Source organism: Variovorax paradoxus, from assembly GCF_024734665.1.
Taxonomy (GTDB): domain Bacteria; phylum Pseudomonadota; class Gammaproteobacteria; order Burkholderiales; family Burkholderiaceae_C; genus Variovorax.
The window spans coordinates 6,707,501-6,762,948 of the sequence record NZ_CP102931.1; the positions used below are offsets into that span (position 1 = coordinate 6,707,501).

Below are 55,448 nucleotides of genomic sequence, written 5' to 3' on the forward strand. Positions count from 1 at the left end.
CGAGACCCAGCGGCTCTACCTGGGTCAGTATGTATGCGTGATGCGGCGCGGCCATCCGCTTGCGAGCGCACCCCTCACGCTCGATGACTACTGCGCAGCGCGACACCTGCTGGTGAGTTTTTCGGGGAGGCCCTACGGTTTCATCGACCAGACGCTGGGCGCCTTGGGGCGCGAGCGGCGCATCGTGGTGACGGTGAACCAGTTCTTCACGGCCGGCCGGGTGGTCGCCAATTCAGACCTGCTGACCGTGCTGCCTCGTCACTTCGTGACGGTGACCGGCATCGACGATCAATTGGTGCTGCGCGACCTGCCGTTCGACCAGCCGCCGGTGCACGTGGATGCCATCTGGCACCGGCGCGCCCAGCATGGGCATTCACATGAGTGGCTGCGCAATGCGCTGTTGCGCTCGGCAGCCGCGGCTTTCGCCGGATCGGTCCTCGGGCAAAAGGTGCCTGGCTGACCGGGTTTGCTTAGCGAACGACGCTGAGCCAGGCGCTGGCTGCGGCGCGCAGTTCCTGCGCGTGGTGGGCTCCGCGGCCGGCGCGCATGTCAGCGCTTTCCATCAGCGCAGCGGCGTGGCTGGCCGGAACGTTGGCGCTGGAAGAACGGAAGAAACGGGCCACTTGGGCAATGAGGCTGAACATGACGGTACGCGGCTCGTGGCTGCGCTGGAGTGGTTGATGTTTCAAGAATAGGGGTTATCCCTAGTTAATCAAGCCAAACCTTATGCGCTTCACGCATGGGGCAATTCACCTAGACTGGCCCGACGATGAAGCTGCAACTGCTCTCCGACCTGCATCTGGAGTCCCATCCCCGCTTCCATGCCGAGCCCGTGCCGGGCGCCGACATGCTGATCCTCGCGGGCGACATCGGCTCCTACCAGCAAGGCTCTCGCCTGACCGACACCGACTTCGGCCTGGGCCGCTTTTCGCCCCGCAACGGCTGGCCGGTGCCGGTTGTCTATGTGCCGGGCAACCACGAATACGACAACGTCGACTTCGACGAGACCCACGACCGCCTGCGCACGCTCTGCGAGGAACTCGACATCCTCTGGCTGGAACGCGAAACCCGTGTGATCGACGGCATCCGCTTCGTGGGCACCACGCTGTGGGCCGACTTCGACGCACTGGCCGAACCCACCGACAGCCTGGCCGAGGCGCTCAAGAAACGCGGCAAGGCCATGCGCGCGGCCGATTTCTATCTTGAAAAAGCGGCCACCATGCGTAACGGCGAACTCTTCCTCTCCGCGCAGTTGCGCGACCAGGCGCTGGCCTGCCAGACCTGGCTCACGCAGGCGCTGGCCGAACCTTTCGACGGCACCACGGTGGCCATCACCCACTTTGCGCCCAGCCTCGAAAGTGCCGATCCGCGCTACGGCCTGACACCCGGCACGGCCGGTTTCTGCAATGCGCTCGACGAGTTGCTGCCCTATGCGAAGCTGTGGCTGCACGGCCACCTGCACTGTCCGTCGGACTATGTGAAGAACGGCTGCCGCGTAGTGGCCAACCCGCTGGGCTACGCACGCAACGGCGAACAGGAAGGCTACAAGCCCCAACTGCTGATAGACCTGCGCTGACCGGCCGCACCGTCGCGCAGACGGTAACGGCCAGCAACGCGTTCGCCACCACGGCTGTGTAGACTGGCCGAGCCCATCTCACCGATGGAGGAGAGCGCCATGACCCAACAGCAACAACAACGACGCAACTTCCTGCAGCAGACCGCCGGCGCCGCCGCGGCCACTGGACTGCTCTCCTTGTGGCCACGGGCCTTCGCCCAGGGACCGAACGAAACCGCCGGCAGGGCCATGGGCCAGCTGTCGATAGCCGAAATGTCGCGCCGCCTCGCCGCCGGCACCCTCAGCAGCAGCCAACTAGTAGAAGAAGCATTGGCCGCCATCCAGAACCCCGCGGGCGAAGGCGCGCGCACCTTCATCCGCGTGCACGCCGATACGGCCCGCGCCACCGCGGCGCGGCTCGACGCCGAGCGCAAGAGCGGCCGCCCGGCCGCCTCGCCGATCGCCGGCATCCCGATTTCGCTGAAAGACCTGTTCGACGAAGCCGGCATCACCACGCTCGGCGGCTCGATGGTGCTGGCCGGCCAGCCGCCAGCGACGCGCGACGCCCTCGTGGTCGAGCGACTGCGGCGCGCCGGCGCGATCATCATCGGGCGCACCAATACGGTCGAGTTCGCCTACACCGGCCTGGGCGTCAACCCGCACTACGGCACGCCGAAAAACGTCTACGACCGCGCGACAGGCCGCATCCCGGGTGGTTCGACCTCGGGCGGCGCGATCTCGGTGACCGACGGCATGGCTGCCGGCGCCATCGGCACCGACACCGGCGGATCGCTGCGCATCCCGTCAGCGCTCAACGGGCTGGTGGGCTTCAAGCCGACGCAGCGGCGCATTCCGCTCGACGGCGTGATGCCGCTGTCGACCTCCTTCGATTCGGCCGGCCCCATGGCCTGGACGGTGGAAGACTGCGCCCTGCTCGACGCCGTGCTGGCCGCCGAACTGCAGCGCCCGCTGCGCGTGTTGCCGCTGCGCGGCCTGCGCTTCGCGGTGCCCAAGACTTTCTTCCAGGACGATCTGTCGCCGCCAGTGGCCGCTGCCTTCGCTTCGGCGCTGGCCAAGCTCTCGGCCGCAGGCGCCACGGTCACCGAACTGCCGATGACCGAGTTCGCGAAGGCGCCAACCATCAACCCGCGCGGCATGATCACCGCCGCCGAGGCCTTCACCTGGCACCGCGACTTCATCAAGACAGGTGCCGCCAAATACGACCCGCGCGTGCTGGCCCGCATCAAGACCGGCGAAACCATCACCGCGCCCGACTATCTGCAGTTGCAGGCGCTGCGCCGCCAGTTCATCCGCTCGATCAACACCGCCGCCGTGGGCTACGACGCGATGCTGATGCCCACCACGCCCGACATCGCGCCGCCGATCGCCGAGGTGCTGAAGGACGATGACACCTACTACCGCATCAATGGCCGCATGCTGCGCAACCCCTCGGTGGTGAACCTGTTCGACGGCTGCGCGCTCTCGGTGCCCTGCCACGACGCGGGCACGGCGCCGGTCGGGCTGATGGTGGCCAGCATCGGCAACACCGATCACCGGCTGCTCGCGGTGGGCGCGGCGGTCGAAGCCGTGGTGACGCCGCGGCGCGCGCTCAGCAGTTAGCGCGCGGCCAAGCCGTCGAAGCAGGTTGCGAGCACAAGCTCGACGATCTGCTCGTCTGTCTGCAGACGGCCGGCCTTCAGGAAACCGAGCACCGGATCACAGGCGCGCGCGAACAACGTGTAGAGCACGGCGATCGCCGGCAACTTCGGGTTGAGCGAGCCGTCGGCCTGCGCGGCCTGTATCCAGCCGCCGAGTTGGTCGCTGATGGTGACCAGGCGGTCGAGGTAACCGCGGTTGTTCATCAGCGCAGCGCGCAGGCTCGAGTTCTGGTGCGGCAACGAAGGCATCTCGCCAGCCAGTTGCATCTGCATGGCCCAGCGCACCACGGCGCGCAGCTTGTCGACGGGCTTGTCCTCGGCCGGCACCGCGGCCAGGAAATCCAGCGTGCGCTGCATGATTCGCACCATCGCGGCGGCCGCCAGGTCTTCCTTGCTGGGAAAGTGCTTGTAGAGGCTGGCCTTGGCGATGCCAACCGTTGCGGCCACCTCGTCGACCGTCATCGATTCGAAGCCCTTCTCGGCGAGCAGGCGGTTCGCGGTCTGCACGATGGCCTCCTCGCGGGCCTGCAGCATCTGTTCCTTGAACGAGGTCTTGGCGGGGGCGGTGGCACTCATGCCGGAAATTCTAGTCTCGCCCGTCGCTGGGCAGACGGCGTGAATGCCGAAATACCAGCCAGTCTTATACAGACGCGCCGGTTTGCCCGATCTCAGGCGCCCCGACCCTTGGACACCAGGCGGATGCCCGGCATCAGCTCGGCAGCCAGCTCCGGCCGCTCGAGCGCGTAATCGAGGTTCATGCGCGCGATCTCGACGTGCTCCTCGCCCAGCGCCTGCGCCCGCGAGCCCTGCCCGCGCTCGATGGCCTGCACGATTGCGTGGTGCGTGCGGTGCGCCTGCCGCATCCATTGCTGGCCCTCTTCCATTGACGACTGCATCGGCAGCATCGCGCTCGGAGCGGCAAAGGGCTGGCCACCCAGCATGTCCATCACCCGCTTGAGCGCGAGATTGCCGCAGCCTTCGACGATCAGCTTGTGAAAGCGGTCGTTCATTTCGACGTAGGCCGCGTAGTCGTCGATCTCCATGCTGGGCTTGTTCACGGCCCGGTCGCCGTCTTCCAGGCACTCTTTCAGGTCGCGCAGCAGCTGGCGCGATGCACCGTCTTCGGCCAGCAGGCGCGCGGCGAAGCCTTCGATCACGCCTCGCACGCGGATCGCGTCGGCCACTTCCTGCGAGGTGAAGCGGCGCATCTGGTAGCCGCCGCTGGGCGATTGCTCGATCAGCCCTTCGTGCTCCAGGCTGGCCAGCGCGAGCCGCACCGGGGTGCGCGAGGCTTCGAGCTTCTCGGCGAGCGGGATCTCGGCCAGCCGCTCTCCGGGCACGAATTCGCCCTTGAGGATCAAGTCGCGCAGTTGCACGAGCACGCGGGATTGTTGGGAGTCCATCGGCGGATTCTAGGAGACGAGCCCGACACTGCACGCAGCATATTTATCCTGGCTCGCTTGTTGCATGCACATCTTCCCAACAAGTGTCAAAAACTGACGGCAACCTCAGCGTTTACCCTGATTTTTGCCTCTCACGGCCCCGAATCGGGGCGAAATCGCAGATGAAAGTTTGACCAGGATCGAGGATCACCAAGACAATGCATACAGTTGCATGCAATAGCTGCAAGCCTCTTTCCACAGTCCCCACGATGGAGCCCGCACGATGATCAGCGCAGAGCAGAACGATTTCATCACCCGCGTCGGACCCGGCGCGCCCGCCGGCAAGCTGCTGCGCCGCTACTGGCAGCCGGTGGCCCTGGCCGACGAGCTGGCGGGCCCGCGCCCGGTCAAGCCGGTGAAGCTCATGGGCCAGGACTTCGTCCTGTTCCGCGATGAAAGCGGCCAGCTCGGCATGCTCGATCGCGACTGCCCGCACCGCGGCGCCGACCTCGCATTCGGCCGCCTCGAAAACGGTGGCATCCGCTGCGCCTTCCACGGCTGGCTGTTCGACGCCAAGGGCAACTGCCTCGAAACGCCCGCCGAGCCGCCCACCAGCAAGCTGTGCAGCCGCATCAAGCAGTCGGCCTATCCGGTGGTCGAGAAAGCCGGCGTGGTCTTCGCCTACATCGGCGAGGGCGAGCCCCCAGCCTTCCCCGAGTTCGACTGCTTCGTCGCGCCCGACAGCCACACCTTCGCGTTCAAGGGCCTGTTCGAATGCAACTGGCTGCAGGCGCTCGAAGTGGGCATCGACCCCGCGCACGCCTCGTACCTGCATCGCTTCTTCGAGGACGAAGACACCTCCGGGAGCTACGGCAAGCAGTTCCGCGGCGCATCGGCCGACTCCGACATGCCCATCACCAAGGTGCTGCGCGAATACGACCGGCCCGACATCAGCGTGGAGCCCACCGACTACGGCTTCCGCCTGAAGGCGCTGCGCAAGCTGTCCGAAGACACCACCCACGTGCGCGTGACCAACGTGGTGTTCCCGCAGGCTTTCGTGATCCCGATGAGCGCCGAGATGACCATCTCGCAATGGCACGTGCCGGTCGACGACACGCACTGCTACTGGTACGCCATCTTCACCAGCTTCACCGGCCCGGTCGACAAGCAGCAGATGCGCGACCAGCGCCTGAAGCTCTACGAGCTGCCCGACTACACCTCGCGCAAAAACAAGCGCAACAACTACGGCTACAGCATCGAAGAGCAGCTGACCGAAACCTACACCGGCATGGGCGACGACATCAACGTGCACGACCAGTGGGCGGTGGAGTCGCAAGGCGCAATCCAGGACCGCACGCGCGAGCATCTGGGCAGCACCGACAAGGGGATCATTGCCTACCGCCGCGTGCTGGTGAAGGCCATCGAGGCCACGCTGGCCGGCGAGAGCGCACCGATGCTGATCGACGCCGCACAGGCCAGCGCGATGACCGGCCCGCCCTCCATCGACGGCATCGGCCGCAACGTCAGCGACGAGGCTGCCACCGAGGCCTACTGGCAAGAAGCCGACCGCGCGCGCCGCTTGAAGTCCGACTGGGCCTCCGCACGGCTCGCCGCCTGAGCACGCACGCCATGAGCAGCAGCCACACATTCGTCGACCGCTTCGGTCTCTGGTCCGACGACCAGCATGCGCAGGCCAGGGAGCTGGTGCGCCGCATCGATAGCGGCGAGGTCGACCTCGTGCGCTTCGCCTGGCCCGACCAGCACGGCATCCTGCGCGGCAAGACGCTCGTCGCCACCGAGGCGCGCTCGGCCCTGTGGGAAGGCGTGAACCTCACCTCCACGCTGCTCGCCAAGGACACCTCGCACAAGACCGTGTTCCCGGTGTTCACGCAAGGCGGCGGCTTCGCCATCGAGGGCCTGCAGGGCGGGGCCGACTTCACCATCGTGGCCGACCCCGCCACCTTCAAGATCCTGCCGTGGTCGCCACGCACCGGCTGGGTGATGTGCGACGCCTACATGGCCGACGGCAAGCCCTGCCCCTTCGCCACGCGGCAGATCCTGCAGCGCGCGGTGCGCCAGCTCGACGAGCTGGGTCTGGACTTCATCGCCGGCCTCGAAGTCGAGTTCCACGTCTTCAAGCTCGACGACGCCCGCATGGGCCTGGCCGATTCGGGCCAGCCCGGCGAACCGCCGCGCGTGTCGCTGCTGTCGCACGGCCACCAGTACCTCACCGAGCTGCGCTACGACCGCGTCGACGGGCTGATGGAACTGCTGCGCTCCAACCTCATCGCGCTGGGCCTGCCGCTGCGATCGCTCGAAATCGAATTCGGCCCGAGCCAGTTCGAGCTGACCTTCGGCCCCACCGCCGGCGTGATGCCGGCCGACACCATGGTGCTGCTGCGCAGCGCCATCAAGCAGATCTGCCAGCGCAACGGGCTGCACGCCACCTTCATGTGCCGCCCGAAGATTCCGAACGTGATGTCCAGCGGCTGGCACCTGCACCAGTCGCTGCGCCGCAAGAGCGACGGCGTCAACGCGTTCATGCCCGAAGCCGAGGGCCAGACCCTCAGCGAGATCGGCATGCACTACCTCGGCGGCCTCAAGGCGCATGCCTGCGGTGCCGCTGCGCTGGCGAGCCCCACCATCAACGGCTATCGCCGCTACCGCCCCTTCTCGCTCGCGCCCGACCGCGCAATCTGGGCCAAGGACAACCGCGGCGCGATGCTGCGCGTGCTCGGCGGAGTGGGGCAAAGCGCCTCGCGCATCGAGAACCGCGTGGGCGAGCCGACGGCCAACCCGTACCTGTACCTGGCGTCGCAACTGTTCTCGGGGCTCGACGGCATCCGGAACAAGACCGACCCCGGTCCTTCGGCCGATGCGCCTTACGAAACGCCGGCAGAGCAGCTGCCTCGCTCCTTGAGCGACGCCCTCGCCTGCCTGCGCAAGGACGAGATGCTCAACACGCAGATGAGCAAAGTCTTCATCGACTACCTCTGCCACATCAAGGAAGCGGAAATCGCCCGCTTCAACCTCGAAGTCTCGGAGTGGGAACACCGCGAGTACTTCGACATGTTCTGAAAACCATGCCCACGATCCACTACATCCTCAAGGACGGCACCACGCGCGAGGTCGACGCCAAGGTCGGCGCCAGCGTGATGGAGACCGCCATCCGCGGCAACGTGCGCGGCATCGACGCCGAATGCGGCGGCTGCTGTTCCTGCGCCACCTGCCACGTCTACGTGGACGACGCCTTCATCGACCTGCTGCCGCCGCCCGACGACATGGAGAGCGCGCTGCTCGAAGCCGTCGCGTCCGAGCGCAGGTCCGGCTCGCGCCTGAGCTGCCAGCTCAGCGTGACAGCGGCCTTCGATGGCCTCAGGGTTCGCGTGCCCGATACCCAGATTTGAAGGACGGCTCGGGCATCATCGCCCGCTTTGTTTGCATATTCGGTTACATGACAGCGGCGCCGACGTGGCGCATCCACTCCACCTGAAAGGCGTTTTCCCGTGAACCCAACGATGACCAAGAGAACCATCCTCTCGACCCTGCTGCTCGCCGGCTTCGGCCTGCTGGGCGCCACGGCGCACGCCGCCGACGAGCCGCTGCGCATCGGCCTCATCGCCACCTACTCCGGCCCGTACGCCGACTACGGCCGCCAGTTCGACGCCGGCATCGCGCTCTACCTGAAGGAACACGGCGGCAAGGTGGGCGGCCGCACTGTCGAGATCATCAAGAAGGACACCGCAGGCCCCGCGCCCGACGCTGCCAAGCGCATCGCGCAGGAACTCATCGTGCGCGACAAGGTGAGCGTGCTCACCGGCCTGGACTTCAGCCCCAACGCGTACGCCGTTGGTGCCATCGCCACGCAGGCGAAGATTCCGACCATCGTGATGAACGCTGCATCGTCGGCCATCACCACCAGCTCGCCCTACGTGGCGCGGCTGTCGTTCACCGTGCAGCAGGTGACGGACCCGATGGCGCGCTACATGCTCAAGGAAGGCATCAAGGACGCCTACACCGTGGTCGCCGACTACGCCTCGGGCGTCGACGCAGAAACCGCCTTCAAGAAGACCTTCACCGCCGGCGGCGGCAAGGTCTCGGGCGAAGTGCGCACGCCGATGAACAACCCCGACTTCTCGGCCTACGTGCAGCGCATCAAGGACGCCAAGCCCCAGGCCGTGTTCTTCTTCTTCCCCTCGGGCGTGATGCCGCCGGCCTTTTTGAAGGTGTGGAAGGAACGCGGCATGGAGCAGGCCGGCATCAAGCTCTACGCCACGGGCGAAGCCACCGACGACAGCTACCTCGACGCCACCGGCGACGTGGCGCTGGGCCTGGTCACCAGCCACCACTACTCGTTCGCGCATCCCTCGCCCAAGAACCAGAAGTTCGTGAAAGACTTCGCCGCCGACAACGGCGCCAAGCTGCGCCCGAGCTACTTCGCCGTGACGGCCTACGACGCCATGGCCGCCATCGACCTCGCACTGGCCAAGACCAAGGGCGACGCCAGCGGTGACAAGTTCATGGACGCCCTCAAGGGCCTGAGCTTCGAGAGCCCGCGCGGCCCCATCGAGATCGACCCCGCCACGCGCGACATCGTGCAGACCGTCTACATCCGCAAGACCGAGCGTGTGAACGGCCAGCTGGTGAACGTCGAGTTCGACAAGTTCGACCGCGTGAAGGACCCGGCCAAGGAAGCCGCCGCCAAGTAAGCCAGCCAGTCCGTCAGCCAGCAGGAAATTCATGGGCATCGTGATCTTCGATGGAGTGGCCTACGGCATGCTCCTGTTTCTCATCGGCGTGGGCTTGTCCATCACGATGGGGCTCATGAATTTCGTCAACCTCGCGCACGGCAGTTTCGCGATGGTTGGCGGCTACGCCGCAAGCGTGCTGATGAACCACTTCGGACTGGGCTTCGGCCTCTCTTTGGCGGCAGCCTTCGTGGCGGCTGCCGTTGCGGGCGCGGTGCTGGAGTTCGTGTTCTACCGACGGCTGTACCGCGCGCACCCGCTCGACCAGGTGCTGCTGTCGATCGGCGTGGTGTTCGTGTCGATCGCCGCCTTCACGTACTTCTTCGGCCCGACGATGCAGCCCTTCACGCTGCCGCCGGCGCTCGACGGGCAGATGTCGCTGCTGGGCCTTGAAGTGGGCCGCTATCGCCTGTTCCTGATCGTCTGCGGCGTGGCCGTGCTGGCCGCGCTGCTGCTGGGCCTGGGCAAGACGCGCTACGGCGCGATGGTGCGCGCGGCGGTCGACAACCAGCGCGTGGCGGGTGGCACCGGCATCAACGTGCAGCGGCTGTTCTTCCTGACCTTCTCTCTCGGCTGCGGCCTCGCGGGCCTCGGCGGTGCGCTGAGCCTGGGCATGCTGGGGCTGGAGCCGTCGTTCCCGCTCAAGTACCTCGTGTACTTCCTGATGGTGGTGTGCGTGGGCGGTGCGGGCACCGTCACGGGGCCGTTCATTGCGGCGCTGCTGGTCGGCATCGTCGACGTGGCGGGCAAGTACTACCTGCCTGAGGCGGGCGCCTTTCTCATCTACGTTTTCATGATCGTGATGCTGCTGGTGCGGCCGAACGGCATCGTTGCGAAGAAGGGGATCGCGTGATGTACAGCGTGCTTTGTTCGGGGAGCGCTCACGCCGACGGCGTGCTCTGCTCCGCGAATGTCCCCCGGCCTGCGGCCTCCTCCTTTATTTCGCTGCGCAGAGCACACCATCGACGTGATCGATGGACGCAGCGGCTGATCGGCCGGCACGACAGCCGGGCTCAATGTGTGAATGGCATCGGGTGCTCCCCGCAGCGAAATAAAGGAGGAGCCGAAGGCGGGGGACATTCGCGGAGGGGAGTACCCGGTGTCATTCGCACGCGCCCCGAAACTCAACGAGCAGGGCACCCAGGATGAAACCCGTAACGATGTCCCCCACGCATTTGCGCATCGCCGAAATCGCCTTCTGGCTGGCACTCGCGTCGAGCTTCTTCCTCCTGCCCGACAAGCTCACGCTGATGAGCCAGATCATGATTTTCGGTCTGTTCGCCGTGTCGCTCGACATGGCGCTGGGCTACGCCGGCATCCTCACCGTGGGCCACGCAGCCTTCTTCGGCGCGGGCGCGTATGCAGCCGGGTTGCTTGCCAAGTACGGCTGGAGCGAACCCTTCACCGGCCTGCTGTTCGCACTGGTCGTCAGCGGCCTGCTGGGCTACGCACTGAGCTACCTCGTGGTGCGCGGCGCCGACCTCACGCGGCTGATGATCACCATCGGCGTGTGCGTGCTGCTGTACGAACTGGTCAACCGGCTCTCGGGCCTCACCGGTGGCACCGACGGGCTGCAGGGCGTAGTCATCGCGCCAGTGCTCGGCCTCTTCGATTTCGACCTCTACGGCAAGACCGCATTCGGCTATGCATTCGGCGTCGTGCTCGCGATGTTCCTGCTCGTGCGGCTCGTGTTGCGCTCGCCCTTCGGCCTGGCGCTGCGCGGCATTCACGACAGCCGCAAGCGCATGACGGCCATCGGTTCGCCGGTGGAGGCGCGGCTGCGCATGGCCTATGCCTTCTCGGCCGCGGTGGCAGGCGTGGCGGGCGCGCTGCTGGCGCAGACCACGCAGTTCGTCGGCATCGAGTCGATCGGCTTCAACCGCTCGGCCGAAGTGCTCATCATCCTGGTGCTCGGTGGTACGGGGCGGCTGTACGGCGGGATGATCGGCGCCATCGTCTACATGCTGGTGCACGACTGGTTCGCGGACATGAACCCGCAGTACTGGATGTTCTGGCTCGGCATCTTCCTGATCGCGGCGGTCATGTTGGGCCGCGGCGGCATCATGGGGGCGCTCTCGCGTTTCGTCCGCACGGGGAAGGCGCGATGAGCTCCACCGCCACCACGCACACGCTGCGCACAAACGGCCTCGGCATCCGCTTCGGTGCCTTCCAGGCAGTGAGCGATGTGAACCTCTCGCTCGAACCCGGCGCGCGACAGGCGCTGATCGGCCCCAACGGCGCGGGCAAGACCACGCTCATCAACCTGCTCACCGGCGTGTTCAAGCCCACCAGCGGCAGCATCCACATGGGCGACCGCGACATCACGCGCCTGCCGGGCGACAAGCGCGCGCGCATGGGCCTGGCGCGCACCTTCCAGATCAACACGCTGTTCCCCAGCCTCACGCCGCTCTTGTCGGTGGTGCTGGCGATCAGCGAGCGCGAAGGGCTGGGCGCCACGTGGTGGCGGCCGCTCAAGGGCTGCACGGCGGTGTTCGACGAGGCGCATGCACTGCTCGGCACGCTCGGGCTCGACAGCCTCGCCGACGTGCCCGTGGCCGAGCTGGCCTATGGCAAGCAGCGGCTGCTGGAGATAGCGCTCGCGCTCGCGGCCAAGCCTCGCATCTTGCTGCTCGACGAGCCTGCTGCCGGCGTGCCTGAAGACGAGAGCGGCGAGCTGTTCGAGGCCATCGCCGCGCTGCCGCCCGACATCAGCGTGCTGTTCATCGAGCACGACATGAAGCTCGTCTTCCGCTTCGCGCGCCGAATCTCGGTGCTGGTGGGCGGGCGCATCCTGACCGAGGGCACGCCTTCGGAAATCGGCGCCGACCCGCGCGTGCGCGAGGTCTATCTCGGAAGCTCACACCGCCATCACCACCATGCCTGAAGCACTCGCCTTCGACCAGGTCACCGCCGGCTACGGCAACGCGGTCGTGCTCGACCGACTCGACTTTTCGCTGCAGCAGGGCGAAAGCCTCGCCATCCTCGGGCGCAATGGCGTTGGCAAGACCACGCTGCTCGAAACGCTGATGGGCAACACCCGCGTGATGCAAGGCGCGATCCGCTGGCAGGGTGTCGACATCACGCGCTGGCCTTCGCACCAGCGCGTGCGCGCGGGGCTTGGCTGGGTGCCGCAGGAGCGGGAGGTGTTTCCTTCGCTCACCGTCGAAGAAAACCTCACGGTGATCTCGCGGCTCGGCGGCTGGAACCTGAAGCGCGTCTACGACTTTTTCCCGCGCCTGCGCGAGCGGCGCGGCAACTACGGCAACCAACTCTCCGGTGGCGAACAGCAGATGCTCGCCATCGGCCGCGCGCTGATGACCAACCCCAAGCTGCTGCTGCTCGACGAGCCGATGGAAGGCCTCGCGCCGATCATCGTGGAAGAGCTGGCTGCAGCGATCCGCCGGCTGTGCGAATCGGAAGGCCTGGCGTCGATCGTGGTCGAGCAGCATCCGGTGCTGGCGCTGGAGATGACGCACAAGGCCATCGTTCTGGAGCGCGGCACCGTGGTGCATGCCGGGCCGAGCGCGGAGCTCGCGGCCGACAGGAACCTGCTCGAAGGCTTGCTCGGCGTGGGAATCGCCGAGCAAGCCTGATGGAGTTCAGCTCAGCATCTGCCCACGGCTGCCGATCACGGCCACGTCCACGAACTGCCCGCCTTCGCGGTTCGTGCGTCCGTAGTTGATCTTCACCCCGCCCAGGTCGAAGTTCTCGATGCTCGCCAGCCCCGACATCACCGACGCACGCGTCAGCGAACCACCGGCGCGGCGCATGCCTTCGGCCAGCACTGCAGCGTTCAGGTAGCCCTCCAGGCTCGTGAGCGAGAAGTCCTTGACGCCGTTGGCCACCATGTCGGCCTGGTAGCGGCGCACGATCTCGAACTTGGTCGAGTACGGCGACGGCACCACGATCACGAAGCCCAGGCCCTTGGCCAGGTCGCCCATCGCCGACAGCGCGCTGGCCGTGATCGACAGGCCGTAGGCCGAGCTGCTGTTGCCCGCCTCGCGCAGCGCCTTCAGAAACACCGGCGCGGTGCCGGCCAGCCCGACCACCACCACCTGCGGCTTGGCCTTGGCGATCGCCTCGGCGGCGGGGCCCACTTCCATGCTGGTGGTGTTGGGCGTGGTCGCAATCACCGCCGGCTCCAGCTTGGCCTTGGCCAGCGCGTTCTTGAAGGCCGCCAGCACCGACTGCCCCAGCGGGTCGTTCGAATGCACGAGGCCGATGCGGCTCTGGCCCAGCACGGCGGCGGTGCTCACGAGCTTGTCGACTTCCTGGTCGTAGTTGGCACGCACCCAGAAGGTGTTGGGCGAAGCCTTCTTGCGCAGCGCGATCGTGCCGGTGATCGGGCCGACCACGGCCATGCCGGGCACCGCGTCCATCACCTCGGCCGTCTGGCGCGTGCCCAGCGGATGCAGCAGCGCGAGCACCGAGCTGTCTTTCTCGAAGGCCAGTGCGTTGGCCTTGGCCACGTCGGGCTTGAAGGTGTCGTCGGCCATCACGAGCTCGACCTTGGTGCCGTTGATGCCGCCCGCCTTGTTCAGCGCATTGAAGAACGCGCTCGAACCCTGGAACAGCCCCTGCCCGTTGGCCTTCTCGACGCTGCTGTTGTCGAAGGTGGTGCCGATGCGCACCGGCCGGTTCTGCGCGAGCGCCGGAAAACCAAGGCCCGCGGCGGCGGTTGCTGCGGCCAGCCCGGTCAGCGCACGCCGACGGCTGGTGGAAAGCGGCGCAATCGACTCGCGCGGCACGGGAACGGTCATGATCGAAGTCTCCAGGAGGTAATGCGTTAGTGACAAAAACTCACATTCTTTCGAGGAATGTAACGCACTCACTCACCACCTGGGATGACAGCGGCGGCTACTTCGCTACAGCAGCTCTTCGCCCACGATGGGCAGCAGCAGCCAGTTCTTGAAGCGCAGCCAGAGGAACTCCCCGGGCTCGTCCTCGTGGACGATGTCGCCGCCAGCGTCGTCGTACTCCAGCCATTGCACGCGCCGGCCGTTGGGCCCGAGCCGCAGCCGGTAGCCGAGGTTCACGCGCTCGCCCGACATGAGCTTGTTGTAGTCCTGCACCAGCTCGGGACTGTCGATGACCAGGCCGATCTCGGTGTTGACGGCGGCCGAGCGGTGGTCGAGGTTCATCGAGCCGACGAAGAAGCGCTCGTTGTCGACGATGGCGAGCTTGGCGTGCAGCCGGCTGATCGACTTGCCGAAGTCGCCGAAGCGGCCCGAACTGCCGCTGAGCGTGGGCGCAATCTCGAAGATGGTGACGCCGATCTTCAGCATGTCGGCGCGGTAGCGCTCGTAGCCCGCGTAGGCCAGCGGCTCGTCGGTTGCGCCCAGCGAGTTGGTCACGACCGTGATGCGTCCGCCCTTGTCGATGCACGCCCGCATCTCCTCCATGCCCTTGGGGCCCGGAATGAAGTACGGCGAGGCAATGACGACCTCGCGCCGCGTGGCGTTGATCACGCTGAGCGCGCCTTCTGTCACGCTGCCGATGTAGGCCTCGTCGGCCTTGCGCGTGATCTTGTCGGGGTCGTCGATGAACAGCGTTGCCGGCGCCCAGTAGCGGTCGAGCTTGCCGGTGATGAGCTGCTCGCCCACGGGCGACTTGTTTAGCACGTCGCGCGGGCGAATGGGCACGTCGGGCACGGCCGTGCGCGCTATCTCGTCGAAGCGCCGCTGCGCCGCCTCGCGCGTCATGCCGCGCAGGGGCGCGATGCGCTCGATCGGCCATGCGTGTGAACTGTTCCAGTAGCGGTCGAAGCCTTCGGACATCTGCCGCACGACCGGGCCGCTGGAAATCACGTCCATGTCGATGAAGTTCGCGGCCGTGCTGCGCATGAAGTACTCGTTGCCGATGTTGCGGCCGCCCGACACGGCAAAGCTGTTGTCGGCCACCAGCAGCTTGTTGTGCATGCGGTGGTTGATGCGGCCGAAGTCGGTCAGCGACATGAGCAGCCGCGTGCCGAGCGAACTGGCGCGCGAAGGCAGCGGGTTGAACAGCCGCACCTCCACGTTGGGAAAGGCCGCGAGCGTGCCGAACAGCTCGTCTTCGCCGCCGGTGTAGAGGTCGTCCACCAGCAGCCGCACCCGCACGCCGCGCGCCGCGGCCTCGCGCAGTTCGCGCAAAAACAGCAGGCCGATGTCGTCGCGCTGCACCAGGTAGTACTGCACGTCGAGCGACTTCTCGGCATGCCGCGCGAGCGAGATGCGGGCATCGAAGGCAAACGCCGCCTCGGGCAGCAGCCGGAAGCCCGAGAGCGCAGTGGAATCGCCTGGCGCGTCTTTGGCCGCCAGTTGCCCGAGTTCTGTCTGCGCCACGTCGGTGAACGCCGTGACGTTCGCCTTCGGCTCGGGCGGCGGCAGGCTGACGCAGCCAGTGAGCCATATGGCCGCTAGGACGCTCAGGCAGGCGGCAAAACGACGGACGATGAGGGCGCGCATGGCCCGAACTGTAGCTCGCGGCGGGCCTGTATGGCGGCCCTATCATCGACGCGAAACAAAAGGAAAAGAAGCGTGCTCAACGGCTTGTGGCTTGGTTTCTTCGGGGTGGCGGCGCTGGCGGCGCTGGGGCGGTGGCTCATCGGCGGCGACCCGACCGTGTTCGCGGCGCTGGTCGAGAGCCTGTTCGCGATGGCGCGGCTGGCGGTCGAGGTGATGGTGCTGCTGTTCGGCACGCTCACGCTGTGGCTGGGCTTTTTGCGCATCGCCGAGGCCGCGGGGCTGGTCGGCTGGCTCGCGCGGCTGCTGGGGCCGCTGTTCCGGCGCCTCATGCCGGGCGTGCCGGCGGGGCACCCAGCGCTCGGGCTCATCACCATGAACTTCGCGGCCAACGCGCTGGGGCTGGACAACGCCGCCACGCCCATCGGCCTGAAGGCGATGCGCGAACTGCAGCGGCTGAACCCCGACCCGGTAACGGCCACCAACGCGCAGATCCTCTTCCTGGTACTTAATGCCTCGTCGCTGACCTTGCTGCCGGTCACCATCTTCATGTACCGCGCGCAACAGGGCGCGGGCGATCCGACGCTGGTGTTCCTGCCGATCCTGCTGGCCACCAGCGCCTCCACGCTTGTGGGGCTGCTCTCGGTGGCGGTGGCGCAGCGCCTGCGGCTGTGGGATCCGGTGGTGCTGGCCTACCTGCTGCCGGGCGCGCTGCTGCTGGGCGGCTTCATGGCGCTGCTGGGCACGCTGTCGGCGGCGGCCATCGCGTCGCTGTCTTCGCTGCTGGGCAACCTCGTGCTCTTCGGCGTGATCGTCGTGTTCCTGCTGGCTGGGGCGATACGCCGCATCAAGGTGTACGAGTGCTTCATCGAAGGCGCGAAGGAAGGCTTCGACATCGCGAAGAACCTGTTGCCGTACCTCGTCGCGATGCTGTGCGCGGTCGGCGTGCTGCGCGCTTCGGGCGCGCTCGACTTCGCGTTGAACGGCCTGCGCTGGCTGGTGAACGCGGGCGGCTTCGACGCGCGTTTCGTCGACGCCATGCCCACCGCGCTGGTCAAGCCCTTCTCGGGCAGCGCGGCGCGCGCGATGCTGATCGAGACCATGAAGAGCCAGGGCGTCGACAGCTTCCCCGCACTGGTGGCCGCCACCATCCAGGGCAGCACTGAAACCACCTTCTACGTGCTGGCCGTGTACTTCGGCGCCGTTGGCATCCAGAGAGCGCGGCATGCGGTGGCCTGCGCGTTGCTGGCGGAGTTGGCTGGTGTGGTCGCGGCCATTGCGGTGTGCTACTGGTTCTTCGGCTGAGCCTTCGGCTCCACGATCGGGAACATCGGCTCGAAGGTATCAAGCATCGAGAGCAATTCGCCCAGCTTCCCACGGTCGCCTTCGATCTTCACCTTGCCCGCCAGCACCGCAGCAGGAAAGCTCGTCTCCTTCAGCGTGACCGCATCGAGCGTGGCGCGGCTCAGCGTGACCGTGGCATCGGCTCCCGGCTGCTGGCCGGCGATGTGCGTGAGCGCGGAATTCTCCAGCGTCAGCACGAACTGCTGGTTCGAATCGGTGAAGTTCCAGTTGATGACCATCTTCTTGCCCTCGGCTTTGGCGGCATCGAGCCGCACGCCGAGGAAGTCGAAGAACAGGTCGTTGCTCACCGCCTTCAGCGTGTCGGCGTTGGAGCTGTTGCCGCCCGGAATTTTCGGCACGCCGTTGCGCAGCTCCATCGCGCCCACAAGGTACGCGCTGCGCCATGTGCCGGCCTCCGATTGGTAGCCCAGCTGTTCGAGCGCGTCGGCACCCAGCTCGCGGGCCGCGCGGTTGGCCGGGTCGGCGTACACCAGCTGGCTCATCGCGCTGGCCACCCAGCGGAACTCGCCTTTCTTGAAGTCTTCGCGCGCACGCGCCAGCACCGCGTCTGCACCGCCCATGTACTCGACCGTCTTCTTCGCATAAGCCACCGGCGGCAGCGGGTTCAGATTGGCGGGGTTGGCGTCGTACCAGCCCAGGTACTTCTGGTACACGGCCTTGGCGTTGTGCCGCAGCGTGCCGTAGTAGCCGCGCGCGGACCACTCCTGCTCCAGGCTCGCGGGCATGCGCAGCGTTTCTGCAATGTCGGCCGACGTGTAGCCCTGGTTGAGCAGGCGCAGCGACTGGTCGTTGATGAACTTGTACATGTCGCGCTGCTTCTTCAGCAGGTCGACGATGCGCTCACCCCCGAAAGTGGGCCAGTGGTGCTGGGCGATGAGCACGTCTGTCTTGTCGCCGAAGGCCACGCGTGCCTCGTCGATGTACTTCGACCACAGGTTGCCGTCGCGCACTTCTGCGCCTCGGATGGTGTAGAGGTTGTGCATGTTGTGCGTCACGTCCTCCGCCATGTTGAGCACGCGGAACTGCGGCAGGTACATGATCATTTCCGACGGCGCCTCGGAGCCCGGCACGAGCTTGAAGACAAACTGCACGCCGTCGATGGTGCGCTCTTCGGTCGGCTTGTCGATGGTGGCCGTGGGCGCAATCAGCGAGATGGTGCCGCGCGCCAGCGCCTTGCCCAGGCCCGTGTCGACCTGCCCGCGCGCACCCGGCGGCAGCAGCGTGCCGAACTGGTACTGCGAGCGCCGGCTCATCGCATTGCCCGCGAGGATGTTCTCGGCCACGGCCGTTTCCATGAAGCCCGAGGGCGCGAGCACCTGCACCTTGCCGGCCTTCACATCGGCCTCGTCGATCACGCCTTTCACGCCGCCGAAGTGGTCCGCATGGCCGTGCGTGTAGATCACCGTGCCCACCGGCTTGCGCGGGCGGTGCTGGTAGTAGAGGGCCAACGCGGCGCGCGCGGTTTCGGCGGCCAGCAGCGGATCGATGACGATCAGCGAGCTGTCGCCTTCGACGATGGTCATGTTGGCGATGTCGAAGCCGCGCACCTGGTAGACGCGGTCGGTCGCCTTAAACAGGCCATGGATCGCATTGAGCTGGGCCTGGCGCCATAGGCTCGGGTTGACGGTGTCGGCCGCTTCGTTTGCCTTCAGGAAGTCGTAGGGCTTCATGCTCCACACCGGGCGTGTGCCGCTGCCGGGCACCAGCGCGTCGGGCACGGTGCCGACGAAGCCGTGCATCGCATCCTCGAAGTCCTGCCGGTTGGCGAAGGGCAGCGTCTTCGCCATGTCGGCGTTGGCCTGCAGCGTGGAAGGCTCGGGCGCTTTGGGCGCGATCTGCGCGGAGATCGACGGGGCGCCGAGCGCGCAAGCCAGTGCGACGAGTGCAGCTGTGGAGAAGGATGAAGGGGTCATCCGGCAATTCTCCGAAGCGGCAGAAGCATTGGCAAATGCAAAATACGCGCTTTCTTTTTAAGTAAAACGCAAAATGCAGTTGCGCCAGCTCCAGCATCTTGTTGCCCTTGCCGAGCAGGGCAGCTTCGGCCGCGCAGCGCAGGCCGTGCATCTGTCGCAGCCCGCGCTCTCGCGCAGCATCGACACCCTGGAAGACAACCTGCAGGCGCGCCTGATCGACCGGGCCTACGGCACCGTGCGCTTCACGCAGGCCGGCGAGCTCGTGCTCGCGCGTGCCCGCGAGCTGCTCGCCGATGCGCAGCAGATCCAGCGCGACGTGCTGCAGCTCGAAGGCTTGGCCATCGGCAGCCTCGCAGTGGGGCTCGGCCCCTTCGCCGCGAGCACGCTGGGGCGCATGGCCTTGTCGCTGATGACGCAGCGCCATCCACAACTCCTGATGCGCATGGAAGTGGCCGACACCGCCACGCTCAGCGAGCGCCTGCATCGGCGGCAGCTCGACCTGTTCATCGCCGACACCCGCGACCTGAAGAAGCAGCCCGGTCTCAAGCTTGCGCGGCTGCCCGACCTGCCCGTCTCGTTCTTCGTGCAGCCGAAGCACCCGCTGCGCCGGCTGAAGCAGGTGACGCTGGAAAAAGCCATGCGCTATCCCGTGGCCGGCCCCAACCTTCCCGCCGAGGTGGCCGCGTATTTCGACAGCCAGATCCAGCGCGACGACCGCGGCGTTTTCAACGTCACCTGCGACGACGCCGGCACCCTGCGTCACCTGGCCCTGACCGCCAACGCGGTCATCCTCGCGCCCCACGCACCGGCCCTGAACACCGACACCAACGCCCTCGTGCCCCTGCCGGTGGTCGGCTTTGCCCGCATGCAGACGCACTACAGCCTGGTGACGCTTGCGGGCCGCACGCCCTCGGCCGCCGCCACCGTCTATACCCGCCTGGTGACAGAGTTGATGGGCCCGGTCAGGCAGCCCGCCGGGCGCTGAGCCAAAATGGCCCTCCTGCCGACCACCGCCCAGCCTCTTCGTGACCACTCCCCGCCGGGCCCAGCCGCCCTCTTTTTCGACCGACGAGTTTCGTGAATCGCTCGGCATGTTCGCCACCGGCGTCACCGTGGTCACTGCGCGCGCGGCCGACGGCACGCTGGTCGGCCTCACGGCCAACTCGTTCAACTCGGTGTCGCTGGCGCCGCCGCTGGTGCTGTGGAGCCTGGCGCGCGCGGCCGGCTCGATGCCCGCACTGAGCACCGGCTCGCACTACACGGTGAACATCCTGGCGGCCAACCAGAAGGCGCTGGCCGAACGCTTCGCCGCCAAGAACATCGACCGCTGGGCCGACGTGGCCTTCACCGAGGGCCTCGGCGGCGCGCCGGTGCTGGTGGGCGCGGCGGCCAGCTTCGAGTGCTTCAACCGCAGCCGCTATGACGAAGGCGACCACGTGATCTTCGTGGGCGAAGTGGAGCGCTGCACGCACGACGCGGGCGCCTCGCCGCTGCTGTTCCACGGCGGGCGCTTCTACACCGAGCATCCCTTGTAATGAACCGCCCTGCGCTCCTGTCGTCTGTCTTGTTGCTTGCCGCACAGACCGGCATGGCGCAGGAAGCGAACGGGCCGCTCAAGCAGAACTGGTTCGACGACCCGTTCTTCCAGGTGTCCGCGGGCCTGCCGGCCTGCGCCATGCCCGAGGGGCCGTTCTACACGGCCGAAGAGCGCCGCGTGCAGACCCATTCGCGGCTTGAGCGCGGCACCAGTTGCTGGCTGGCCGGCAAATGCACCGACAGCAACGCCTACCGCTACGACAAGCCGCTCGCGCCCAAGGTGCGCGCCGCGCTGCTCGCCGTGCCGGGGGTGAACAAAGGCAGCGTGTGGGTCATGATCCAGCGCCGCTGGGTGTACCTGCAGGGCTGCGTGCCGAACGCGGCGCTGGCGAAGAAGCTGGAACGCGCGGCGCGTGCATTGCCCGATGTGGAGACCGTGGTGCCCGACCTGATGATCGGCACACGGGGCAAACCGCCGTACCCGGTGCCTGACCGATAACCGCTCTCCCAGGTTCACGGGCCCTGTGCACGAGCGCGCATCATCACTAGCGCGCGTCGAGGTTGAGCACGACAACGCCGGCCACGATCATGGCAATACCAGCCACCCGAAGGAGCGTCATCGACTCGCCAAACCAGATGGCGCCGAGCACTGCGGTCAATGCAGTGCCGCTACCCGCCCACACCGCATATGCGAGCCCTGTTTCCAGGTGCCTGACCGAGATCGACATCAGCCAGATGGCAGTCGCATAGGAAGTCCCGACTACCAGAGACGGGACAAGGCGCGTAAATCCGTCCGCATGCCGGAGCGCGATCGTCCCGGCGACTTCTGCGGCAACACTGGCCGCAAGCAGCAACCAGGAGAAGGTTTGCAGGCCCACTGAATACCCCTCGGGCCCTGCATCTATACCGGATGCAGAGCCGAGCAAGGGGAAGCGGTACCCGGAACGAACGATCGAATGCTAACGGAGGCCTGCGACCGCCCTACCCGTTGACCACGAAACAGAGCACGGTCTCGGCGCTACAACGCCGATTCATGCCAGTGCCGCAGCAGCAGCCGTCCGATCGCGCTCACCACCAGGAAAAACAGAAAGCCCAGCAGCGTCGCCGCGATCACCTCGGCGAACAGCAGTGCCGTGTACATGCGCCCCTGCGCAAACACGATCTGCACGCCGAGCCCGCCTTCGGCATTGCCCGAGCCGATGATGAATTCGCCCACGATGGCGCCGATCACCGACAACCCGGCCGAGATGCGCAGCCCCGCGAAGATGTGCGGCAGCGCGCCCGGCAGCCGCAGCTTCCAGAACGACACCAGCCCGCTCGCGCGGTGCAGCGCGAACAGCTCCGCAAGATTGCGCGAGGTCGAGCGCAGGCCCAGCATCGTGTTGTTGATGATGGGGAACAGCGACATGATGAAGCTGACGATCACCACCGACAGCTCGTTGTAGCCGAACCAGAGCACGATGAGCGGCGCGATCGCCACCACCGGCACGGTCTGCAGCAGCACCGCATACGGGTATAGGCTGCGCTCCAGCAGCCGCGACTGCGCCAGCACTGCCGCACCCGCGATGCCAAGGAAAATGGCCAGCGCGTAGCCCAGCAGAGCCTCTTTCAGCGTGGACAGCGTCGCGCCCGCGAGCACGCCAGCGTTCTCGGCCGTGGCTGCTGCCACTTCCTGCGGCGACGGCAGCAGATAGCCCTTGCCCTGATAGACAGTGGCACTCAGCAGCCACCACAGGCCGATGGCGAGCAGCGCGACCACCAGCACGGGGGCGGCGTTGCGCACGAAGGCGGCGGCAGGAGAAGAAACAGATCGGGTCATCGTCATCTCTTTCACGCCACGGCTTGCGCGTAATGCTGCGCGCGCAGCACCGCCGTCACCTGGCCGGTGAGCGCCGCAAAGCCCGCGCTGGCACGCAACTCGGGCGCGCGCGGAAATTCGAAAGGCACGTCGATCACGTCCAGGATGCGCCCCGGCCGCGGCGACATCACCACCACCCGGTTCGACAGGTACACCGCCTCATGCACGTTGTGCGTCACCAGCACGCCGGTAAAGCCAGCCTGGCGCCACAACGACGAAAGCTCTTCCTGCAGCACGTCGCGCGTGAGTTCGTCGACCGCCGCCAGCGGCTCGTCGAGCAGCAGCAGCCCCGGCCGCAACGCCAGCGCGCGCGCCAGCGACAACCGCATGCGCATGCCGCCCGAGAGCTGGTGCGGGTACGACTTCTCGAAGCCCGCGAGCCCCACCAGCTTCAGCGCCTCGGCGGCACGCGCCCGGTAGCTCGCTGGCGCATGGCCTTCGAGCTCCATCAGCAGTTGCGCGTTGCGCTCCACGGTGCGCCAGGGCAGCAGCGCTGCTTCCTGGAACACGAAGGCGGTCTCGATGCCGTCGGGCCGCGTGCAACGGCCCGTGCTCGGCGCGATGAGCCCCGCCATGATGCGCAGCAGCGTCGACTTGCCGCAGCCCGAAGGCCCGACGATGGAGACGAATTCGCCGGGGCGCAGCGCGAGGTCGACCGTGCCCAGCGCCTGCAACCCGGAGTCGAAGCGCTTCGACACGCCCTCCAGCCCGACGGCCGCGCCGTTCATGGGTTGCAGCCCGGCACCAGCGTGCGGTCGTAGCCCTGCTTCGCGTCGAAGTTCGCCGGCAGGAAGTTGACGCTGCGCAGCTGGCCCGCCAGTTCGCTCCAGCGCGCGTCGGTCATGCAGCCGATGCGGCCGAGGTCGTGCGAGATCAGCGTCTCGATCATTTCCTTGTTGGCCGCGTCGTAGATCTCGGGCGTCATCTGCTTGTTCATGCCGGTGATCAGCGGCTTCAGCCCCGAGGGGTTGCGCACGTAGTTGGCCCAGCCCTTCTGCACCGCCGCGATGGTGGCCTTCACCAGCGCGGGGTTCTTGCGGATCATGTCGTCGGTGGTGAAGAGCACGTCGTAGGGCCGGTAGCCCAGCGAAGCCAGCGTGACCTGCTGCACCTGCACGCCGGCCGCGGCCATGCGCGCGGGCAGGAAGAGCGAGTAGCCCTGCTGCACCATCTTCGGGTCGTTGCGGAACAGGCTCAGGTCGCCGCTCACCGGGATCTCGCGCGTGCCAGTGAGCTTGTATTGCTTCTTCGTCCACTCCCAGTAGGCGTTGCCGATGTTCACCGCGAAGGTGCGGCCCTGCAGGTCGGCGATGGACTTCACGGCCGGGTCGGCGTGGTAGACCAGCGTGTAGGGCACGTAGTCGAGGTGCGCGAACACCGCGCGCACCGGCGCGCCGCGCAGGCGGGCCAGCAGCACGTCGTCGGCATTGCCGATGCCGAACTCGGCCTGGCCCGAGGCCACCTGCGGAATGGTCTGGATCTTCGGGCCGCCCTGCAGCACGCTGATCTCGATGCCGGCCTCTTTGCCGAGCTTGTCCTGCTGCGCCTGCCAGTAGCCAGCCTGGTCGGGTTGGGCGAACCAGTTGCTGAGGATGCGCACGGGCTTGGGTGCGTCTGCCGCCTGCGCGGAAAGCGGCAGCACCGCCGCCAGCGCCAGTGGGAATGCAATGCGAAGGGCGGAAGAAATCATGATGCGGAAACCTTGAGCCATGGAAGTTGCGCCGTGGTGTAGCGGAAGGTCTGGAACACGCTGTTCTGCCGGCCGGGCACGTACTTGCGCGCGGCCTCGTCCGGGTATTCGGCGAACCAGGGAATCACGTACTCCCACACCACCTCGCCGGCAGGCGTGACCTCGAACAGGCGCCCCGTGGCCGACTCGGTGACGTGCGTGTTGCCGTTGGGCAGGCGCTGCGCGCTGCCCATGTAGGCGGTGTAGAACGCGTTGACCAGCTCGTCCGCGTACTGCCACACGACCTCGTTGGAGGCCGGGTCGATTTCGAGAACGCGCGAGAACGCCACATGCTTGCCGGTGCGGAAGTTGCCGTTGTCGAAAGCAAGAATGTGGCCGTTGGCCAGCGCGACGGGCGCGTGCTGGTGCGACAGCACCGATGGTGGAATATGCAGCTTCACGCCGCCCGTGGCCTTGTCGACGCCAACGATGCCGGAGGTTGTGCGCAGGCTCATCAGCACCAGCCCCTCGCGCGTTACGTCGAGGCCATTCACCAGCGGCCAGTGGGTGCGGCCGAAGCCGGGGTGGATGGGGAAGTCTTCCGGCGCCAGGTGCTCCCAGGCCTTCCATTCCCACACCAGCTTGCCGTCACGGTCGACCTCGCGGATCACGTCGCCGTACATCGCTTCGTCGGGGCCGTGGGCGGTGCCACCCTGCACGCGTTCGGCGAAGCCGGCCGGCACCGGCGCGCAGCCGGCGTACAGCAGGTGGCCGTTGTCGAGCCAGCGGGCGTCGTGGTGGTGGGTCGGGTCTTCGAAGCGCCAGACGATCTCGCCCTCTGGCGTGGCCTCGTAGAAATCGCCGCCGTGCCACAGCGACCAGGCGCCGTAGATCTCGGGCGAGTTCGCGTGGTTGCCGTTGTAGCCGAGGTTGCCGTTCTTCAGGATCACCGCCGCGCGGCCTGGGCGCACCGGCATCTTCCACTGGTGCGCGACGCGGCCCTCGATGTCGATCAGGTAGACGTTGCCGTCATCGGTCTGCGGCGCGATCAGGGTGTAGCCGCCGGCGCTCAGCGCCGGGTCGTGGGCGATCAGGCCGGTGCCGCGGCGGCGCTGGGTGATCTGGTCGACGGTGGTGGTGGTCACGGAACGAACCTCGGGAGATTGAAGAATGGCGCGAATGTAGGCCGCATCACCCGTCAGGAAAATCTGTTTGTTTCGTACGGTGCGTATAGAAAATCCATACACTCCCCGCCACCATGCGCGCCATCTCCCAGACCTTCCGCTGTTTCGACGAAGTGGCCCGCCGCGGCTCGGTGCGCAAGGCCGCCGAGGCGCTGCATCTCACGGCTGCAGCCGTGCACCAGCAGGTGCTCAACCTCGAGGAACAGGTCGGCACGCCGCTGTTCGACCGGCTGCCGCGCGGCATGCAGCTGACCACGGCGGGCGAGATCATGGTGGCCGCCGTGCGGCGCGGGCAGCGCGACTTCGACAACGCGATGGCGCAGGTGGAAGACCTGCGCTCGCTGCGGCGCGGGCACATCAACCTGGCGGTGTCGCATTCGTCGGCCGAGCAGCTAGTGCCCGAGGTCATCGAGGCGGCCATGAAGAACTACCCGGGCGTGACCTACAGCGTGCGCTCGGGCAGCGGCGAGAACATCCTGAAGTGGGTGGCGAATGGCGAATCGGACATCGGCTTCTGCCTGCGCCGCAAGCCGCCGCCCGGCGTGGAGGAAATCCGCGCGTTTCCGCAGCACCTGGGCCTGGTCACGCCGCCCGGCCATCCGCTGGCGGCGCTTGGCAAGCTGCCGCGGCTGCGCGACTGCCTGGACCACCCGCTGATCCTCATGACGCCCGACACCGAGCTGCGCGCCATGGTCGACCAGATCGACCACCGCGAGCACCGAAAGGTGCGCCCACTGGTGGAAACCAGCTCGGTCGCGATGGTGCGGCGGCTGGTGGCCGGCGGCACGGGCATCGGCTTTCTCATTCCCGAGAACGTGGCCGAAGACGTGGAACGCGGCACGCTGGTGTGGACCGGCCTGGCCGACGCGGGGGCGCGCTCGTTCAGCTGCCTCTACCAGCGCGCGGGTCAGACCACGGCGGTGGCCATGGGCATGTTCCTGCAGTTCCTGGAGGCTGCGCTGCTGGCCATCGAAAAGCGCTTCGAGCAGCGCGCGCCGCTGCCTTCGCTGACCGCGTTCGCACAATAAACACGCCGGCACGATACGATCATCGGATGAATTCAGCGGCAATCCGCCGCGACTGACCGGCCCCGAATGATCCAGCGCAAGACCCACCTCGACTCCCTCGCCATCGGCCTGCTCATTGCCTGCTGCGCCTTCTGGGGCCTGCAGCAGATCCTCATCAAGACCACCGTGGCCGAGGTGCCGCCGATGTGGCAGGCCTCGATCCGCATGGTCGGCGCCACGGTGCTGCTGTGGCTGTGGTGTGTATCGCGAGGCGTGTCGCTGTTCGAGCGCGACGGCACGCTGTGGCCCGGTTTGCTGGCCGGCCTGCTGTTCTCGGGCGAGTTCGCCGGCATCTACCTGGGGCTGCAGCACACCAGCGCCTCGCGGCTCACGGTGTTTCTCTACACCGCGCCTTTCTGGGTGTCGCTGCTGCTGCCGCGCTGGGTGCCGGCCGAGCGGCTGCGGGGCTTCCAGTGGCTGGGGCTGTTCATTGCGTTCTCGGGCGTGGTGCTGGCCTTCAGCGAGGGCTTCGGCCACATGAGTTCGTCTCAACTCATCGGCGACGGAATGGCTCTCGCGGCCGGCATGCTCTGGGGCCTGACCACGCTCACGCTGCGCACCACGCGGCTGGCCACGGCCAGCGCGGAGAAGACGCTGTTCTATCAAGTGGCGGTCACGGCGGCGGTGTGCCCGGTGCTGTCGCTGGCGCTCGGCGAGCACTGGGGCTTTTCGTATTCCGCATGGGCCTGGACCTCCATCGGCCTGCAGACGGTGGTCGGCGCCTTCGCCAGCTACCTCGCGTGGATGTGGCTGCTGCGGCACTACCCGGCCACGCAGATGTCGTCCTTCACCTTTCTCACGCCGCTGTTCGCGCTGGTGTTCGGCGTGGTGCTGCTGAAGGAGCCGCTCACGGCGCAGCTGATCGTGGCGCTGGCCGGCGTGGCGCTTGGCATCGTGCTGGTGAACCGGCGGCCTGCGGTACAACGCTCGGCATGAGCAAGACCACAACGAACTTCCAGCCCGTTCTCGACGAGATCGTCGCCACGCTGCGTCCGCAGCTCGGCCAGGGCGGCACCGTCGCGAGCTACATCCCGGCGCTCGCCCGCGTGGACGCGCGGCAGTTCGGCATCGCGCTGCGTACCTGCCAGGGCGAAGAAGCCGGCGCGGGCGACTTCGAAACGCCCTTCTCCATTCAAAGCGTGTCGAAGCTCTTCACGCTCACGCTCGCCATGCAGCGCATGGGCGACGCGCTGTGGGAGCGCATCGGGCGCGAGCCATCGGGCAATCCGTTCAACTCGCTGGTGCAGCTGGAGAACGAACAGGGCAAGCCGCGCAACCCGTTCATCAATGCCGGCGCCATCGCGGTGGCCGACCGGCTGGTGAGCCAGGCGAAGGCCACCGGCGGCAGCGCCAAGGCCGACATCCTTGCGCTCATGGGCAGCCTGTGCGGCGAGCCCATCGGCTTCGACGACGAAGTGGCGCAGTCGGAGGCCGACACGGGTTTTCGCAACGTCGCGCTGGCCAACTTCATGAAGAGCTTCGGCAAGATCGACAACGACGTCGCGACTGTGCTCGACACCTACTTCCACCAGTGCTCGCTGCGCATGAGCTGCCGGCAACTGGCACGCGCCGCCGCTTTCCTGTGCCGCGACGGGGCGCATCCGATCGACGGCGAGCCCGAGATCACGGGCGAGCGGCAGACGCGCCGCATCAACGCGCTGATGCTCACCTGCGGCACCTACGACGCGGCGGGCGACGTGGCCTTTTCCATCGGCCTGCCCTGCAAGAGCGGCGTGGGCGGCGGCATCGTGGCGGTGGTGCCCGACCGGCTCACGCTGTGCGTGTGGTCGCCCGCGCTCGATGCCACCGGCAATTCGCTGCTGGGCATGAAGGCGCTGGAGCTGTTCGTGGCGCGCACGGGGCTGTCGGTCTTCTGATCGATCAGGCTGCCACGGCCACCGGCGCCGTGGCCAGGCTGCCCATGCCTTCCAGCGCGGCCTCCACTGCCTCATCGAGCGGCGTGTGCGGCTCGCGGCCGAGAAAAGCCACCAGCTTCGTGTTGTCCATGCCCACGGGCGTTTGCCACAGGTAGTGCATCTCGCGCATTTCGCGGAAGGTGGTGACGAAGGGCGAGGCCAGCGTCAGCAGCCACCACGGGAAGGCCGACACACTCACCTTGGCGCCGGTGCGACGGGACACCACCTTGCGGATGGCGTCGCTCATGCGCGTGCCGTCGGCGTCCCAATGGCCGGCCATGTGGAAGCGGGCAAAGGCTTCGAGCCGGTCGCGCCGCGCCAGCAGCTCGACCATGGTGCGGGCCACGTCCGGCAGGTACGACCACTGGTGGCCGATGCCGGCGCGGCCGGGATAGCTCACGCCCTTGACGGGCTGGCCCGCCTTCACCAGGCCCTGCGAGAACCAGTTGTTGCCGGCCTTCGGTCCGAAGAAATCGCCGGCGCGCACGATCAGCACGCGGGCACCCTGGCGGCTGGCGTCTTCGAGGCGCCTTTCCATCTCGACGCGGATCGCGCCCTTGCGCGTGGCCGGATGCTGCGGCGAGTCTTCGGCCAGCAGCGGGAAGGCATCGGGGCCGAAGTTGTAGACCGTGCCGGGCAGCACGATGGTCGCGCCTTCGGCCTTCGCGGCGGCAATGGTGTTGTCGAGCATCGGCAGCACCAGCTCCGACCAGCGGCGGTAGCCCGGCGGGTTGACCGCATGCACGATGACCGAGCAGCCCTTCGCGGCCCGCAGCACGGCCTGCGCGTCCATCGCGTCGCCGGCCAGCCAGGTTATGCCGTCCCTGCGCCCTTCGACTGCGCCGCGCTTCAGTGCGCGCACCTCCCAGCCCGCGTCGCGCAGCTGGTGGGCCACCTCGCCGCCGATGCCACCCGTTGCGCCAAGAACCAGAACCGTGTCGTTGCGTGCCATGAAATGCTCCAGAACAGTTGTCGATGGAGGAATTCTGGGTTCGGCGGGGTTCAATTGGAATTGCCGAACATGAGCTATCAGCCATACATTTATGTATGACTTCGAACATCGGCTGGGAGCTGTACCGCTCCTTCCTCGGCGTGCTGCGCGAGGGCTCCCTCTCGGGCGCGGCTCGCGCGCTCGGCATCACCCAGCCCACTGCCGGGCGCCACGTGGCGGCGCTCGAAGAGGCGCTGGGCGTGGTGCTCTTCACACGCTCGCAGACGGGGCTGCTGCCCACCGAGGTGGCGCTGTCGCTGCGCGCGCACGCCGAGGCCATGGAAAGCACCGCCGCCTCGCTGGAGCGGGCCGCCAGCAGCCAGGGCGAAGGCGTGCGCGGCGTGGTGCGGGTGTCTGCCAGCGACGTGGTCAGCGTCGAAGTGCTGCCGCCCATCGTGGCGCGGCTGCGCGAGGCGCATCCGGCGCTGAAGGTCGAGCTGGTGTCGACCAACCGCGTGCAGGACCTGCTTCAGCGCGAGGCCGACATCGCCGTGCGCATGGTGCGGCCCAGGCAAGAGCAGCTGGTGGCGCGCCGCATCGGCAACATCGAGCTGGGTTTCCATGCGCACGAAAACTACCTCGCCCGCCACGGCACACCGCGCAAGCTGGATGAGTTGGCCGCGCATGCGTTGATCGGCTACGACCAGCCCACGGCCTTCGTGCGCAACGCGGGCAAGTCGCTCAAGGGCTTCACGCGCGACACCTTTTCGCTGCGCACCGACAGCGACCTCGCGCAGCTGGCGCTGATCCGCGCCGGCGCGGGCATCGGCATCTGCCAGGTGGCGCTGGCCAAGCGCAACGCTGCGCTGGTGCGGCTGATGCCGCGCACCTTCTCGCTAAAGCTCGACACCTGGGTCACGATGCACGAAGACCTGCGCAACAGCCCGCGCTGCCGCGCCGCCTTCGACGCGCTGGTCGAAGGCCTCTCGCTCTACATCGGCGGCCCTGCGGCAGAGGCGAAAATGTCCCTCGCCAGACCAACGACACCCGAATGACCGACCCGACAGACTCCGACACCCTCCCCCTGCAGGAAGACCGCCTCTGGCGCGACGACCGCTGGACCGCCCGCATCATCAAGAACGAGGAAGACGACGGCTGGGCCGTCGAGATGACCCGCCACGGTGACCCCGAGCCGGCATTGGTCGGCCCCTGGACCATGGGCCGCGACAAGAAGAACCCGAAGCCGCTCGACGGCCCCGCCTTTTCCACGCTGGTGAAGACCGCCGCCGAAGTCATCCGCCGCCACGAGCAGCAGCTGCACGCCACGCTCAACAAGAGCGTGACCGTCACCGCGCGCAACGACCAGCGCATTCGCGTGGCCCTGAGCATCGTGCCCGACGAGGACAACCCCTCGGCCACGCTCACCGCCTATGACGACGCCGACGACTCCGAGCTCGCCAGCGTCAACGTGTCGCCCGCCTTCAGGCTCACCGCCTCCAGCGCCACCGCCTGGATCGAATCCGGCTACGCACGCCCCCGCTGAACGGAGCACCCACCGCAATCAGCGAAATGACGTATGTGCAGCCCGCGCTGAGTTGAGAACAATCGGCTTCGACGACACGAACCCGTTGCACCGCAGACAGACAGGCCCGAACCGGTTGAACCCCGGTTCGGGCCTTTTTTGTTTGTTTTCTTTCTCAATCATCCTTCAGGAGCAGCGTCATGAGACATGGTGATATTTCGAGCAGCAACGATTGCGTAGGCGTCGCGGTCGTCAACTACAAGATGCCCCGCCTGCACACCAAGGCCGAGGTGCTGGACAACGCCCGCAAGATCGGCGAGATGCTGGTCGGCATGAAGAAAGGCCTGCCGGGCATGGACCTGGTGATCTTCCCGGAGTATTCGACGCACGGGATCATGTACGACGCCAAGGAGATGTACGACACAGCCGCCACCGTGCCGGGCGAGGAAACCGCGATCTTTGCCGACGCCTGCCGCCGCGCCAACGTGTGGGGCGTGTTCTCGCTGACCGGCGAGCGCCACGAGGAGCATCCGAACAAGGCGCCCTACAACACGCTGATCCTCATGAACAACCAGGGCGAGATCGTCCAGAAGTACCGCAAGATCATGCCGTGGGTGCCCGTCGAGGGCTGGTATCCGGGCGACTGCACCTACGTCAGCGATGGCCCCAAGGGCATGAAGATCAGCCTGATCATCTGCGACGACGGCAACTACCCCGAGATCTGGCGCGACTGCGCGATGCGCGGCGCCGAGCTCATCGTGCGCTGCCAGGGCTACATGTACCCGGCCAAGGAACAGCAGATCATGGTGTCGAAGGCCATGGCCTTCATGAACAACACCTACGTGGCGGTGGCCAACGCGGCGGGCTTCGACGGCGTGTACTCGTACTTCGGCCATTCGGCGCTGATCGGCTTCGACGGCCGCACGCTCGGCGAATGCGGCGAGGAAGAGATGGGCATCAACTACGCCGAACTCTCGATGGGCCTGATCCGCGACGCGCGCAAGAACGGCCAGTCGCAGAACCACCTTTTCAAGCTGGTGCACCGCGGCTACACCGGCACCATCAACTCCGGCGACGGCGACAAGGGCGTGGCGGCCTGCCCGTACAACTTCTACACGAGGTGGATCAACGACCCCGAGGGCACGCGCGAGATGGTGGAGTCGTTCACGCGCAGCACGGTGGGCACGCCGGAGTGCCCCATCGAGGGCATTCCGAACGAGCCGGCCCAGCACCGATGAACGCGGCGGTTCCCGATCCGCTGGCCGCCTACCGCATCGAGACCGAGCCCTTCTACCGGCCCGCGGGCAACGAGGTGGCGCTGTACCGGCAGGCGTACCGCCACCGCATGCCGCTGATCCTGAAAGGCCCGACCGGCTGCGGCAAGACGCGCTTCGTGGAGCACATGGCCTGGGCGCTGGGCCGGCCGCTGGTCACGCTGGCCTGCAACGAAGACATGACGGCCTCCGACCTCGTCGGGCGCTACCTGCTCGACGCCAACGGCACGGCCTGGCACGACGGGCCGCTGACACTCGCCGTGCGGCACGGCGGCATCTGCTATCTCGACGAGGTGGTGGAAGCGCGGCAGGACACGACCGTGGTGATCCACCCGCTGACGGACGCGCGGCGCATCCTTCCGCTCGACAAGAAGGGCGAGTTGGTGCACGCGCACCCCGACTTCCAGCTGGTGGTGTCGTACAACCCCGGCTACCAGAGCAGCGCGAAGGACATGAAGCCTTCGACGCGCCAGCGCTTCGCGGCGCTGGAATTCGACTACCCAGACAGCACGCTCGAAGCGGAGATCGTGGCGCACGAGGCCGCCATCGAGCTCGACCTCGCAGCGAAGCTGGTGGCCATCGCGCGCTGCTCGCGCGAGCTGAAGCACCGGGGGCTCGACGAAGGCGTGTCGACGCGCATGTTGATCTATGCGGGCGTGCTGATCCGCGACGGCGTGACGCCGCGCGAGAGCTGCGAGATGACGATGACGCGCGCGTTGACAGACGACCCCGACATGGCGAGCGCGCTTCAGGGCTTTGTCGAAGCACAGTTCGGATGAACGCTGCGTTGTCGCTGCTGGCCCGTGGCCTCGCCGGCATCGATGTCGAAGTGCAGGCGCTGGCCGGAACGCGTGCCGTGCTCACCGGCAAGCGCCTGCTGCTGCCCGAAGGCGCGGGCGAAGAACGCCTGCGCCGCGCCATGGTCGCGCATGCGGTCGCGCACCTGCGCCACTCCACGCCCGCCCGTCCGGCGCGTGCGCTCAAGCCCATGGGCATCGCGGTGGTCTCGGCCATCGAGGACGCGCGCGTCGAACGCCTGCTGTGCCGCGACTTCCCCGGCTTGCACGGTTGGTTCGTTGAATCGCTGGCACCCGTGCCCGACCCGCTGGACCTGAGCTTCGCGGCGCTCATCGCCCGCATGGACCGCGTGCTGATGGTGCCCGCGTGGCAGGACGACAACCACTGGGTCAACAAGGCGCGCCGCCTTTTCGACGAAACCATCGCGCATGCCGGCCTGGAAAGCTACGACGCCTTCCGCGCCGTCGCCTCCATCCTCGCCAACGACCTCGGCCAGATGCGCGTGCGCTTCGAGCCCCGGGACTACACCGTGCCCGCGCCCTACCGCGACGACAACAGCTACCTCTGGGATTTCGGCGAGGCCGATACGCCGCCGGATGAGGCCATCGCGCTCCAGCAATCGGGCGCGCGGCCGCCACCGACCATGGGTACATCCAACGCCACGGACGAGGCGATGGAACTGGGCCGCTACACCTACCCCGAATGGGACCGCAAGCTGGAACGCCTGCGCCCCGACTGGTGCACGGTGATCGAGAAGCTGCCCGCATGGCAAGGCCTCTTCACACTGCGCGAGCAAGCCACGGCCGACAGCAAACGCATTCCTCCGCTTGCCCTGCCGCGCGCACGCCATCTCGACCGCACGCACCGGCTGCGCCGCCAATGGGAAGGCGACGACATCGACCTGAACGCCGCCATCGAAGTGCTGACCGACCGCCGCCTGCGCCTGCAACCCGACCCGCGCCTGTTCATGCGCCCCGGCAAGGGCCCGCGCCCATCGAGCCTGCTCGTGCTGCTCGACCTCTCGGCGTCGGCGAACGATGCGGGCCCGCACACCGTCTCGCTGCTCGACATCGAAAAGCGGGCCGCCCTGCTGCTCGCCGCATCGAACACGCAAGGCATCGACCGCCTCGCGATCCATGGCTTCTCGTCGAACACGCGCACCGAGGTCTATTACTACCGCCTGCTCGACTTCGGCCAGCCGCTCGACGCCGCATCGCGCGCCACCATCGATGCGGTGCAGGGGCGCTACTCAACGCGGATGGGCGCCGCGTTGCGCCATGCGACCTCGCATTTGCGCGGCGAGCCCGCGGGCCAGCGCGCGATCCTTCTCGTGACCGACGGTGCACCTTCCGACATCGACGTGCACGACCCCCGGTACCTGATCGAAGACGCCCGCCAGGCCGTGGCCGAAGCGCGCGAAGCCGGTGTGCACACCACCTGCATCGCGGTGGACGGCGCGGCCGATGCCTATGTGCGCCGCATCTTCGGCTGGCGCAACCACGGCATTGCCGACGACGTGCGCACGCTCCCCCGGCGCCTGGCGCGCATGAGTGCCCGGCTCGGGATGCTCAGGCCTGGCTGAACGCCGTCAGCACCTTCAGCACGCTCAGCGTCGCGCCGTCGAGCATCGCGTGCTGGCGATGCGCAATGCCCACGCGGCGCGTGAGCTTCGGGCTCACCGGCAGGATCTGCATGCGGTCGTTGCGCCCCGTGTCGGTGGACTGCTGCAGCGGCAGCAGCGCGGCGCCATAGCCGGCCGCCACCAGGCTGCGCATGGCCGCGTCGTAGTTGAGCTCGATGCGCGCGCGCGGCGCAAAGCCGGCATCGGCGAACCACTCCATCGTGAGCTGGTACATGTGCGTGGTCGCCTCATTGAAGATCAGCGGCTGCGTCGCCAGCCAGGCCGGCGTGACGCGCTTGGGCGCCTTCCAGCGCTGCGGCACGAAGGCCATCATGGGCTGCTCGCACCACGGCGTGACGACGATGCCGCGCAGCGGCGGCTGCGGAATGGCGACCAGGCCGATGTCGAGCGTGCCCGCCGCCAGCCGCTCCATGGCCTCGTAGGAGCCGCGGATGCTCACTTCGACGTCGATGCCCGAATGCTCCTCCCCCAGCGCTTCGAGCACCTGCGGCAGCAGGTCGACCAGCACGCCGGTGGAGGTGCCCAGGCGCACGCGGCCCACGCGCCCTTCGGCCTGGCGCTTGACCGCCTCGACGGCATCGTCGGTATCGCGCAGCAGCTTGCGTCCGCGCTCGACCAGCGCCGCTCCGGCGGCCGTGGGCGTGATGCGCCGGTTGCCGCGCACCACCAGCGGTGCGTCGAGGCGCGATTCGAGCTCGCTGATGTGCAGGCTCACCGTGGGCTGCGCCAGGTGCAGCGCCCTGGCTGCCGCCGAGAAGGTGCCGAGGTCGACGATGGCGATGAGGGTGCGCAGTTGATCGAGGTTGAGCTGTCGCATCGGGTCGCCTCAGTATCAGTAAAGGTGATGAGAAGTGTCAGGAATCTCAACTTCCACAATAGCATGCGTCGCCGGAAGATGAGCGCTCCCAACCAAGGAGCCCATCGTGACCGCGCCCAAGCCATCGTCTTTTCATCAACGCCTGATCCATGCCCTGCGCGGCTGGCGCCGCCGCGTGGTGAACAGCCGCCGCGCACGCGCCGACTCGCGGCAACTGGCCAGCATGAGCGACCACGATCTGCGCGACCTGGGCATCGGGCGCAGCGAAGTGCCCGAGCTGCTGGACCGCCATCGGCACTGATCAGGTTCTGCGCCCGATTTGAGGTTCAATTCGGGCGTGCCCAAGCCTGCTCTCCTTTCCATAGAACTCACCTCGCCGCAGTCGGTCAACGGCCGGCGCGCGGCCTTTCAATCGCTCTGGCTGCTGGTGCGCATGCAGCATGCGCACGACACCGGCGCCGGTGTCGTGCGGCTGGCCGACCTGCGCGGCGAAGTGTCCGACGCCAGCACCTTGCGCATGGTCGTGAGCCGCGCGTTCCGCGACTTCAAGGCCTGGAACATCGAGGTCGGCTGGGGCGAAGACACGCAGCGCGAGCCCCGCTTCCTGAATGCCGAGCGGCGCAGCCAGGGCCCGTTCTGGCTGCCCGCCGCCGAGGCGAAGCGCGTGCGCGTGCTGGTGCAAGGCCGCGCGGCCACGGCCGCCGAAGTGGCGTCGTTCCTCGGCCTGCGTTCGCGCAAGCCGCAGGCCGCCGGCTCGCCGCCACCCGATGCTGTGCATTTGCAGGACGCGGCCTTCTGGAAGCAGCTTGTCGCCTCGCAGCAGGCCGCGCGGCAGGGCCGGCTGATGGCGCCGGTGGCAGGCGGTAACGGCAACGGAAGCGCGCTCGAATCGATCCGCCTCGCCGGCACGCTGGCAGCCACCGACTTTCAGCGCGCGCTGGTCACGCTCAACGAGGCCATGCTGTGGCGCCGGCTCGGCGACAACGAGCAGGCGCGCAGGCGGCTGCAGGCGCTGAAGAAGCAGCGGCTCGCGCATCACGTGGCAGGCAACGACTACCTCGGTGCGATGGAATGCATCGTCTCCGCATGGTGTGCCTACACCGCGCGCGACCTGCCGCTGGCGCAGTCGCTGCTGGGCGGCATGGCCGAGGACGCAGCGCGCGGGCTGGTGCTGCGGCACCACCCCGACGTGCGCTTCGAGTGGTGCAACCTGTGGGCGCTGGTGTGCCGCTCGCGCGCGCTGGCGCTGTCGGCTGAAAACAAGCCGGCCGCCGCCGCGCTGGCCGAAGAATCATTGCGCCGCTTCGGCGAGGCGCTGGCCGCAGCCTTCGAATCGCACTCCTTCGACGCGGCGCAGCACGTGGCCGCCAACATGGGCATGGCCGCATGGCTGTTCGATCGCGTGGGCTTGTCCGATCTGCCCGCGCTCGCGCACGATGGCAAGGCCGACACCACGCGCCGCGCGGTGCAGTGGATCGCCTTCAGCGAATGGCTCTGCGGCCACACCGACGGCCAGGGCCGCTCGGCGTGGAACGCGATCTACCTGATGCGCATCGCGCGCGGCAACTGCCGGCCAGAGAAGCAGCCCACGCTCGCGCAGTTCCGTGCGCAGAAGCCGCTGGACCCAGCCGCCATCTCGAAGCTGGCCGGTCCGCTCGCCGATGCCTTCGACGCGACGAACTGGCCAGCGCGCTGGGTCGACGTGGCGCAGGCGCGGCTCGCCGACCACCAGGCGGGGCGCCGCCGCTACCCAGGGCTGCAGCACTGCAGCCTGCTGTTCGAACACGCCTGGTATGCGGCGCATGCGGGCGACCTGAAGGCGGCGGAACAGTCGCTGGGCCTGTTGCGCGAAGCGTTGCCCCAGTTGGTGCCGAGCGACCGCGCGTACTTCACCGAGTCGTGGAACGACGCGCTGCCGGCCGAGCTGGTGCTGGAGGCGAAGCCGCCGCGCCGGCCCGCGGCGCGGCGCACTAAATCGGCGCCCTAGTTGCAGGCGGCGATGGCGTGGGCGAAAACAGCGCTTCCCGCACCCGCTCGCGCAGCACCGGCAGCACATCGCTCTCGAACCACGGGTGGTGCTTGAACCAGCCTGTGTTGCGCGGCGACGGATGCGGCAGCGGAACAAAACGCGGCGCGTAGTCGGCAAAGGCCTCCACGGTCTCGGTGACGCTGCCACGCGCGGTCTTGCCGAGAAAGTGGCGCTGTGCGTACTGGCCGATGAGCAGCGTCAGTTCGACCTGCCGCATCTGCGCGAGCAGCCGTTCGTGCCACAGCTCGGCGCATTCCTTGCGCGGCGGCAGGTCGCCGCTGGCACCACGCCCCGGGTAGCAGTAGCCCATCGGCACGATCGCAATGCGCGTCGCGTCGTAGAACACGTCGCGACCAATGCCGAGCCATCGGCGCAGCTGCTCGCCGCTCTTGTCGTCCCACGGCACGCCCGTGCGGTGCACGGTCATGCTGGGCGCCTGGCCGATGATCAGCAGCCGGGCGCTCGCACTGGCCTGCACCACCGGCCGCGGGCCCAGCGGCAGATGCACCTCGCATGCGCGACAGGCGCGGATCTCGGCGAGCAGTGCATCCACGGTGCCTCAGCCGGCGAACGGGCGGAAGAAGGCGTTGAGCTCGGCGCCCGGTGCGGCATCTGCAAAGCCATCGAAGCGCCCCCGGTCGGCCAGCGTGCGCGCGGCGCGGATGAAGCCGCCCCAAGCCGCGCGCGCCATGCCGCCGCCCACGCTCACGCGGCGCACGCCGAGCCCGGCGATGTCCTGCATCGTGAGCTCGCTGGCCGCTCCCACCAACAGGTTGACCGGCTTGCCTCCTGCGGCAGCGACCACGGCGGCGATTTGCTCACGAGTCTTGATGCCGGGCGCGTAGAGGCAATCGGCGCCCGCGTTCGAGTAAGCCTTGAGCCGCGCGATGGCGTCGTCGAGGTCGGGACGCCCGGCAAAGAAGTTCTCGGCACGGCCCACCAGCAGCACGTCGGCGCCAGATGCATCGATGGCCTTGCGCGCGGCGCGCATGCGTTCGACCGCCACGTCGATGGCAAAGAGCGGATCGGCGGCATTGCCCGTCGAGTCTTCGATGGACAGACCCGCCACGCCTGTCTCGATTGCAAGGCGCACGCTCTCGGCCACGCCCTGCGCATCGGCGGCAAAGCCGTTCTCGAAGTCGGCGTTCACCGGCAGGTCGGTGGCCTCCACCAGTTCGCGCAGGTGCGCCAGGATAAGTTCGCGCGACATCGCCCCATCGGCCTGACCCTGCGACCACGCGAAGCCCGAGCTGGTGGTGGCCAGCGCCTTGAAGCCTAGGCCTTCGAGGAAGCGCGCGCTGCCCGTGTCCCAGGGGTTCGGAATGACGAAGCAGCCTTGTTCGTGAAGGGCGCGGAAGTCGGCGCGTTTTTCGGCGACGGAACGGGTCATTGCAGTGCCTCGGTTTGCTTTGCGGGAGTTGGAACGAAAGAAGGGTCGGTCAGGATAAGCCTGTCCGCGCGACAGCCTCGCCCGGCGGGTTTTGCAGCAGGTAGTCGATGAAGGCGCGCACCGCCGGCAGCATGCCGCGCCGGGAAGCGAACGCGGCCTGGATCTCGCTGGTCGCGCAGGCCCATTCGCCGCACACGCGCACCAGGCGGCCTTCGGCAATCGCATCGCGGCACATGATTTCGGGCAGCAGCACCAGGCCCATGCCCTGCTCGGCGAGGTGCCTGAGCGCGAACATGTCGTCGGTGACGAAGTGCGGCGTGAAGCCGAACTCCTGCACCTGCGCGCCGCGCTCCAGCGTCCAGCGGTAGCGGTCGTTCTCCGCGGGCAGCGACAGCACGGGCCATGCGGCCAGGTCGGCAAGCCCCTGCGGCGCGCCAAGCTGCGCCAGCAGCGCGGGGCTGGCCAGCAGCACGTCGACGGTGGAGCCCAGCGGCCGGGCGATGAGGCTGGAGTCCTCGAAGGGCGGGCGCCGCACGCGCAGCACCACGTCGATGTTCTCCTGCATCGGATCGACGCGCCGGTTGCTCACTTCCAGCTGCAGCCGCACGCCGGGGCAGGCACGCATGAAGGCCGGAATCAGCGGCGTGAGCCAGAACTGCGCGAGCGTGAACGGGCAGCTCACGCGCAGCAGGCCCTGCGGCTGCGAGGTGGCCTGGCGCAGCACGTCGAAGGCCTCGTCGCCCGCCGCCACCGTCGCCTGGCAGCGCTCGTAGAACTCGCGGCCCACGCCGGTGAGCAGCAGGCGGCGCGAACTGCGCTGCAACAGGCGCACGCCCAGCCGCTCCTCGAGCTGCGAGATGCGGCGGCTCAGGCGCGACTTGGGAATGCCCAGGTGGCGGCTCGCGGCGCTGAAGCCCTGCTGCGTCACCACGTGGGCGAAGAGCGCCAGATCGTTGAGGTCTTCCATGTCTCTCGTTCTGTTTTTCGTTCCACTGGCAGAACGATCCGTTCATGCCGGGCGAATTGTTCTGCGTTCGTTCCACCAGCATCATCGATCGCACCCCCTCGGTCAACCACCCGTTCCAGCACACGCCATGAAACTCGCCAGCTTCCACCACCGCGACACCCTTCGCTTCGGCGTGGTCCGAAATGAGGAAATCGCCGACCTGACGGAGCAGCCCGGCGCGCCGCGCGGGCTGCGCGAACTCCTCGCGCGCGGCGACGAAGGCATGGCGTGGCTGCACGCCGTGCTGGCGGAAGCACCCCGCGTGGCACTGGCCGGCGTGCGGCTGGCGGCGCCCATTCCCGCGCCGCAGAAGTTCCTGGGGCTCGGCGGCAACTACGCCTCGCACCTGGAAGAGGCCGCGAAGCTGGGGCTCGTGCGGGCGCCGGGCCAGGTGTGGTTCAACAAGCAGGTGTCGTGCGTGGCCGGCCCCTTCGACGCGGTGCACAAGCCCCGCGTGTCCGACCAGTTCGACTACGAGGGCGAACTCGGCGTGGTCATCGGCAGGCGCTGCCGCCACGTGCGCACGGAAGACGCGATGGCCATGGTCGCGGGCTACGTGGTGGTCAACGACATGAGCGTGCGCGACTGGCAGATGCGCGCGCCCACGCACACGCTGGGCAAGTCCTTCGACACGCACGGCCCCTTCGGGCCCTGGCTGGTGACGCGCGACGAGATTGCCGACCCGCATGCGCTGCGGCTGCGCACCTGGGTCAACGGCGAGCTGCGGCAGGACGGCAACACCGCGCAGATGATCCACCGCATTGAGGCCATGCTGGTCGAACTGAGCACCGCCTTCACACTGGAGCCGGGCGACGTGCTGAGCACCGGCAGCCCCGCGGGCGTGGGCGGGCTGATGGAGCCGCCGTGCTATCTGGTGCCGGGCGACGTGGTGCGCGTGGAGATCGAAGGCATCGGCCACATCGAGAACCGTGTGGTGGCCGAGCCTGCTGACTGAGCGTTGCGCCCCCAAAGAAAGAAGGAGACACCCATGAACGACATCGCAAGCCCGGTGCGCCCAGTGCGCCCGCTACCCGACTTCACGCGCACCGCGCTGAGCCCCGTCAAGCTGGCGCACGTGGTGCTGCGCGTGAGCGACCTGGCACGTTCGCGCGCCTGGTACCTCGACGTGCTGCAGGCCCATGCCGCGTTCGAGAACGAGATGCTGTGCTTCCTGACCTACGACGACGAGCACCACCGCATCGGCCTGATCGCAGGACCGGAGCTGAAACACGAAGCCGATGCGAGCACGGGCCTGGAGCACATCGCCTTCACCTACGGCTCGCTCGGCGAGTTGCTGGCCAACCATCGCCGCCTGGCCGCGCGCGGCATCCGGCCCTACTGGTGCATCAACCACGGGCCGACCATCTCGATGTATTACCGCGACCCCGACGGCCACCGGCTGGAGTTGCAGCACGACGTGTTCGAAACAGCCGAGGAAGTCAGCGCCTTCTTTGCCAGCGGCGCCTATGCCGAGAACTTCATGGGCGTGGTGTTCGACCCCGAAGCGCTGGCCGCGCGCTTCGAGGCCGGCGAGCCGCTGGCTTCGCTCACCGCGCGGCCCCGGCTGCCGACGGGCAAGGAGCCGTGGGACATGTTCGTGCCCTGAGCTTCGGCGCGCTCAGCACTCCACCACGTTCACCGCGAGGCCGCCGAGCGAGGTTTCCTTGTAGGTCGACTTCATGTCCTCGCCGGTCTGCTTCATGGTGCGGATCACGGCGTCGAGCGACACGTAGTGGCTGCCGTTGCCTCGCAGCGCCATGCGCGCCGCGTTGATGGCCTTCACGGCGCCCATCGCGTTGCGTTCCACGCAGGGGATCTGCACCATGCCGCCGACCGGGTCGCAGGTCAGGCCGAGGTTGTGCTCCATGCCGATCTCGGCCGCGTTCTCGACCTGCGCCGGCGTGGCGCCGAGCACCGCGGCCAGCGCGCCGGCTGCCATCGAGCAGGCAACGCCGACTTCGCCCTGGCAGCCAACCTCGGCGCCCGAGATCGATGCGTTGGTCTTGTAGAGCATGCCGATGGCCGCCGCGGTGAGCAGGAAGTCGACGATGCCTTCGTCGCTCGCCTGCGGCACGAAGCGCTGGTAGTAGTGCATTACCGCGGGCACCACGCCGGCAGCGCCGTTCGTGGGCGCGGTGACCACGCGGCCGCCGGCTGCGTTTTCCTCGTTCACCGCCATGGCGAAGGCATTGACCCAGTCCATCACCGCGAGCGGGTCGGCCGCACCGGCTTGCGCCAGCAACTCGCGGTTCAGCTCGGGGGCGCGGCGGCGCATGCGCAGCGGGCCGGGCAACGCATGCGCGGCCAACGGGTTGTCAATGCCGAAGCCGCGCTGCACGCACTGCTGCATCACGCCCCAGATGCGCAGCAGGCCGCTGCGCACCTCGGCTTCGGGCCGCCACACGCATTCGTTGCGCATGACCAGCGCGGCCACCGACAGGCCGCTGTCATGGCATTGCGCCATGAGTTCGTCGCCGGTGGTGAAGGGATGCGGCACGGCGGAAGCAGCCGCCACCGTCGCGGCCACGGCCTGCCCGCCTTCGACGACGAAGCCGCCGCCGACCGAGAAGTACGTGCCCTCGGCCAGCGTGCCGCCATCGGCCGCGAAGGCCGTGAAGCGCATGGCGTTGGGGTGTTCGGGCAGCGACTCTTCGCCGCGAAAGGCGATGTCGCGCACGCGGTCGAATGCGATGGGCGTGGTGCCCAGCAGGCTCAGCTGGCCGGTGCGGCGAAGCGCTTCGAGCCGCGGCTGCACGGTCTCGGGCCGCACCGTGTCGGGCGCGTCGCCGAAGAGCCCGAGGATCACGCCCTGGTCGGTCGCGTGGCCGTGGCCAGTGGCGCCGAGCGAGCCGAACAGATCCACATGCAGCCGCGCCACTTGCGCGAGCACGCCGCGCCGCTCGAGCGACTGCGCGAACAGCAGCGCCGCGCGCATGGGCCCGACGGTGTGCGAACTGGACGGGCCGATGCCGATCTTGAAAATGTCGAAGGCGGAGAGCATCAGCGCATCATGCTCTCGTCCGTTGATGCCGGCAGCTGCTGTTTGACCAGCGCCACCCAGTAGGCGGCACCCAGCGGCAGGATGGCGTCGTTGAAGTCGTAGTACGGGTTGTGCACGTTCGGGTCGTTCGGGCCCTCACCCGCGCCAATGCCGATGTAGGCTCCCGGGCGCTTCTGCAGCATGAAGGCGAAGTCTTCCGAGCCCATGGCGGGCGGGATGTCGGTGTGCACCTGCTCGCGCTCGACCAAGCTGGCCGCAGCGGCGATGGCGGCGTCGGTCTCGGCAGGCGTGTTGACCACGCCGGGATAGCCGCGGCGGTAGTCGAGCGCCACCCTGGCGCCGTGCGTGACCGCAACGCCGTCGCAGATCTGCTGCATGGCGGCCTGAGTCTGGTCTTGAATGACGGGGTCGAGCGTGCGCACGGTGCCGCGCAGCACTACGGTTTCAGGGATCACGTTCCAGGTGTCGCCACCGTGGATTTGCGTGACGCTCACCACGGCCGAATCGGTCGCGCCGGTGCGGCGGCTCACGATGGTCTGCAGTGCGTTCACCAGCTGGGCCGAGACAACCACCGAATCGATGCCGGTCTCGGGCATGGCGCCGTGGCTGCCCTTGCCAGTAATGACGATCTCGAAGGTGTCGAGAAAGGCCGTCATCGTGCCCTTGCGGATCGCGAACCGGCCACGCGGCAGGGCCGGAAAGTTGTGCATGCCGTAGACGGCGTCGGCCGGGAACTGCTCGAACAGGCCCTCTTCCACCATCACGCGGCCGCCGCCCTCGTTTTCCTCGGCGGGCTGGAACACGAAGTGCACCGTGCCCTTGAAGGGCTTGTGGCGCGACAGGTGCTCGGCCGCGCCGAGCAGCATGGCGGTGTGGCCGTCATGGCCGCAGGCGTGCATCTTGCCGGCGCACTTGGAGGCGTGCGCTTGCGTGCCCAGCTCCTGCATGTTGAGCGCGTCGAGGTCGGCGCGCAGCGCGATGCTCGGGCCCTCGCCGTTCTTCAGCGTGCCGACCACGCCGGTGCCGGCCAGGCCGCGATGCACCGTCAGGCCCATCAGCATCAGCGCGTTGGCGACGACGTTGGCGGTGCGGTGTTCCTCGAAGGCGGTCTCGGGGTTGGCGTGGATGTCGCGGCGCCAGCTCAGCATGCGGGCGCGGGTGTCTTCGTCGATGTCGGGGTCGCGGTACATGGCAGTTCTCTCGTGGGTTGTCAGTGGAAGAATTCGGCGATGAGGGTCGCACCGAGGAAGGTGCCAGCCGTGGCGGTGAGCGACACCACCACGATGCGCCAGCCCAGCTGGCGGAACACCGGCAGATCCTTCGCGACGGAGAAACCGGCCAGCGCCAGCACCGGCGTCGTGAAGGCGAGGAAGTTGAGCTTGGCGGTGATGGCGATGAGCGCGTCGGAGAACGGAAACAGCCCCGGAATGCCCACCACCGTGGCCACCACCGACAGCACCAGCACCATCGGCAGGCGCGGCATGAGGCGCTTGATGCCCTCGACCACCAACGCGATCGCCACCACGGCAGCCATGCCTTCGAGCGACACCAGCATCGGCACCTTGTAGGTCAGCGAATTGCCGATGAGCACGCCGCCGCCCACCACCGCCCAGGCGATGAGCGTGTCGCGCAGTGGCAAGGCACCGCCATGCGCCACGCTGACCTGCGACATGGCGCCCGTGCCTGCCGAGTCCTGCGCGCCGCGCTTCGAGAAGCGGCCCAGCACCGGCTCCAGCTTGCCGTAGAGCCACGAACACAGCGGCAGCGACAGGAACAGCGTGAAGTAGAAGCCCGCCACGGTGGTCAACAGGTTCGACGCGGCAGCGATGGCGGTGAGCTGCGGCAGCATCTCGGCCGGCTGCTGCGCGGCGATGGCGCCCAGCGCGGCGGCCATCAGGCTGCCCGAGCCCACGCCGGCGCCCATGGCCAACGAGCGCGGATCGAAGATGTGCAGGCTGGCAATGAAGCCCGCCAGCACCGCGATGAAGAGCGCGCCCAGCACCGTGCCGGTGATGTACTCGGCCAGCACGCCGCGGCCTTCAGGCGAGGCCATGCCGTACTTCTCTCCGATGATCACGAGGTTGCCCTCGCGGCCCACCGAGAAGGTGGCGCCCACGGCTTCGCGCTTGATGCCCAGCAGCAGCGCCAGCGGCAAGCCGAGGGCCAGCGTACCCAGCGCATGGCCGAACTCCTGGAACAGCAGCGCCCAGCCGGCCTGCTTGACCTGCGGCAGCGCGGCGCCGACCGTGAGGCCCAGCTTCACCACGAACAGCAGCAGGCCCGCATTCAGCAGGCCGCCGGCAAACGACTGCTCGGCGGTCGCCACCCGCGCCACGCCCGGCACACGGCTGTGCGCGATGCCCCACGCAGCCGCGATCAGCAGCGCCCACAGCATCGGCAGCAGCGCCACCTTGCCCGGGCCGACGCTGAACTGCACCGGGCCGATGAGCTCGGCCACGGCCACGATGGCCAGCGTGACGAGCGCGAGCCTGAGTTTTCCGGAGGCGCTGGAGGGCGCGGCGGCTGCAAGAACGGAAGCGGCAGAGGTCATGTGTGGGGCGTCTTTTCGTGGCGCAGTACCTGCGGGGTGCCGGCGAGTTTCTGCTTGTAGGTCTATTGCATCAATGACCGTAAATTGGGATATTCGATGCATCGAATGCAACACTCGTCACGAACTTCAGGAGACCGGGCCATGGACGACAAGCTCGACACGCGCCGCGTGCGCTACTTCATGCAGGTGCTCGACAGCGGCTCGGTGCGCGGCGCCGCCGACGTGCTCGACATGGACCCCTCGGCCGTGAGCCGCGCCATCGGCATCCTCGAGCAGGAATGCGGCGTGCCGCTGCTGGAGCGCCACGGCCGCGGCGTGGTGCCCACCGACGCGGGCGAGATGCTGGCCGGCTACGTGCGGCGCCAGAACAGCCAGAAGCAGCACCTGATGGCGCAGATGGACAGCATCCGCAAGATCGAGCGCGGCCACATCGACATCGTGGCGGGCGAGGGATACGTCGATTGGCTCATGCGCCACAGCCTGCGCAACTTCATGACCACGCACCCGAAGATCACCATCGACCTCGACGTGGCGAGCACCGACGAGATCGTGCAGCGCGTGATCGAAGAGCGCGCCCACATCGGCATGCTGTTCCAGCCGCCGAAGGACGATCGGCTCACCTCCCACCAGTCGCACTCGCAGCCGATCCAGGCGCTGGTGCTGGCCACGCACCCGCTCGCGCGGCTGGGCCGTCCGCTGAAGCTGGCCGACCTGCTGCCCTACCCGGGCGCCACGCTGCACCGCAACTTCGGCGTGCGCCAGCACATCGAGGCGGCCGAGGTCAGCGAAGGCGTGCGGCTGCCATCGCTGTTGACCACCACCTCGTTCAGCGCGCTCGGCCACTTCGTGTCTGCCGGGCTGGGCTACGCGCTGGGCACGCGCATCTCGCTCACGCCGAACGCCACCAACCCGGAACTGATCGAGCTGCCGATGAAGAACCCGCTTCTGTCGCAAGGGCGCTCGCACATCGTGTCGCGGCACGGGCGCATGCTGTCGCCGGCCGCGGCCGAATTGCTGCGGTGCGTGGTGGCGGACATGCGGCGGTATGCCGATTCGGCCGCCAGCAAGGAGAAGCCGGAGAAAGCGGAGAAGCGCGCGGCCTCGCGCGCACGAAGCACCGCGGCATGAGGCACGGCGTTGCGCGCCTCGCCCTTTCGGTGTTCTGATCGGCCCCCATGTCCTACGCCATTCCGCTTTTCATCCACCTGCTCTGCGCCGCCTTCTGGGTCGGCGGCATGGCGACCATGCACTTCGCGGTGCGCCCTTCCGCCGTCGCCACGCTGGAGCCGCCGCTGCGCCTGCGCATGATGGCCGCGACACTGCGGCGCTTCTTCGTAGGGGTGGACGCGTCGGTCACGCTGCTGTTCGTGACCGGCATGGCGATGATCCTCTCGACAGGCGGCTTCCGCGGCCTGCACTGGCGCATCGAAGCGATGATGAGCATCGCGATCGTGATGGCCGCCATCTATGTCTACATCCGCGCCTCGGTGTTCAAGGCGATGCGGCGCGCGGTGGAAGAAAGCGCCTGGCCGGTGGCGGCCGCGCGGCTGAACACCGTGCGCAAGCTGGTGATGGTGAACCTGGTGTTGGGCGTGATCGTGTTCGGGGTGGCGACCGTGGGCCGGGCCAGCTGAAGCCGCGGCGCTCAGCCGAAGCGGTAGTCCAGGTGCGTCACCAGCGCCGAGCTTTCGGCGCTCACGGGCGTCATCTTCAACTCCTCGGGCGCAAGGCCGTCCAGTAGCCGCAGGCCCGCGCCCAGCAGGCTGGGCGCGACATGGATCGTGCATTCGTCGACCCGTCCGGCCTTGATGTATTGACGGACGGTGTCGGCGCCGCCGGAGATGCGCACGTCCTTGCCGCCGGCCGCGACCTTGGCCTGTGCCAGCGCGCTTTCGAGGCCATCGGTCACGAAGTGGAAGGTGGTGCCGCCCAGCCGCACCCATGGCTCGCGCGGCGAATGCGTGAGCACGTACACGGGTGCGCGGAATGGCGGGTTCTCGGGCCAGCTGACCTCGCCCTCGTCGAACATGCGGCGGCCCATCACGTAGGCGCCGGCGCGCGCGAACACCCGCTTCACCCGTTCGTCGTCGGGCGTGCCCTGCTCGCCGCCACCGCCGGGAATGCCGAGGATCTCGCGGAAGGTGGCGGTCTGGAAGACCCAGCCGTGCATGGCCCGGCCGCCATCGCCGAGCGGATTGCCCGGGCCGGCGTTGGGGCCCGCCATGCAGCCGTCGAGCGAGATGCCCACGTCGAAGAAGACTTTTCCGCTGCTGCTGCTCATAGGTCGTGTTCCGGCCCGGGGGCCGGCCTGGGTTGCAGAGAAGTCGGAGTCTATGCGCGGGCCCGCCCGATGCAAACAACCCGGCTCAGACCAGGTTGAGTTCGACGTCGATGTTGCCGCGCGTGAGCTTGGAGTACGGGCAGGTCTGGTGCGCGGCATCGACGACGGCGCGTGCGGTTTCGCGCTCGAGGCCCGGCAGGCTCACGTTCAGGCGCGCGCGCAGGAAGTACTGGCCGTCTTCGTTGGCCAGGTCGACCTCGGCATCGACAGCCAGGTCGGCCGGCAGCTTGATCTTCATCGCGCCGGCCGCCTTGCCCATTGCGCCGATGAAGCAGGCCGACCAGCCGGCGGCGAACAGCTGCTCGGGGTTGGTGCCCGCGCCGGAGGTGCCGGGCGACGAAAGCCGGATGTCGAGGCGCCCGTCATCGCTGCGCGATGCGCCGTCGCGCCCGCCCGTGGTGTGGGTCTTGCCGGTGTAGAGGATCTTTGCGGTGGTGGAGCTCATGGGGATTCCTTTCAGGCTCGCCGGAATGGCGATGCATGGATTGAATCGGCCGGCTGTATCCGCGATGTGTCGAGCGGAGCGCACTTTTGCATGCCCGTGTGTGCGGCGGGCGGCCAGACACACTGGCGTACAAAGCGGCCGCTCGGTTGAGCCGCAGGTCAGCGAGGGGCGCCCTTGAGCTCGACGGTGTTGCCGTCGGGGTCGGCGATGTAGATCGAGGGGCCGTTGCCCTCGGCGCCGAAGTTGTTCTGCACCTCGCCGTTCACCGCTACGCCGTGGGCAGCCATCAGCGCGCGAATGGCGGATTCGTCGAAAGGCTCGATGCGCAGGCAGATGTGGTCGACGTTGCGGCCTTCCACGCCGGCAAGCGCCCCGCCCTGCCTGCCCAGCGGGCCGTCGGGTGTGACGAGATCGATCAGGCTCGCGCCGGCGCGCAGGTGCACGAGCCCCAGGTCATCGCGGCGCTTCTCGATGGCGCAGCCCAGCACGTCGCGGTAGAACGTGATGGCGCGTTCCATGTCCTTCACGCGCAGCACGATATGGTCGATGCGCAGCACCGAGAACGGTGGCGTGCGCATCGGGCTCGTCATGGCTGCTCCGTTGTCAGACCACGCCGGCCGAGCGCAGGGCGTCGAAGCGGGCGGCGTCGATGCCCATTTCCGCCAGCACTTCCTGCGTGTGCTGCCCCAGCGCCGGTGGTGCATGACGCAGCACGGGCGGCGTGGCCGTCAGGCGCAGCGGGCTCGCCACGCCGGTGATGCTGGCAATGCCGTCGCCCGCATCGCGCGGCAGCGTCACGGCAAGGCCGCGCGCCTTGACCTGCGCGTCGTCGAAGGCCTGGGCGATGTCGTTGATCGGGCCGCAGGGCACGGCCTTGTCTTCGAGCAGCGTGACCCACGCGGCCGTGGTGCGGGTGCGCGTGAGTTCTTCCATCATCGGGATCAGCACCAGGCGGTGCTTCACGCGCAGCGTGTTGGTGGCAAAGCGTGCATCGGTCGCCCACTCGGGGTGGCCGGCCGCGTCGCAGAAGCGCGCGAACTGCCCGTTGTTGCCGATGGCCAGCAGCATCGAGCCGTCTTGCGTCGGAAAGTCCTGATACGGCGCGAGGCTCGGATGCGTGTTGCCCTGGCGCTCGGGCGCCTTGCCGGTGTTGAGGAATGCGCTCGCCTGGTTGGCGAGGATGGCCATGCCCACGTCGAGCAGCGCCATGTCGATGTGCTGGCCTTCGCCGGTACGGTCACGCACCTGCAGCGCCGCGAGGATGGCGGTGCTGGCGTAGACGCCGGTGAACAGGTCCGTGAGCGCCACGCCCACGCGCAGCGGGCCGCCACCGGGTACGTCATCAGGGCGGCCGGTGATGCTCATCATGCCGGTCATGGCCTGGATCATCAGGTCGTAGCCCGCGCGCTCGGCGTATGGGCCGTCGTGGCCGAAGCCGGTCACGCTGCAGTAGATGAGGCGCGGGTTGGCCGCGCGCAGGCTCTCGTGGTCGAGGCCGTACTGCTTGAGGCCGCCGGTCTTGAAGTTCTCCACCACGATGTCGGCCTGCGCCGCCATCTGCCTGAGCAGCGCCTGCCCGTCGGGCGTGGCCATGTCGACCGTGACCGAGCGCTTGTTGCGGTTGCAGGACGTGAAGTAGCTCGCCTGGTCGGTGTCGTTGCCGTTCGCGTCCTTGATGAAGGGGGGGCCCCAGGTGCGCGTGTCGTCGCCGACGCCGGGGCGCTCGATCTTCACGACGTCGGCGCCCAGGTCCGCCAGGATCTGCGTGCACCAAGGGCCCGCGAGCACGCGGGACAGATCGAGGACCTTGATGCCGTCGAGTGCTGCGGGCTTGTTGCTCATGCCTTCGATCAGTTCGCGAACGCTGCGATGCCGGTGATGGCGCGGCCCAGGATGAGCGCGTGGATGTCGTGCGTGCCTTCGTAGGTGTTGACCACTTCGAGGTTCACCAAGTGGCGGGCCACGCCGAACTCATCGCTGATGCCGTTGCCGCCCATCATGTCGCGCGCCATGCGGGCGATGTCGAGCGACTTGCCGCAGTTGTTGCGCTTCATGATCGAGGTGATTTCGACTGCGGCAATGCCCTCGTCCTTCATGCGGCCCAGGCGCAGGCTGCCTTGCAGGCCCAGCGTGATTTCGGTCTGCATGTCGGCCAGCTTCTTCTGGATGAGCTGGTTGGCGGCGAGCGGGCGGCCGAACTGCTTGCGGTCCAGCGTGTACTGGCGGGCGCGGTGCCAGCAGTCTTCAGCGGCGCCCAGGGCACCCCACGAGATGCCGTAGCGGGCGCTGTTCAGGCAGGTGAACGGGCCCTTGAGGCCTTGCACTTCGGGGAAGGCGTTTTCTTCGGGGCAGAACACACCGTCCATCACGATCTCGCCGGTGATGCTGGCGCGCAGGCCGACCTTGCCGTGGATCGCGGGAGCGCTCAGGCCCTTCATGCCCTTTTCGAGCACGAAGCCGCGGATGGGGCCGACCGTGCCGCTTTCGCTGACTTCCTTGGCCCACACCACGAACACGTCGGCGATGGGCGAGTTGCTGATCCACATCTTCGAGCCGCTGAGCGAGTAGCCGCCCGGCACCTTCTTGGCGCGCGTGGCCATGCTGCCGGGGTCGGAGCCGTGGTCGGGCTCGGTCAGGCCGAAGCAGCCGATCCATTCGCCGGTGGCGAGCTTGGGCAGGAACTTCTGCTTTTGCGCTTCGGTGCCGAATTCGAAGATCGGCACCATCACCAGCGAGCTCTGCACGCTGGCCATCGAGCGGTAGCCCGAGTCGACGCGCTCGACTTCGCGGGCGATCAGGCCATAGGCCACGTAGTTGAGGCCTGGGCCGCCGTACTGCTCGGGGATCGTGGGGCCCAGCAGTCCGAGCGCGCCCATTTCGCGAAAGATGGCGGGGTCGGTCTCGCCAGTGCGGAAGCCTTCGATGACGCGGGGCGCCAGGCGCTCCTGGCAGTAGGCATTGGCCGCGTCGCGGATCATGCGTTCTTCGTCGGTCAGTTGCTGGTCGAGAAGAAGGGGGTCGTCCCAGTGGAATTGCGCTTTGGCGGCCATGTGGCTGTCTCCGGAAATTAGGGGAAAAAGGGAAAAGAGGGAAAAGCGAGAGGAATGGGGCCGATGCTAGCCATGCGGGGACCATGACGCAAACGATGAATCCTCACCCAGATATGCGTTTGTAGAATGTCTTGCAAGATGTTCTATCGGCCTCCCCATTGGAGAGGCCAGGGTTTCATACATACACCCGAGGCATACATGCGCCGCAAGATCCCACCCCTGCAAACCCTCGTGTGCTTCGATGCCGCCGCGCGCCACGAGAGCTACACCCGCGCCGCGCAGGAACTGGCGCTGACGCAAAGCGCTGTGTCGCGCCAGATCGGCACGCTCGAAGCCTTCCTCGGCGTGGCGCTGTTCCGTCGCACGCGGCACGGCGTGGCACTGACGGCCAGCGGCGCGGCCTATGCGCGGCAGATCACCAAGCGGCTGGAAGCGATGGAGCGCGACACGCTCGACGCCATGGCCCACCAGGGCGAAGGCGGCTCGCTCTCATTGGCAGCCGTGCCCACCTTCGCTACCCGCTGGCTGATGCCGCGCCTGCGCGGCTTCGCGGCGCTGCAGCCCGACGTGGTGGTGCACATCGAGACGCGCACCCGCCCCTTTCTCTTTGCCGACGCGGAATTCGACGCCGCGCTGTACGCCGGCACGCCCGCGCAGGTCGAGAACTGGGCCGGCACACGCGCGCTGCTGCTGATGCACGAAGACGTGGTGCCGGTGTGCAGCCCGTCGCTGCTCCCGCGCGGCAAGGCCGTGACGCCGGCCGCCATCGCGAAGATGCCGCTGCTGCAGCAAAGCACGCGGCCCGACGGCTGGCGCCAGTGGTTCGACGCGCAGCAGATCGACGCGCCCAACGCACGCGGCGGGCCGCGCTACGAGCTGTTCTCGATACTGGCCGCGGCCGCGTCGCACGGGCTCGGCGTGGCGCTGATGCCGACGATGCTGGTGGCCGACGAACTGGTGCGCGGCGAGCTGGTGGTGGCGTGCGCGCGGCCCTTGTCGGGCGAGCGCAACTATTACCTCGTGACGCCAGAGCGGGCCGATCAGCGGCCGCTGCTGAAGTTCTTCAGCGACTGGCTGCTGGAGCAGGCCCGGCAGGGTTGACGCGCCGCTAGCGCAGCGTGATGCCGAGCGAATCGAAACCCGCGTCCGGAAACGGCGAGCCTCGATGGCTCGCAGGCGGGACACTGGGTGCATGACAAGAAAGCCTTCCCGCATCGACGCGCTCGACTGGCCCCGCATCGAAGCCGACCTCGCCACCCGCGGCTGCGCCGTCACCGGTCAGCTGTTCACCCCCGAGGAATGCGCTGCGCTCACGGCCATGTACGACGAAGCCCACCGCTTTCGCAGCCGCGTGGTGATGCAGCGCCACGGCTTCGGGCAAGGCGAGTACCAGTACTTCGCCAATCCGCTGCCGCCCAGGCTCGCTGCATGCCGCAGCGCGCTGTACGAACGCCTCGCGCCGCTGGCCAACGCATGGGCCACGGCAATGGGCCAGCCGGCCGACTACCCGCCGGACCACGCCGCGTATCTCGCGCGCTGCCACGCGGCGGGCCAGTTGCGCCCCACCCCGCTGCTGTTGCGCTACGACGAGGGCGACTACAACTGCCTGCACCAGGATCTGTACGGCGACCTGCAATTCCCGCTGCAGCTCACGGTGCTGCTGAGCAAGCCGGGCGAAGACTTCACCGGCGGCGAGTTCGTGCTGACCGAGCAGCGCCCGCGCATGCAGTCGCGCGCCGAGGTGGCGCCGCTCGCGCAGGGCGAGGCGGTGATCTTCGCGGTCAACCAGCGGCCGGTGGCCGGCACGCGCGGCAGCTACCGCGTGACGATGCGCCACGGCGTGAGCCGCGTGCGTTCGGGGCGGCGGCATACGCTGGGCATCATCTTTCACGACGCGCGCTGACAGGCCGCTTCCACGCGCTTCAACGACTCCGGTCTAGACAGGCCTGAGCCACTGCGGCGCTGTTCAGTACCTCACAGACAGCCGAAGTCGAGCGAAAATCACGCCCGCCTCCGGCGCCACCAGGATCCCCGACACCAACGATCGGGGCCGTGGCTCACCGAAGGCCGGCCCGCGGCTTCGCTGCAGCGGGTGCGTTCGATTGGTCGTCAGGGAGCTGCATGAACAACAAGAACTCTTCCGGTAATCCGGAAGCGGCTGGAAAGCCGTCGGTCGAAAAATCTGTCACACAACCGGCACCGGCCGGGCGCTCGCGCCGCTTCCGGGTAGACGTGGGCACCATCGTCAGCGTCGTGGCGCTGGCCCAGTCGCTGCTGCTGGTGTCGCTCGGCTACTGGGGCTCGCAGCGGCTGGTGTCGCGCATCGGCGTGTCCGCGCACAAAGCCAACCATGACCGCACCGAAGACAAGGTGCTGGCCTTTCTTCAGAAAGCCGAGTCGGTCATCAACGCGGCGGGCACCGCCCCCAGCCTGCAGCCCGCGGGCGAGCACTCCGACAGAACGGCGGAGCTGCTCTGGACGCTGCTGCAGCAGTCGCCCGAGCTCGACAGCATCTACGTCAGCAACGAGAAGGGCCAGATGCTGATGGCGCTGCGCTACCCGGTGCCGGCCATGCGCCACATCGAGCGTGGCGCAGGCTTCACCACCGAGACCTGGCAGTACAAGCTGCCGCTGGATGCCGAAGCCGACGTGCAGCAGCGCTATGCCACGCAGCGCCTTGAGTCGTTCCGCAGCAACTACAACCCGACGCAGCGCAGCTGGTACGTGCAGGCATGCAAGGCACAGGGGCCCATCTGGACGCAGCCGTACGTATTCGCCGCCGCGCAGGAGCTTGGCGTGACCTACGCGCTGCCCAGCAAGCGCCGCTACGCGGACAGCAGCGCGCAGGCGCTGGTGGTGGCGGGCGATGTCTCGCTCGGGCGGCTGTCGGAGTTCGTGCGCCAGTTCAGCAGCGACGGCTACGGCGACAGCGCGCTGCTGAGCGCCGACTTCCGCGTGCTCGCGCGCAGCGACATGCCGGGCGTGCTGCACGAGCTGCAGCCGCCCAGCGGTGTGCTCGGCGCATTGCACGCGCACATGGTGGCCGACGGCACGGCGGGCGGGGGCACCGACACCGAGTTCTCCTTCACCCACGAAGGCCGCCGCTATCTGGTGCAGGCCTCGCGCATCCCCAGCACCGGCTGGCAGCTGGTGAGCTGGGTGCCCGAAGACATGCTGCTGGGCGACCTGCACCGCGCGGTGCTGTGGGGCCTGGCGCTGGCGCTGGTCTTCCTCGCGATGGCGCTGTTCATGTCGCTGAAGCTGTCGAAGCTGGTGACAGCGCCGGTGGAGAACCTCTCGCACATCGCGCGCCGCATCGGCCTGCTGGAGCTGGACAACCTGCCGCGCGAACCGAGCCGCGTGCTCGAGATCCAACACCTGGACCAGGCCCTGGACGACTCGGCGCGCAGCCTGAAGGCCTTCAGCAAGTTCGTGCCGGTGGACGTGATCAACCAGCTGATCGCTGAGGGCCATACGCTCGCACCCAGCGGCTCACCGCGGCGCGTGACGGTGATGTTCACCGACGTGGAGGGCTTCACCTCGATCTCGGAGTCGCTCGACACCGACGTGCTGGTGGTCATGCTGACCGAGTACTTCAACCTGGCGACGGGCGTGTTCGCGCGGCACGGCGGCGTGGTCGACAAGTTCATCGGCGACGGCATCATGGTGCTGTGGGGCGCGCCCTCCGACCTGAAGGACGCGGAATACAAGGCCTGCCTGGCCGCGCTGGAGCTGCACGTGGAAATGGACGATCTCAACCGCAAGTGGGCGGCACAGGGCCTGCCCGAGTTCCGCACGCGCGTGGGCATCCACACAGGCACGGTGATCGCGGGGGTGCTGGGCTCGAACGACCGGCTGTCGTACACGGCGTTCGGCGACGTGATCAACGTGGCGAGCCGCATCGAGGGCTTCAACAAGCAGCTCGGCACGCAGACGCTGATGTCGGAAACCACCTTCGCCGGGCTCGGCGGCCGGCTTCACACGCGGCGCATCGAGGAGCAGGCGGAACTGCGCGGCCGGCAGACGCGCATGGTGCTCTACGAGCTGATGACTTCCTAGCGCGGAGCCTGGGCGACGCGCACCAGCACCAGGTCAGCGGTGGCACCGCCGCCTTGCGTGAGCACGGAATACTGCGTGTCGTTGATGAACAGCAGCTGCTCGCCTCGCGAGATACGCGCCGACACGGCGTAGCGCATGCGCGGGTCGATGCGCGCGGCATCCACCTTCAGCTCGTAGGCGAAGGGCACCTGCTTGCCGTTGGCCTTGATGCGCTGCTCGGCGAGCACGGTCGAAGGCGCGTCCATGCGCGATACGTCGAGCAGCTGCACCACGACTTCGGCCGCTGGGTCGAGCGCGA

The 55,448-nt window shown here is 67.9% G+C and carries 57 protein-coding genes (2 of these 57 running past the window's edge); 32 read left to right on the top strand and 25 right to left on the bottom strand.

The genetic code is table 11. The features are described 5' to 3' along the window. Positions 1–460 carry the 3' portion of a LysR family transcriptional regulator gene (locus tag NWF24_RS31315; protein ID WP_093056990.1) on the top strand. 521 nt of this gene lie to the left of the window's left edge, so only the last 460 of its 981 coding nucleotides appear in the window; its start codon lies off the left edge, out of view; the stop codon is at positions 458–460. A 10-nt stretch (positions 461–470) separates the two neighbouring features. Here the strand turns inward: NWF24_RS31315 and NWF24_RS31320 are convergent, their stop codons facing one another. Then, positions 471–689, bottom strand: a complete 219-nt coding sequence (locus NWF24_RS31320; protein ID WP_258351919.1) for a hypothetical protein — start codon at positions 687–689, stop codon at positions 471–473. 80 nt (positions 690–769) lie between these two features. Here NWF24_RS31320 and NWF24_RS31325 point away from each other — a divergent pair, with 80 nt between their 5' ends. Then, entirely contained in the window at positions 770–1,576 is an 807-nt protein-coding gene (locus NWF24_RS31325) for a metallophosphoesterase (protein ID WP_258351920.1), read from the top strand. A gap of 99 nt (positions 1,577–1,675) precedes the next feature. After that, positions 1,676–3,175: an amidase gene (locus tag NWF24_RS31330; protein ID WP_258351921.1), complete on the top strand. Its 1,500-nt coding sequence runs from the start codon at positions 1,676–1,678 to the stop codon at positions 3,173–3,175. Here the strand turns inward: NWF24_RS31330 and NWF24_RS31335 are convergent. Further along, positions 3,172–3,789 carry a TetR/AcrR family transcriptional regulator gene (locus tag NWF24_RS31335; protein WP_258351922.1) on the bottom strand — a complete coding sequence of 206 codons (618 nt, stop codon included), beginning with the start codon at positions 3,787–3,789 and terminating at the stop codon, positions 3,172–3,174. The genes NWF24_RS31330 and NWF24_RS31335 overlap by 4 nt on opposite strands. A gap of 92 nt (positions 3,790–3,881) precedes the next feature. Beyond that, entirely contained in the window at positions 3,882–4,616 is a 735-nt protein-coding gene (locus tag NWF24_RS31340) for a GntR family transcriptional regulator (RefSeq protein ID WP_093174884.1), read from the bottom strand. 262 nt (positions 4,617–4,878) lie between these two features. On the opposite strand from NWF24_RS31340, the gene NWF24_RS31345 reads away from it, so the two are divergent. From NWF24_RS31345 to NWF24_RS31380, 8 genes are all read left to right on the top strand, one after another. After that, positions 4,879–6,213, top strand: a complete 1,335-nt coding sequence (locus NWF24_RS31345) for an aromatic ring-hydroxylating dioxygenase subunit alpha (RefSeq protein WP_258351923.1) — start codon at positions 4,879–4,881, stop codon at positions 6,211–6,213. An 11-nt stretch (positions 6,214–6,224) separates the two neighbouring features. Further along, positions 6,225–7,673, top strand: coding sequence for a glutamine synthetase family protein (locus NWF24_RS31350; RefSeq protein ID WP_258351924.1), 1,449 nt, complete (start codon positions 6,225–6,227; stop codon positions 7,671–7,673). A gap of 5 nt (positions 7,674–7,678) precedes the next feature. Continuing rightward, positions 7,679–8,002, top strand: coding sequence for a 2Fe-2S iron-sulfur cluster-binding protein (locus NWF24_RS31355; protein WP_258351925.1), 324 nt, complete (start codon positions 7,679–7,681; stop codon positions 8,000–8,002). 111 nt (positions 8,003–8,113) lie between these two features. Then, the gene (locus tag NWF24_RS31360) at positions 8,114–9,304 is read left to right on the top strand and encodes an ABC transporter substrate-binding protein (RefSeq protein ID WP_258351926.1); all 1,191 of its coding nucleotides are present in this window, start codon (positions 8,114–8,116) and stop codon (positions 9,302–9,304) included. 31 nt (positions 9,305–9,335) lie between these two features. After that, complete coding sequence (locus NWF24_RS31365) at positions 9,336–10,196, top strand: branched-chain amino acid ABC transporter permease (protein WP_258351927.1); 861 nt, start codon at positions 9,336–9,338, stop codon at positions 10,194–10,196. 292 nt (positions 10,197–10,488) lie between these two features. After that, a complete protein-coding gene (locus NWF24_RS31370; RefSeq protein ID WP_258351928.1) occupies positions 10,489–11,451 on the top strand; it encodes a branched-chain amino acid ABC transporter permease in 963 nt (320 codons plus the stop codon). Next, a complete protein-coding gene (locus NWF24_RS31375) occupies positions 11,448–12,227 on the top strand; it encodes an ABC transporter ATP-binding protein (protein WP_258351929.1) in 780 nt (259 codons plus the stop codon). Before NWF24_RS31370 ends, NWF24_RS31375 begins: the two co-directional genes overlap by 4 nt. Beyond that, on the top strand, positions 12,220–12,936 hold the full coding sequence (locus tag NWF24_RS31380; protein ID WP_258351930.1) for an ABC transporter ATP-binding protein: 717 nt from the start codon (positions 12,220–12,222) through the stop codon (positions 12,934–12,936). The genes NWF24_RS31375 and NWF24_RS31380 overlap by 8 nt, the downstream gene beginning before the upstream one ends. 6 nt (positions 12,937–12,942) lie before the next feature. Here the strand turns inward: NWF24_RS31380 and NWF24_RS31385 are convergent, their stop codons facing one another. Then, positions 12,943–14,103, bottom strand: coding sequence for an ABC transporter substrate-binding protein (locus NWF24_RS31385; RefSeq protein WP_093057003.1), 1,161 nt, complete (start codon positions 14,101–14,103; stop codon positions 12,943–12,945). A gap of 105 nt (positions 14,104–14,208) precedes the next feature. Next, a complete protein-coding gene (locus NWF24_RS31390) occupies positions 14,209–15,789 on the bottom strand; it encodes a phospholipase D family protein (protein ID WP_258351931.1) in 1,581 nt (526 codons plus the stop codon). A 72-nt stretch (positions 15,790–15,861) separates the two neighbouring features. On the opposite strand from NWF24_RS31390, the gene NWF24_RS31395 reads away from it, so the two are divergent. Continuing rightward, entirely contained in the window at positions 15,862–17,091 is a 1,230-nt protein-coding gene (locus tag NWF24_RS31395; RefSeq protein ID WP_258351932.1) for a nucleoside recognition domain-containing protein, read from the top strand. Here NWF24_RS31395 and NWF24_RS31400 read toward each other — a convergent pair. Then, positions 17,073–19,064, bottom strand: a complete 1,992-nt coding sequence (locus NWF24_RS31400; protein ID WP_258351933.1) for an alkyl/aryl-sulfatase — start codon at positions 19,062–19,064, stop codon at positions 17,073–17,075. The two genes, NWF24_RS31395 and NWF24_RS31400, sit on opposite strands and share 19 nt — an antisense overlap. A 73-nt stretch (positions 19,065–19,137) precedes the next feature. Here NWF24_RS31400 and NWF24_RS31405 point away from each other — a divergent pair, with 73 nt between their 5' ends. Genes NWF24_RS31405 through NWF24_RS31415 form a run of 3 tightly spaced genes read left to right on the top strand, consistent with a single transcriptional unit; the run spans position 19,138 to position 21,099 of the window. Beyond that, entirely contained in the window at positions 19,138–20,049 is a 912-nt protein-coding gene (locus tag NWF24_RS31405) for a LysR family transcriptional regulator (protein ID WP_258351934.1), read from the top strand. Between the two features lie 40 nt (positions 20,050–20,089). Beyond that, positions 20,090–20,599, top strand: a complete 510-nt coding sequence (locus NWF24_RS31410; protein WP_258351935.1) for a flavin reductase family protein — start codon at positions 20,090–20,092, stop codon at positions 20,597–20,599. Then, complete coding sequence (locus NWF24_RS31415) at positions 20,599–21,099, top strand: BON domain-containing protein (RefSeq protein WP_258351936.1); 501 nt, start codon at positions 20,599–20,601, stop codon at positions 21,097–21,099. Before NWF24_RS31410 ends, NWF24_RS31415 begins: the two co-directional genes overlap by 1 nt. Positions 21,100–21,145: 46 nt before the next feature. Here the strand turns inward: NWF24_RS31415 and NWF24_RS31420 are convergent, their stop codons facing one another. The 5 genes from NWF24_RS31420 to NWF24_RS31440 all read right to left on the bottom strand — a co-directional run bounded on the left by NWF24_RS31420 (position 21,146) and on the right by NWF24_RS31440 (position 25,272). Next, the gene (locus NWF24_RS31420) at positions 21,146–21,478 is read right to left on the bottom strand and encodes a DMT family transporter (protein WP_258351937.1); all 333 of its coding nucleotides are present in this window, start codon (positions 21,476–21,478) and stop codon (positions 21,146–21,148) included. Between the two features lie 140 nt (positions 21,479–21,618). Beyond that, positions 21,619–22,419 carry an ABC transporter permease gene (locus NWF24_RS31425; RefSeq protein WP_258351938.1) on the bottom strand — a complete coding sequence of 267 codons (801 nt, stop codon included), beginning with the start codon at positions 22,417–22,419 and terminating at the stop codon, positions 21,619–21,621. A gap of 11 nt (positions 22,420–22,430) precedes the next feature. After that, positions 22,431–23,186 (bottom strand): ABC transporter ATP-binding protein, encoded by a 756-nt coding sequence (locus NWF24_RS31430; RefSeq protein ID WP_258351939.1) that lies wholly within the window; start codon positions 23,184–23,186, stop codon positions 22,431–22,433. Continuing rightward, a complete protein-coding gene (locus NWF24_RS31435) occupies positions 23,183–24,148 on the bottom strand; it encodes an ABC transporter substrate-binding protein (protein ID WP_093076607.1) in 966 nt (321 codons plus the stop codon). Before NWF24_RS31435 ends, NWF24_RS31430 begins: the two co-directional genes overlap by 4 nt. Further along, a complete protein-coding gene (locus NWF24_RS31440; protein ID WP_258351940.1) occupies positions 24,145–25,272 on the bottom strand; it encodes an aryl-sulfate sulfotransferase in 1,128 nt (375 codons plus the stop codon). Before NWF24_RS31440 ends, NWF24_RS31435 begins: the two co-directional genes overlap by 4 nt. Positions 25,273–25,385: 113 nt before the next feature. Here NWF24_RS31440 and NWF24_RS31445 point away from each other — a divergent pair, with 113 nt between their 5' ends. The 3 genes from NWF24_RS31445 to NWF24_RS31455 all read left to right on the top strand — a co-directional run bounded on the left by NWF24_RS31445 (position 25,386) and on the right by NWF24_RS31455 (position 28,255). Continuing rightward, positions 25,386–26,339 carry a LysR family transcriptional regulator gene (locus tag NWF24_RS31445; RefSeq protein ID WP_093076604.1) on the top strand — a complete coding sequence of 318 codons (954 nt, stop codon included), beginning with the start codon at positions 25,386–25,388 and terminating at the stop codon, positions 26,337–26,339. A 66-nt stretch (positions 26,340–26,405) separates the two neighbouring features. Then, positions 26,406–27,314, top strand: a complete 909-nt coding sequence (locus NWF24_RS31450) for a DMT family transporter (protein ID WP_258351941.1) — start codon at positions 26,406–26,408, stop codon at positions 27,312–27,314. After that, positions 27,311–28,255, top strand: a complete 945-nt coding sequence (locus NWF24_RS31455) for a glutaminase (RefSeq protein WP_258351942.1) — start codon at positions 27,311–27,313, stop codon at positions 28,253–28,255. The genes NWF24_RS31450 and NWF24_RS31455 overlap by 4 nt, the downstream gene beginning before the upstream one ends. A 4-nt stretch (positions 28,256–28,259) precedes the next feature. Here NWF24_RS31455 and NWF24_RS31460 read toward each other — a convergent pair whose 3' ends face one another. Continuing rightward, entirely contained in the window at positions 28,260–29,246 is a 987-nt protein-coding gene (locus NWF24_RS31460) for an SDR family oxidoreductase (RefSeq protein WP_258351943.1), read from the bottom strand. Positions 29,247–29,341: 95 nt separating this feature from the next. Between NWF24_RS31460 and NWF24_RS31465 the strand changes: the two genes are divergently transcribed. The 5 genes from NWF24_RS31465 (at position 29,342) to NWF24_RS31485 (ending at position 34,401) form a co-directional block, all read left to right on the top strand. Beyond that, on the top strand, positions 29,342–30,280 hold the full coding sequence (locus NWF24_RS31465; RefSeq protein WP_258351944.1) for a LysR family transcriptional regulator: 939 nt from the start codon (positions 29,342–29,344) through the stop codon (positions 30,278–30,280). Continuing rightward, on the top strand, positions 30,277–30,768 hold the full coding sequence (locus NWF24_RS31470) for a hypothetical protein (protein WP_093174833.1): 492 nt from the start codon (positions 30,277–30,279) through the stop codon (positions 30,766–30,768). Before NWF24_RS31465 ends, NWF24_RS31470 begins: the two co-directional genes overlap by 4 nt. Positions 30,769–30,947: 179 nt before the next feature. Further along, complete coding sequence (locus NWF24_RS31475) at positions 30,948–31,985, top strand: aliphatic amidase (protein ID WP_258351945.1); 1,038 nt, start codon at positions 30,948–30,950, stop codon at positions 31,983–31,985. After that, on the top strand, positions 31,982–32,800 hold the full coding sequence (locus NWF24_RS31480; RefSeq protein ID WP_258351946.1) for a CbbQ/NirQ/NorQ/GpvN family protein: 819 nt from the start codon (positions 31,982–31,984) through the stop codon (positions 32,798–32,800). The genes NWF24_RS31475 and NWF24_RS31480 overlap by 4 nt, the downstream gene beginning before the upstream one ends. Then, complete coding sequence (locus NWF24_RS31485) at positions 32,797–34,401, top strand: nitric oxide reductase activation protein NorD (RefSeq protein ID WP_258351947.1); 1,605 nt, start codon at positions 32,797–32,799, stop codon at positions 34,399–34,401. Before NWF24_RS31480 ends, NWF24_RS31485 begins: the two co-directional genes overlap by 4 nt. Here the strand turns inward: NWF24_RS31485 and NWF24_RS31490 are convergent. Then, positions 34,388–35,278 carry a LysR family transcriptional regulator gene (locus NWF24_RS31490; protein ID WP_258351948.1) on the bottom strand — a complete coding sequence of 297 codons (891 nt, stop codon included), beginning with the start codon at positions 35,276–35,278 and terminating at the stop codon, positions 34,388–34,390. The genes NWF24_RS31485 and NWF24_RS31490 overlap by 14 nt on opposite strands. A 106-nt stretch (positions 35,279–35,384) precedes the next feature. On the opposite strand from NWF24_RS31490, the gene NWF24_RS31495 reads away from it, so the two are divergent. Beyond that, positions 35,385–35,579, top strand: coding sequence for a DUF1127 domain-containing protein (locus NWF24_RS31495; protein ID WP_258351949.1), 195 nt, complete (start codon positions 35,385–35,387; stop codon positions 35,577–35,579). Positions 35,580–35,597: 18 nt separating this feature from the next. Further along, complete coding sequence (locus NWF24_RS31500; RefSeq protein WP_258351950.1) at positions 35,598–37,265, top strand: hypothetical protein; 1,668 nt, start codon at positions 35,598–35,600, stop codon at positions 37,263–37,265. Here the strand turns inward: NWF24_RS31500 and NWF24_RS31505 are convergent. From NWF24_RS31505 to NWF24_RS31515, 3 genes are read right to left on the bottom strand one after another with little or no spacing between them, the layout of a single operon-like run. Further along, positions 37,249–37,860 carry a uracil-DNA glycosylase family protein gene (locus tag NWF24_RS31505; protein ID WP_258351952.1) on the bottom strand — a complete coding sequence of 204 codons (612 nt, stop codon included), beginning with the start codon at positions 37,858–37,860 and terminating at the stop codon, positions 37,249–37,251. The two genes, NWF24_RS31500 and NWF24_RS31505, sit on opposite strands and share 17 nt — an antisense overlap. A gap of 6 nt (positions 37,861–37,866) precedes the next feature. Next, the gene (locus NWF24_RS31510; RefSeq protein WP_258351953.1) at positions 37,867–38,697 is read right to left on the bottom strand and encodes an isocitrate lyase/PEP mutase family protein; all 831 of its coding nucleotides are present in this window, start codon (positions 38,695–38,697) and stop codon (positions 37,867–37,869) included. A 49-nt stretch (positions 38,698–38,746) separates the two neighbouring features. Beyond that, complete coding sequence (locus NWF24_RS31515) at positions 38,747–39,664, bottom strand: LysR substrate-binding domain-containing protein (protein ID WP_258351954.1); 918 nt, start codon at positions 39,662–39,664, stop codon at positions 38,747–38,749. Positions 39,665–39,791: 127 nt separating this feature from the next. Here NWF24_RS31515 and NWF24_RS31520 point away from each other — a divergent pair, with 127 nt between their 5' ends. Beyond that, complete coding sequence (locus tag NWF24_RS31520; RefSeq protein WP_258351955.1) at positions 39,792–40,658, top strand: fumarylacetoacetate hydrolase family protein; 867 nt, start codon at positions 39,792–39,794, stop codon at positions 40,656–40,658. 33 nt (positions 40,659–40,691) lie between these two features. Beyond that, positions 40,692–41,309: a VOC family protein gene (locus NWF24_RS31525; protein WP_258351956.1), complete on the top strand. Its 618-nt coding sequence runs from the start codon at positions 40,692–40,694 to the stop codon at positions 41,307–41,309. A gap of 12 nt (positions 41,310–41,321) precedes the next feature. On the opposite strand, the gene NWF24_RS31530 is transcribed toward NWF24_RS31525, so the two are convergent. From NWF24_RS31530 to NWF24_RS31540, 3 genes are read right to left on the bottom strand one after another with little or no spacing between them, the layout of a single operon-like run. Next, complete coding sequence (locus tag NWF24_RS31530) at positions 41,322–42,707, bottom strand: L-serine ammonia-lyase (RefSeq protein ID WP_258355388.1); 1,386 nt, start codon at positions 42,705–42,707, stop codon at positions 41,322–41,324. Continuing rightward, positions 42,704–43,894 (bottom strand): M20 aminoacylase family protein, encoded by a 1,191-nt coding sequence (locus tag NWF24_RS31535; RefSeq protein ID WP_258351957.1) that lies wholly within the window; start codon positions 43,892–43,894, stop codon positions 42,704–42,706. Before NWF24_RS31535 ends, NWF24_RS31530 begins: the two co-directional genes overlap by 4 nt. Positions 43,895–43,914: 20 nt before the next feature. After that, on the bottom strand, positions 43,915–45,255 hold the full coding sequence (locus NWF24_RS31540) for a DUF3100 domain-containing protein (RefSeq protein ID WP_258351958.1): 1,341 nt from the start codon (positions 45,253–45,255) through the stop codon (positions 43,915–43,917). A gap of 141 nt (positions 45,256–45,396) precedes the next feature. On the opposite strand from NWF24_RS31540, the gene NWF24_RS31545 reads away from it, so the two are divergent. Together NWF24_RS31545 and NWF24_RS31550 are read left to right on the top strand one after the other, a co-directional pair. Beyond that, positions 45,397–46,383: a LysR family transcriptional regulator gene (locus NWF24_RS31545; RefSeq protein ID WP_258351959.1), complete on the top strand. Its 987-nt coding sequence runs from the start codon at positions 45,397–45,399 to the stop codon at positions 46,381–46,383. Between the two features lie 47 nt (positions 46,384–46,430). Beyond that, complete coding sequence (locus NWF24_RS31550) at positions 46,431–46,889, top strand: CopD family protein (RefSeq protein WP_258351960.1); 459 nt, start codon at positions 46,431–46,433, stop codon at positions 46,887–46,889. A gap of 11 nt (positions 46,890–46,900) precedes the next feature. Here NWF24_RS31550 and NWF24_RS31555 read toward each other — a convergent pair whose 3' ends face one another. From NWF24_RS31555 to NWF24_RS31575, 5 genes are all read right to left on the bottom strand, one after another. Continuing rightward, complete coding sequence (locus NWF24_RS31555) at positions 46,901–47,536, bottom strand: dihydrofolate reductase family protein (RefSeq protein WP_258351961.1); 636 nt, start codon at positions 47,534–47,536, stop codon at positions 46,901–46,903. A gap of 85 nt (positions 47,537–47,621) precedes the next feature. Next, positions 47,622–48,041 carry an organic hydroperoxide resistance protein gene (locus tag NWF24_RS31560; protein WP_093057033.1) on the bottom strand — a complete coding sequence of 140 codons (420 nt, stop codon included), beginning with the start codon at positions 48,039–48,041 and terminating at the stop codon, positions 47,622–47,624. A 158-nt stretch (positions 48,042–48,199) separates the two neighbouring features. Next, on the bottom strand, positions 48,200–48,631 hold the full coding sequence (locus tag NWF24_RS31565; protein WP_258351962.1) for a VOC family protein: 432 nt from the start codon (positions 48,629–48,631) through the stop codon (positions 48,200–48,202). 13 nt (positions 48,632–48,644) lie between these two features. Continuing rightward, positions 48,645–49,883: a CaiB/BaiF CoA transferase family protein gene (locus NWF24_RS31570; RefSeq protein ID WP_258351963.1), complete on the bottom strand. Its 1,239-nt coding sequence runs from the start codon at positions 49,881–49,883 to the stop codon at positions 48,645–48,647. An 8-nt stretch (positions 49,884–49,891) separates the two neighbouring features. Then, a complete protein-coding gene (locus NWF24_RS31575) occupies positions 49,892–51,091 on the bottom strand; it encodes an acyl-CoA dehydrogenase (RefSeq protein WP_258351965.1) in 1,200 nt (399 codons plus the stop codon). Between the two features lie 198 nt (positions 51,092–51,289). Between NWF24_RS31575 and NWF24_RS31580 the strand changes: the two genes are divergently transcribed. The 3 genes from NWF24_RS31580 to NWF24_RS31590 all read left to right on the top strand — a co-directional run bounded on the left by NWF24_RS31580 (position 51,290) and on the right by NWF24_RS31590 (position 55,150). Continuing rightward, entirely contained in the window at positions 51,290–52,192 is a 903-nt protein-coding gene (locus NWF24_RS31580) for a LysR substrate-binding domain-containing protein (protein WP_258351966.1), read from the top strand. A 91-nt stretch (positions 52,193–52,283) separates the two neighbouring features. Continuing rightward, positions 52,284–52,994, top strand: a complete 711-nt coding sequence (locus NWF24_RS31585; RefSeq protein ID WP_258351967.1) for a 2OG-Fe(II) oxygenase — start codon at positions 52,284–52,286, stop codon at positions 52,992–52,994. 218 nt (positions 52,995–53,212) lie between these two features. Next, positions 53,213–55,150 (top strand): adenylate/guanylate cyclase domain-containing protein, encoded by a 1,938-nt coding sequence (locus NWF24_RS31590; RefSeq protein WP_258351968.1) that lies wholly within the window; start codon positions 53,213–53,215, stop codon positions 55,148–55,150. Here the strand turns inward: NWF24_RS31590 and NWF24_RS31595 are convergent. Beyond that, positions 55,147–55,448: the 3' portion of a YbaY family lipoprotein gene (locus NWF24_RS31595; protein ID WP_258351969.1), read on the bottom strand. Its footprint extends 142 nt past the window's final position; 302 of the gene's 444 nt are visible here — the last part of the coding sequence; its start codon lies off the right edge, out of view — the gene reads right to left on this strand; its stop codon occupies positions 55,147–55,149. The two genes, NWF24_RS31590 and NWF24_RS31595, sit on opposite strands and share 4 nt — an antisense overlap.

Coding starts and splice junctions, on each gene's coding strand:
- NWF24_RS31325 (WP_258351920.1), top strand. CDS start 770: ATGAAGCTGCAACTGCTCTCCGACCTGCATCTGGAGTCCCATCCCCGC.
- NWF24_RS31330 (WP_258351921.1), top strand. CDS start 1,676: ATGACCCAACAGCAACAACAACGACGCAACTTCCTGCAGCAGACCGCC.
- NWF24_RS31335 (WP_258351922.1), bottom strand. CDS start 3,789: ATGAGTGCCACCGCCCCCGCCAAGACCTCGTTCAAGGAACAGATGCTG.
- NWF24_RS31340 (WP_093174884.1), bottom strand. CDS start 4,616: ATGGACTCCCAACAATCCCGCGTGCTCGTGCAACTGCGCGACTTGATC.
- NWF24_RS31345 (WP_258351923.1), top strand. CDS start 4,879: ATGATCAGCGCAGAGCAGAACGATTTCATCACCCGCGTCGGACCCGGC.
- NWF24_RS31350 (WP_258351924.1), top strand. CDS start 6,225: ATGAGCAGCAGCCACACATTCGTCGACCGCTTCGGTCTCTGGTCCGAC.
- NWF24_RS31355 (WP_258351925.1), top strand. CDS start 7,679: ATGCCCACGATCCACTACATCCTCAAGGACGGCACCACGCGCGAGGTC.
- NWF24_RS31360 (WP_258351926.1), top strand. CDS start 8,114: ATGACCAAGAGAACCATCCTCTCGACCCTGCTGCTCGCCGGCTTCGGC.
- NWF24_RS31365 (WP_258351927.1), top strand. CDS start 9,336: ATGGGCATCGTGATCTTCGATGGAGTGGCCTACGGCATGCTCCTGTTT.
- NWF24_RS31370 (WP_258351928.1), top strand. CDS start 10,489: ATGAAACCCGTAACGATGTCCCCCACGCATTTGCGCATCGCCGAAATC.
- NWF24_RS31375 (WP_258351929.1), top strand. CDS start 11,448: ATGAGCTCCACCGCCACCACGCACACGCTGCGCACAAACGGCCTCGGC.
- NWF24_RS31380 (WP_258351930.1), top strand. CDS start 12,220: ATGCCTGAAGCACTCGCCTTCGACCAGGTCACCGCCGGCTACGGCAAC.
- NWF24_RS31385 (WP_093057003.1), bottom strand. CDS start 14,103: ATGACCGTTCCCGTGCCGCGCGAGTCGATTGCGCCGCTTTCCACCAGC.
- NWF24_RS31390 (WP_258351931.1), bottom strand. CDS start 15,789: ATGCGCGCCCTCATCGTCCGTCGTTTTGCCGCCTGCCTGAGCGTCCTA.
- NWF24_RS31400 (WP_258351933.1), bottom strand. CDS start 19,064: ATGACCCCTTCATCCTTCTCCACAGCTGCACTCGTCGCACTGGCTTGC.
- NWF24_RS31405 (WP_258351934.1), top strand. CDS start 19,138: ATGCAGTTGCGCCAGCTCCAGCATCTTGTTGCCCTTGCCGAGCAGGGC.
- NWF24_RS31415 (WP_258351936.1), top strand. CDS start 20,599: ATGAACCGCCCTGCGCTCCTGTCGTCTGTCTTGTTGCTTGCCGCACAG.
- NWF24_RS31425 (WP_258351938.1), bottom strand. CDS start 22,419: ATGACCCGATCTGTTTCTTCTCCTGCCGCCGCCTTCGTGCGCAACGCC.
- NWF24_RS31430 (WP_258351939.1), bottom strand. CDS start 23,186: ATGAACGGCGCGGCCGTCGGGCTGGAGGGCGTGTCGAAGCGCTTCGAC.
- NWF24_RS31435 (WP_093076607.1), bottom strand. CDS start 24,148: ATGATTTCTTCCGCCCTTCGCATTGCATTCCCACTGGCGCTGGCGGCG.
- NWF24_RS31445 (WP_093076604.1), top strand. CDS start 25,386: ATGCGCGCCATCTCCCAGACCTTCCGCTGTTTCGACGAAGTGGCCCGC.
- NWF24_RS31450 (WP_258351941.1), top strand. CDS start 26,406: ATGATCCAGCGCAAGACCCACCTCGACTCCCTCGCCATCGGCCTGCTC.
- NWF24_RS31455 (WP_258351942.1), top strand. CDS start 27,311: ATGAGCAAGACCACAACGAACTTCCAGCCCGTTCTCGACGAGATCGTC.
- NWF24_RS31460 (WP_258351943.1), bottom strand. CDS start 29,246: ATGGCACGCAACGACACGGTTCTGGTTCTTGGCGCAACGGGTGGCATC.
- NWF24_RS31465 (WP_258351944.1), top strand. CDS start 29,342: ATGACTTCGAACATCGGCTGGGAGCTGTACCGCTCCTTCCTCGGCGTG.
- NWF24_RS31470 (WP_093174833.1), top strand. CDS start 30,277: ATGACCGACCCGACAGACTCCGACACCCTCCCCCTGCAGGAAGACCGC.
- NWF24_RS31475 (WP_258351945.1), top strand. CDS start 30,948: ATGAGACATGGTGATATTTCGAGCAGCAACGATTGCGTAGGCGTCGCG.
- NWF24_RS31480 (WP_258351946.1), top strand. CDS start 31,982: ATGAACGCGGCGGTTCCCGATCCGCTGGCCGCCTACCGCATCGAGACC.
- NWF24_RS31485 (WP_258351947.1), top strand. CDS start 32,797: ATGAACGCTGCGTTGTCGCTGCTGGCCCGTGGCCTCGCCGGCATCGAT.
- NWF24_RS31490 (WP_258351948.1), bottom strand. CDS start 35,278: ATGCGACAGCTCAACCTCGATCAACTGCGCACCCTCATCGCCATCGTC.
- NWF24_RS31510 (WP_258351953.1), bottom strand. CDS start 38,697: ATGACCCGTTCCGTCGCCGAAAAACGCGCCGACTTCCGCGCCCTTCAC.
- NWF24_RS31515 (WP_258351954.1), bottom strand. CDS start 39,664: ATGGAAGACCTCAACGATCTGGCGCTCTTCGCCCACGTGGTGACGCAG.
- NWF24_RS31520 (WP_258351955.1), top strand. CDS start 39,792: ATGAAACTCGCCAGCTTCCACCACCGCGACACCCTTCGCTTCGGCGTG.
- NWF24_RS31525 (WP_258351956.1), top strand. CDS start 40,692: ATGAACGACATCGCAAGCCCGGTGCGCCCAGTGCGCCCGCTACCCGAC.
- NWF24_RS31535 (WP_258351957.1), bottom strand. CDS start 43,894: ATGTACCGCGACCCCGACATCGACGAAGACACCCGCGCCCGCATGCTG.
- NWF24_RS31540 (WP_258351958.1), bottom strand. CDS start 45,255: ATGACCTCTGCCGCTTCCGTTCTTGCAGCCGCCGCGCCCTCCAGCGCC.
- NWF24_RS31545 (WP_258351959.1), top strand. CDS start 45,397: ATGGACGACAAGCTCGACACGCGCCGCGTGCGCTACTTCATGCAGGTG.
- NWF24_RS31550 (WP_258351960.1), top strand. CDS start 46,431: ATGTCCTACGCCATTCCGCTTTTCATCCACCTGCTCTGCGCCGCCTTC.
- NWF24_RS31555 (WP_258351961.1), bottom strand. CDS start 47,536: ATGAGCAGCAGCAGCGGAAAAGTCTTCTTCGACGTGGGCATCTCGCTC.
- NWF24_RS31560 (WP_093057033.1), bottom strand. CDS start 48,041: ATGAGCTCCACCACCGCAAAGATCCTCTACACCGGCAAGACCCACACC.
- NWF24_RS31565 (WP_258351962.1), bottom strand. CDS start 48,631: ATGACGAGCCCGATGCGCACGCCACCGTTCTCGGTGCTGCGCATCGAC.
- NWF24_RS31570 (WP_258351963.1), bottom strand. CDS start 49,883: ATGAGCAACAAGCCCGCAGCACTCGACGGCATCAAGGTCCTCGATCTG.
- NWF24_RS31575 (WP_258351965.1), bottom strand. CDS start 51,091: ATGGCCGCCAAAGCGCAATTCCACTGGGACGACCCCCTTCTTCTCGAC.
- NWF24_RS31580 (WP_258351966.1), top strand. CDS start 51,290: ATGCGCCGCAAGATCCCACCCCTGCAAACCCTCGTGTGCTTCGATGCC.
- NWF24_RS31585 (WP_258351967.1), top strand. CDS start 52,284: ATGACAAGAAAGCCTTCCCGCATCGACGCGCTCGACTGGCCCCGCATC.
- NWF24_RS31590 (WP_258351968.1), top strand. CDS start 53,213: ATGAACAACAAGAACTCTTCCGGTAATCCGGAAGCGGCTGGAAAGCCG.